The 43,148-nt window shown below is 46.0% G+C and carries 34 protein-coding genes, 1 other RNA gene and 1 pseudogene; 24 read left to right on the plus strand and 12 right to left on the minus strand.

Translation table 11 applies throughout. From position 1 onward, the window contains the following. The first annotated feature begins 253 nt into the window (after positions 1-253). From hpsL to hpsP, 5 genes are all read left to right on the plus strand, one after another. Complete coding sequence (gene hpsL / locus IQ257_RS13225) at positions 254-1,942, plus strand: hormogonium polysaccharide biosynthesis protein HpsL (protein WP_193878649.1); 1,689 nt, start codon at positions 254-256, stop codon at positions 1,940-1,942. A 78-nt stretch (positions 1,943-2,020) separates the two neighbouring features. Next, positions 2,021-3,139, plus strand: coding sequence for an acyltransferase family protein (locus IQ257_RS13230; RefSeq protein ID WP_193878627.1), 1,119 nt, complete (start codon positions 2,021-2,023; stop codon positions 3,137-3,139). 44 nt (positions 3,140-3,183) lie between these two features. Next, entirely contained in the window at positions 3,184-4,215 is a 1,032-nt protein-coding gene (gene hpsN / locus IQ257_RS13235; protein WP_193878629.1) for a hormogonium polysaccharide biosynthesis glycosyltransferase HpsN, read from the plus strand. A gap of 29 nt (positions 4,216-4,244) precedes the next feature. Further along, entirely contained in the window at positions 4,245-5,417 is a 1,173-nt protein-coding gene (gene hpsO, locus IQ257_RS13240; RefSeq protein ID WP_193878651.1) for a hormogonium polysaccharide biosynthesis glycosyltransferase HpsO, read from the plus strand. Then, positions 5,417-6,601 (plus strand): hormogonium polysaccharide biosynthesis glycosyltransferase HpsP, encoded by a 1,185-nt coding sequence (gene hpsP, locus IQ257_RS13245; RefSeq protein ID WP_193878631.1) that lies wholly within the window; start codon positions 5,417-5,419, stop codon positions 6,599-6,601. The genes hpsO and hpsP overlap by 1 nt, the downstream gene beginning before the upstream one ends. Here the strand turns inward: hpsP and IQ257_RS13250 are convergent. From IQ257_RS13250 to ssrA, 3 genes are all read right to left on the minus strand, one after another. Further along, positions 6,577-8,202: an adenylate/guanylate cyclase domain-containing protein gene (locus tag IQ257_RS13250; protein WP_193878633.1), complete on the minus strand. Its 1,626-nt coding sequence runs from the start codon at positions 8,200-8,202 to the stop codon at positions 6,577-6,579. The two genes, hpsP and IQ257_RS13250, sit on opposite strands and share 25 nt — an antisense overlap. A 569-nt stretch (positions 8,203-8,771) precedes the next feature. Then, positions 8,772-9,887 (minus strand): helix-turn-helix domain-containing protein, encoded by a 1,116-nt coding sequence (locus IQ257_RS13255; protein WP_322744313.1) that lies wholly within the window; start codon positions 9,885-9,887, stop codon positions 8,772-8,774. A gap of 191 nt (positions 9,888-10,078) precedes the next feature. Continuing rightward, positions 10,079-10,469, minus strand: a transfer-messenger RNA (tmRNA) gene (ssrA, locus tag IQ257_RS13260). 31 nt (positions 10,470-10,500) lie between these two features. Here ssrA and IQ257_RS13265 point away from each other — a divergent pair. Both IQ257_RS13265 and IQ257_RS13270 read left to right on the plus strand, forming a co-directional pair. Beyond that, the gene (locus IQ257_RS13265; protein ID WP_193878635.1) at positions 10,501-10,737 is read left to right on the plus strand and encodes a hypothetical protein; all 237 of its coding nucleotides are present in this window, start codon (positions 10,501-10,503) and stop codon (positions 10,735-10,737) included. Positions 10,738-10,772: 35 nt separating this feature from the next. Then, the gene (locus tag IQ257_RS13270) at positions 10,773-11,111 is read left to right on the plus strand and encodes a P-II family nitrogen regulator (RefSeq protein ID WP_193878637.1); all 339 of its coding nucleotides are present in this window, start codon (positions 10,773-10,775) and stop codon (positions 11,109-11,111) included. Between the two features lie 62 nt (positions 11,112-11,173). On the opposite strand, the gene rdgB is transcribed toward IQ257_RS13270, so the two are convergent. The 3 genes from rdgB to IQ257_RS13285 form a co-directional block, all read right to left on the minus strand. Further along, positions 11,174-11,746, minus strand: coding sequence for an RdgB/HAM1 family non-canonical purine NTP pyrophosphatase (rdgB, locus tag IQ257_RS13275; RefSeq protein WP_193878639.1), 573 nt, complete (start codon positions 11,744-11,746; stop codon positions 11,174-11,176). Between the two features lie 40 nt (positions 11,747-11,786). Further along, complete coding sequence (locus tag IQ257_RS13280; RefSeq protein WP_193878641.1) at positions 11,787-13,220, minus strand: phosphoglucomutase/phosphomannomutase family protein; 1,434 nt, start codon at positions 13,218-13,220, stop codon at positions 11,787-11,789. A 129-nt stretch (positions 13,221-13,349) separates the two neighbouring features. Beyond that, the gene (locus IQ257_RS13285) at positions 13,350-13,682 is read right to left on the minus strand and encodes a hypothetical protein (RefSeq protein WP_193878643.1); all 333 of its coding nucleotides are present in this window, start codon (positions 13,680-13,682) and stop codon (positions 13,350-13,352) included. A 408-nt stretch (positions 13,683-14,090) separates the two neighbouring features. On the opposite strand from IQ257_RS13285, the gene IQ257_RS13290 reads away from it, so the two are divergent. From IQ257_RS13290 to IQ257_RS13330, 9 genes are all read left to right on the plus strand, one after another. Continuing rightward, on the plus strand, positions 14,091-14,927 hold the full coding sequence (locus tag IQ257_RS13290; protein WP_193878645.1) for a photosystem II manganese-stabilizing polypeptide: 837 nt from the start codon (positions 14,091-14,093) through the stop codon (positions 14,925-14,927). Positions 14,928-15,302: 375 nt separating this feature from the next. After that, positions 15,303-15,731 (plus strand): hypothetical protein, encoded by a 429-nt coding sequence (locus tag IQ257_RS13295; protein WP_193878647.1) that lies wholly within the window; start codon positions 15,303-15,305, stop codon positions 15,729-15,731. A 188-nt stretch (positions 15,732-15,919) separates the two neighbouring features. Continuing rightward, on the plus strand, positions 15,920-18,934 hold the full coding sequence (locus IQ257_RS13300; protein ID WP_193933060.1) for an FG-GAP-like repeat-containing protein: 3,015 nt from the start codon (positions 15,920-15,922) through the stop codon (positions 18,932-18,934). 257 nt (positions 18,935-19,191) lie between these two features. Beyond that, positions 19,192-21,531 carry a hypothetical protein gene (locus tag IQ257_RS13305; protein WP_193876513.1) on the plus strand — a complete coding sequence of 780 codons (2,340 nt, stop codon included), beginning with the start codon at positions 19,192-19,194 and terminating at the stop codon, positions 21,529-21,531. Positions 21,532-21,812: 281 nt separating this feature from the next. Next, positions 21,813-22,889 carry a magnesium-protoporphyrin IX monomethyl ester (oxidative) cyclase gene (acsF, locus tag IQ257_RS13310; protein ID WP_193876515.1) on the plus strand — a complete coding sequence of 359 codons (1,077 nt, stop codon included), beginning with the start codon at positions 21,813-21,815 and terminating at the stop codon, positions 22,887-22,889. 183 nt (positions 22,890-23,072) lie between these two features. Further along, the gene (locus IQ257_RS13315) at positions 23,073-23,789 is read left to right on the plus strand and encodes a hypothetical protein (RefSeq protein WP_193876517.1); all 717 of its coding nucleotides are present in this window, start codon (positions 23,073-23,075) and stop codon (positions 23,787-23,789) included. A gap of 177 nt (positions 23,790-23,966) precedes the next feature. Further along, positions 23,967-25,280, plus strand: coding sequence for a hypothetical protein (locus IQ257_RS13320; protein ID WP_193876519.1), 1,314 nt, complete (start codon positions 23,967-23,969; stop codon positions 25,278-25,280). Positions 25,281-25,301: 21 nt separating this feature from the next. Further along, entirely contained in the window at positions 25,302-25,721 is a 420-nt protein-coding gene (locus IQ257_RS13325) for a hypothetical protein (protein WP_193876521.1), read from the plus strand. Positions 25,722-25,771: 50 nt separating this feature from the next. Continuing rightward, the gene (locus IQ257_RS13330) at positions 25,772-26,437 is read left to right on the plus strand and encodes a hypothetical protein (protein ID WP_228060682.1); all 666 of its coding nucleotides are present in this window, start codon (positions 25,772-25,774) and stop codon (positions 26,435-26,437) included. 77 nt (positions 26,438-26,514) lie between these two features. On the opposite strand, the gene IQ257_RS13335 is transcribed toward IQ257_RS13330, so the two are convergent. Then, complete coding sequence (locus tag IQ257_RS13335) at positions 26,515-27,339, minus strand: metallophosphoesterase (protein WP_193876523.1); 825 nt, start codon at positions 27,337-27,339, stop codon at positions 26,515-26,517. Positions 27,340-27,534: 195 nt separating this feature from the next. Between IQ257_RS13335 and IQ257_RS13340 the strand changes: the two genes are divergently transcribed. The 6 genes from IQ257_RS13340 to IQ257_RS13365 all read left to right on the plus strand — a co-directional run bounded on the left by IQ257_RS13340 (position 27,535) and on the right by IQ257_RS13365 (position 33,811). Continuing rightward, positions 27,535-28,446 (plus strand): glycine betaine ABC transporter substrate-binding protein, encoded by a 912-nt coding sequence (locus IQ257_RS13340; RefSeq protein ID WP_193876525.1) that lies wholly within the window; start codon positions 27,535-27,537, stop codon positions 28,444-28,446. A gap of 164 nt (positions 28,447-28,610) precedes the next feature. After that, positions 28,611-29,498: a cyanoexosortase A gene (gene crtA, locus IQ257_RS13345; protein WP_193876527.1), complete on the plus strand. Its 888-nt coding sequence runs from the start codon at positions 28,611-28,613 to the stop codon at positions 29,496-29,498. A 171-nt stretch (positions 29,499-29,669) separates the two neighbouring features. After that, positions 29,670-30,416, plus strand: coding sequence for an HpsJ family protein (locus IQ257_RS13350; RefSeq protein WP_193876529.1), 747 nt, complete (start codon positions 29,670-29,672; stop codon positions 30,414-30,416). A 78-nt stretch (positions 30,417-30,494) separates the two neighbouring features. After that, on the plus strand, positions 30,495-31,457 hold the full coding sequence (locus IQ257_RS13355) for an ABC transporter ATP-binding protein (protein WP_193876531.1): 963 nt from the start codon (positions 30,495-30,497) through the stop codon (positions 31,455-31,457). A gap of 73 nt (positions 31,458-31,530) precedes the next feature. After that, positions 31,531-33,390, plus strand: a complete 1,860-nt coding sequence (locus tag IQ257_RS13360) for a serine/threonine-protein kinase (RefSeq protein ID WP_193876548.1) — start codon at positions 31,531-31,533, stop codon at positions 33,388-33,390. A gap of 91 nt (positions 33,391-33,481) precedes the next feature. Then, the gene (locus IQ257_RS13365; protein WP_193876533.1) at positions 33,482-33,811 is read left to right on the plus strand and encodes a hypothetical protein; all 330 of its coding nucleotides are present in this window, start codon (positions 33,482-33,484) and stop codon (positions 33,809-33,811) included. A 177-nt stretch (positions 33,812-33,988) separates the two neighbouring features. On the opposite strand, the gene IQ257_RS13370 is transcribed toward IQ257_RS13365, so the two are convergent. Further along, positions 33,989-34,900, minus strand: coding sequence for a TetR family transcriptional regulator (locus IQ257_RS13370; protein ID WP_193876535.1), 912 nt, complete (start codon positions 34,898-34,900; stop codon positions 33,989-33,991). 235 nt (positions 34,901-35,135) lie between these two features. Here IQ257_RS13370 and IQ257_RS13375 point away from each other — a divergent pair. Further along, positions 35,136-35,321: pseudogene (locus IQ257_RS13375) on the plus strand (Rieske 2Fe-2S domain-containing protein); the annotation flags it as partial. Positions 35,322-35,479: 158 nt separating this feature from the next. Here the strand turns inward: IQ257_RS13375 and IQ257_RS13380 are convergent. The 3 genes from IQ257_RS13380 to IQ257_RS13390 are packed head-to-tail and all read right to left on the minus strand — an operon-like array spanning position 35,480 to position 38,498. Continuing rightward, positions 35,480-36,289: a DNA adenine methylase gene (locus IQ257_RS13380; RefSeq protein WP_193876550.1), complete on the minus strand. Its 810-nt coding sequence runs from the start codon at positions 36,287-36,289 to the stop codon at positions 35,480-35,482. 12 nt (positions 36,290-36,301) lie between these two features. Next, positions 36,302-36,769, minus strand: coding sequence for a hypothetical protein (locus IQ257_RS13385; RefSeq protein ID WP_193876538.1), 468 nt, complete (start codon positions 36,767-36,769; stop codon positions 36,302-36,304). Between the two features lie 19 nt (positions 36,770-36,788). Then, positions 36,789-38,498: a helicase HerA domain-containing protein gene (locus tag IQ257_RS13390; RefSeq protein ID WP_193876540.1), complete on the minus strand. Its 1,710-nt coding sequence runs from the start codon at positions 38,496-38,498 to the stop codon at positions 36,789-36,791. 283 nt (positions 38,499-38,781) lie between these two features. Here IQ257_RS13390 and sbcC point away from each other — a divergent pair, with 283 nt between their 5' ends. Further along, on the plus strand, positions 38,782-41,802 hold the full coding sequence (gene sbcC / locus IQ257_RS13395; protein ID WP_193876542.1) for an exonuclease subunit SbcC: 3,021 nt from the start codon (positions 38,782-38,784) through the stop codon (positions 41,800-41,802). A 123-nt stretch (positions 41,803-41,925) separates the two neighbouring features. Here sbcC and IQ257_RS13400 read toward each other — a convergent pair whose 3' ends face one another. Next, positions 41,926-43,137: a M20 metallopeptidase family protein gene (locus tag IQ257_RS13400; protein WP_193876544.1), complete on the minus strand. Its 1,212-nt coding sequence runs from the start codon at positions 43,135-43,137 to the stop codon at positions 41,926-41,928. Positions 43,138-43,148 lie beyond the last annotated feature (11 nt).

Here is a 43,148-nt window from a genome sequence, read left to right on the forward strand (position 1 = left end):
GTGTATAAGGGACAGTTTCAGGGTCGGGGTGGACTTGCCATGGGGGTTGGGGCTGGAATACGCGGCTACACATCTAGTTTTCCGGTTCAGGTGGCAGGGGGAACTCAGCTTATTGCTTGGCTATTGGTCTTTTGACGATTTTATCGAGGGGATGGGACAATTACCCACATTGAATCAAAAGTCCTCTTTTCTCCCTTGTCACTTTTTGAGATATGCCAAAATCGAGAGGTACGGGCAGCGCGGCGGCTTTGCCATGGTTAAATTGAAATCTCAATCAAAAAAATCAAAGAAACGCAAACAGCAGTCAAAGGAGTCTGATGCTCCTATTCTCAGTCGCAAGGAGCAGTTAGCTCAAAAGCGTAAGGCACGGCAGCAACTTCAAGCTGCCATCACTTTCATAACCCTAACGGTATTGGCGTCAGCTTTCATCGGTGTGATTCTTTCCTTCGCGACTGAACCCAAGCTGGGTATATTAGCCGGAGCTGCGATCGCTTGTCTAGTTATTTGCTACAAATATCCTCGCAAAGCACTTTGGGCATTTCTTATCTATCTGCCCTTTTCTGGCACCGTTATTTATACCATTGGTGGTGCTAATGCCAGTCCGGTACTCCAGTTAGCCAAAGATGCTTTCTACATTCCCGCACTGATTGCCCTCCTTCTGGAATGTCAGCGAAAAAATCTACCCATCATGATTTCCAACGGGCTGAAGCCCAGCGTAGTCATTTTATTTCTTCTCTGTTTAATCACTCTGCTGTTTGTTAACGGTTCTCAGCAGCTAGAGACTGGTGATGTAGAAAAACCCTTGGCAATGGGAATTTTAGGGTTCAAAGTGTTTGTCGGATATATACCCTTAATTTTTTGTGCCTACTACCTAATCCGTACTAAGAAGGAGTTGCTCTTTACCGCACGCCTCCATTTAGTTCTCGTCCTCATCTGCTGCGCCCTTGGCTTTGTTCAATATATGTTTCTCAAAACAGGTCGATGTCAGGGCACCGACCATCTCTCAGGAGACCAATTGTTTAAAGCCACTCTAGATGCTAAGTGCTTAGTCGGAGGAGCATTGCTATACAGTCCCTCTCAAGGGGTAATTCGCTTACCAGGAACCTTTGTTGCCCCTTGGCAGTGGTCTTGGTTTCTAATTGGCAACGCTTTTTTAACCTTTGCCACTGCCTTTAGCGATCCCTCTCCCGTCTGGCGAATTGGCGGCATGGTTGGTATGGCAGCAGTCTTTGTCAACGCCGTTATCTGTGGTCAGCGCATCGCTCTAGCACTGGTGCCAGCGGTAATTGCTATCCTTTTGCTTCTGACCGGTCAAGTCACAAACCTCAAACGATTTATCCCGATTGGGGTGGGACTAGGTTTAGTGTTGACTATTGCTGCCGCCCAGAATCCCCAAGTGGTTCAGGAACGAATAGATAGCTTCATTGGTCGCTGGAATGCTTCACCTCCATATGCCTTTATTCAAGAGCAATTTGATTGGGCGATCGGCAATGAGCCAGGACTTCTCGGAAAAGGCTTGGGACGTGCCACCAATTCTGCCCGTAGCTTCGGTAAAATCCAGCTTGTTGAAACCTACTATCCCAAGGTGCTGTATGAAGTGGGTTATTTGGGTACGATTGCCTTCCTCGCTGTTGTCACCAGTCTTACCGTGATTACCTTCAAGAGTTACCGCTCGATCCGGGAGCCAAACCTGCGCAGCTTCGGGGCAAGTTTTTGGGTTTTTATTTTGATTATTAGTTACAACACCTATTACTACCCTCTTGATGTTGATCCAGTGGCTGTCTATTACTGGTTCTTTGCTGGGGTTGCTTTAAAATTGCCAGAACTAGATAAGCAGGAACAAGAAAAACTAAAACTAGCTCAGTTCGAGAACTTTAAACCTAAAAAGCAACGAAAGCTCAAGGGGAGTAAAACCAAAGCCGTTGCTATCACCTCTCATTAGGAGGGGATTAAGTGGAGCTGTTTATAGATACCTCTAACTCTAGTCATGTCAGTTGATGCAATCATCTATCTTAGCTAAATGTCTAGCAAAAAAACCACTTCCAAAAAACACCTGCCTTGGATTGACCAGCTCAAAGGGTTGGCAATTTTAGGGATTATTTCATTTCATTTTTTTCAAAATTACCCCGATCGAATTGAACTCGTTCAAAATTTATATAGAAATGGTGCCCGTTGGGGATATGCTGCCGTAGATATCTTTTTGGTTATCGCTGGGTTCAACACCAGCTATTCTTTGGCATCTCGGATGCAATCGCGTCAACTCAGTCCCCTGGTGCAAGTCGATTGGAAGTCATGGCTACTCAAACGATTAAGTCGGCTGTATCCAACCTACTGGTTGGCTATAGGTGTTACCTTGCTACTGTATTACCTATTTCGAGAGATAGAAATTAAATCTTTTCAAGATTTTATAGGGATTGTGATAGGCTTGCCAAGCTACGAGCGATTTAAAACGATTAATCCCGGCTTTTGGTTTTTTTCAGTCATTCTACAGGCTTATTTAGTTATCCCTCTTATCTTTTCTTTTTGCCAAAGTAAACCCCAGCTCATACTAATCTTGGGGATTTTGGGAGGCTTGATAACAAAAATTGCTTGTTTGCTGTTCTACAGGGATTTCGATGTTTTTTGGTTCCTGTTGCAAAATAATTTTTTAGGGAGCTACTTTTTTCAATTAGGTCTTGGATTATATTGGGGATTTATTTATTTTGAACAACAAAAATTTAGAAAAATTGACCTAGCTATATCAAGCTTGAGTTTTATCTTGGGGGCTTTCCTTTATTTTTATTTAATTGTCAAAGATATTGATTTTGCCTACAAAATTGGCTTTGATATGGCATTTACACCCCTATTTTTTATCGGCATACACTGGCTATTTAAACGAATAAATCTAGAAAAAATTAGCCCTAGAGATATTTTTTCACGGATGGGATTTTATTCCTATCAAATTTATCTCATTCACCAGCCCTTACTTTTTCTAATACTGCCTTACCTAGGGCGAGAAATGAGTTTAGCTCCTTATCCTAGGCTTTTAGTCTCGATTCTTGCTACAACAGTACTGTTAACACTCTACGTGCTAGCTTTCATTCAACTCGAAATTTTGGTAAAGAAACTCACCCAAAAAATTCCGAAACATTCCGTTTAGTGCCAATGTCACTTGGCAAATTTCACCCAACTTAATCACCTACTATGACGTTGCCCTCACTTTCCGTAATTATTCCCACCTATAGTCGCGAAGAACCCTTGCGAGATACCCTTGACGACGTACTTAAACAGGAGTATCCGTGTTTTGAAGTGCTAGTAGTGGATCAAACTCCCACCCACAAGCCGGAAATCCAAGCTTATTTGGAACAGTTAGCGAATGATCGAAAAATTACCTGGTTTCGTGTCGATTGGGCTAGCTTACCTGGAGCGCGTAATTATGGAGTGCGGCGGGCATCTGGGGAAATTATGGTGTTTATAGATGATGACATCAAAATGCCAGCCGGATATCTACAGGCGCACGCTCGAAACTACCAGCGACATGAGGTTGGGGCAGTTGCTGGGCGAGTGTTCGATAGGATGAAACTGGCAGATTCCCAATGGGCAAACAAAGGGGATTCTCCCTATACGATTGAGGATTTACCCCCCCAAGCAATGGACCCCGGAATAGCATGGTACTACATTGACTTGGTTCATACCGTTAAGCCCCAGCGAGTCATCTCGGCAAGGGGCTGCAATATGTCTTACCGTCGCGAAATCTTTACCCAGTATGGGATATGGTTTGACGAGCGATTTCGGGGGAGTGCCGTGCGGGAGGAGTCAGATTTTTGTCTGCGATCGCGTAAAACAGGCTACCACATTTGGTATGATCCCGATGCTTATTTGGTGCATTTAGGGGAGGAGACAGGGGGATGTCACGACATCAGCACGCGATCGCTTAAATATCAGATGACTTTTTATCACAATCATTTCCTGATGGCAATGAAAAACCTCACCCTCACCCAGCAGTTGCACTTATTTGCCAAACTGTTTGATTGCCATGTTCTTGGAAATCCCCCCTGTAACAAGAGTGGTTCTCCGATTAAAATAATCAGTCGTGCTGGTTTCTACAGCTTGGGCTTTCTTGATGCCCTTAGTACATTAGTAAAGTCGAGTTGGGATAAGGGGCAAATTTACACCCAACTAGATAAAGAAGCACCAACACCGCCGATAGCTAGTACGGCACCAGTCAGTCAGTAAGCCATTCACTATTCAAAATGGCAAAACCCATGAAAATTTTAGTTGTCAGCCACACCTATATCGTTGACCTCAACCGTGAAAAGCTTCGAGAATTGGCTCGTTTGGAACCCAATATTGAAGTGACTGTAGTGGTGCCACGCCGTTGGCGTCCGGGTGGTGTTCAGAACAAGATTATTGAAACCCAACCGCTTCAGGAAGGGTCGTTTCGGGTAGTGCCTGTTTCTAACTTTAGTGAAAATAACCAGGGGTTACTCACCTTTGGGGCGGATATCATTCCTTTATTGCGGCAGTTTCGCCCCCAGATTATTCAGGTAGAACAAGGTGCTAAGGCATTAGGTTATGCTCAGTTAATTGCCTTGAACCAACTATTGGGACTGAAAGCAAAAACTATATTTTTTACCTGGTGGAATCTGCCCTACGAGGTAAAATTTCCCCTATCGGTGCTACACACGTATAACCTGCACAATACCCACGGACTGGTTGCTGGAAATCAGGATGCTGCGGAGGTACTTAAGCTGCATGGCTATAACGGTGAATTTATCGTGATGCCCCAGTTGGGTGTAGATGAGAGTCGGTTCCGTCCACAACCGCAGCCGGAATTGAAACAACAATTGGGAATTCAGCCAGATGAATTTGTAGTGGGGTTTGTGGGGCGATTTGTTGAAGAAAAAGGATTGCTGACGCTGGGTAAAGCTCTTGCTGGGATAAAAGAACATCCTTGGAAATGGTTGTTGCTAGGGCGCGGTTCCTTACAGTCCGTGTTGATGGAAAAAGCAACGGAGTGGGGTATCAAAGACCAGATAATTTGGGTTGAAAGTGTTCCCCATGATCAAGTGCCTCGCTACATCAACCTGATGAATGCCTTAGTCCTGCCTTCGGAAACAACCTATAAATTTAAAACCTTAACGGCTGCGGGCTGGAAGGAACAGTTTGGTCATGTTTTAATTGAGGCAATGGCGTCGAAGGTGCCGGTGATTGGGTCTGATTCTGGGGAAATCCCAAATGTGATTGGTGATGCGGGTTTGGTGTTTCCAGAAGGGAATGTAGAGGGGTTACGGAATGCCTTGGTATCGCTGATGGCACAACCGGAGTTAACTCAGAAGCTAGCAGAATTGGGTTATGAACGGGCGATGAACCAGTATACGAATAAGGCGTTAGCAAGACGGCTATTAGATTTTTATAAAGCAGTCATTCATCATTAATGCGCATCCTACAAATTGTCCCTTCCATTTCCCTCGTCTATGGCGGTCCCAGTCAGATGGTTCTGGGACTTTCCAAAGCACTAGCGTCTCAAGGTGTTGAGGTCACTGTCTTAACAACAGACTCGAATGGGGATATCGGTCAACCTCCCTTAGATGTTCCCCTAGATAAGCCCGTTCAGCAAGATGGCTATCAGGTGCGGTACTTCCACTGTTCTCCCTTCCAGCGCTATAAATTTTCCCTTGATTTATTGCGTTGGTTGTGGATTCACAGTAGAGAGTTTCACCTCGCCCATATCCACGCCCTCTTTTCCCCAGTCAGTACGGCGGCGGCAACCATTGCCAGACAGCGGCAGTTGCCTTACCTGTTGCGTCCTTTGGGTACACTTGACCCAGCGGATTTGCAGAAGAAATGGGCATTGAAACAACTTTATGGGTTTCTGCTGGAACGTCCTAATTTAGCTGGGGCAGCAGGAATTCACTTTACGAGTCAGCAAGAGGCAAAAATTTCGGAACGTTTCGGCACATTAACCAAAGATATTGTCATTCCACTGGGAGTAACGCCGCCAAAAGAGTTGCCGATGGGGGAGGCACGGGCAAAATGGAAAATTCCTGCTCAACGACCTTTGCTGCTGTTTATGTCTCGTATCGACCCCAAAAAGGGGCTAAATCTGCTCATTCCAGCACTGGAAAGGCTGTTATGTGAGGGAGTTGATTTTCACTTCGTTCTTGCTGGTGCTAATCCTCAAGACCCCGCCTATGAAAACTTGATTCGGGAACAGATCAAGAATTCACCTCTTTCATCTAATACCGCGATCGCTGGTTTTGTGGATGGAAACTTGAAACAGACTTTACTACAAGAGGCTGATTTGTTTGTTTTGCCATCTTACTACGAAAACTTTGGCATTGCCGTAGCAGAAGCAATGGTTGCCGCAACACCTGTCCTGATTTCTGACCAAGTTCATATCTGGGAAAATGTCAGTGATGCTGATGCTGGGTGGGTTTGTGCTTGTGAGGTGGATGCCTTAACGCAGTGTTTGCAGGAGGCGCTTGCTGATAATGGGGAACAGAAGCGACGGGGAAGCAATGCGAGGGACTATGCATTGAGGAATTATAGCTGGAATGCGATCGCACAGCGAATGATTGAAGCTTATCAGGACGTTCAAGCAGAAGTTGCTACTAATTGAAATTGCTCCCAGAGAACGCGGTAGAGTTGTAAGGGCTTACTCTTTCCTTTAACCCTCACCGGCGATAGCTTTTCTATCGGTAGGTTTCGATTGCCAAGCTTATCAAAGGTGCTTTTGGCAATTAATATCTCCCCTGCATTCGCAACGCTACAAATTCGGCTACTCACATTCGTAGTATCCCCAATCGTGGCATACTGAATCAGTCTAGCAGAGCCAATATTCCCCGCTGCTACTTTTCCGGTACTGAGTCCGATGTGGATTTTAATCGGTTGCTGCTTGCGCTTAACCCACTCCTGATTCAAGCGGCGAACTGCCCACTGCATCTCAATGGCTGCATGAACTGCCCGATCTACATCATTGTCTTTCTGATAAGGGGCACCCCAAACCGCTAGCAATGCATCGCCAATATATTTTTCTAAGGTTCCTTCGTAGGGAAATACAATCTCTTCTACCATAACTTGAAAGTATTCGTTGAGCATCTCAACCACCTGGCGTGGTTCCATGATAGAGGACATTTGGGTGAAGCTACTAATATCAGCAAAAAGAGCTGTGACTTCAGTATCGACAGTCTCTAAATAGCCCTCTTCTCGGAGTTTTCTACTCACGGCTTCGGGAAAGAAACGCTCCAGTTTATCCCGCATCACGGCTTCGGCTTGCATCTTTTTGTAGAGACGGGCATTCTCAATAGCGATCGCCGCTTGGTTGGCTAAACAGGTGAGAAATTCTAAATCTTCATCGGAGTAAACATCTGCCATCGACAAATTATCAACATACAAGATTCCAATTACATCCTGCCCAGGCTTCAAGGGAACGCACATCGCTGCATGAATCCCTTGTTTAAGAATAGAAACTGAATCTTCAAATAGCTTGTCTAGACAGGCATCATCTGTTAAGATGGCATTGCCATGATAACGTACAAAATTAACAATTCTTTTACTGTAAAAACGAGCTTCAGCCTGAATTCCTGTCCGCCACTTGACTGCTTTTTGTTCGAGTTTTCTGGTGCGCTGATTGACCATAAGAATTGCCGCTCGATCGATATGGGTAATCTCTAGCAGCAAGTCGAGGAGTTTCTGTAGGATTCGATCGGGGTCTTCAGGAGAAGACAACTGTTTGCTAACTTCTAGGAGAATTTGTAACTTATCGATTCGCCGCTGATGAGCATCCTGCTGCCGGAGTTTCAAGACCGAGCGTTCAGTCATCTCTGGATGCAGCAAATCTTGTATTTCAATGCGGGTTTGTTCGGGTGAGACTTGCTTGATAATTGATAGCTGCGTCGTTTCATCATTTAGGGATTCTTGCTGGGGAGGTTGAAGAGTTTCGATAAAGTCAAAAACTACATTACCAAACCGAATCAAGTCCCCGTCTTGAAGTTCGCAGTGGTCTACTTTTAACTCATTTACAAAGGTTCCGTTGAGGCTATTTAAGTCAGTGAGGATGACACGATCGGGAGTAATAACAATTTTAGAATGGTAACGGGAAAGATACCCGTGGCTGACAACAATGCTGTTGTTTTCTTCGCGTCCAATGGTGTTAATACCAAGGCTCAATTCGTAGCTAATTTCATCCGGTGTATTGGACTGGCAAATTAAATATGGCACGTCTGTCACCCATTAAGAGATTAATAGATTTGTTAAGAATAAATTGGCAACGTCTAAAGAAGCGATTGCCTTTTCACGAGAGCTTCATCATGAACCCTATGGAAAAGGCACCTTTATCACCTGAAGTTTTGCAACAAAGGAGTGCAAAAAAACAGAAAGTTAAAAACTTAGGTCTTTTTAAATTTAGTCTTAATCATCCTATATTCATTATTCCCATAATACGGATAGTCTCAGCTCACTATTTATTAGGACTTGGTGAGGTTTTCGCTAAGACTCTGTGAAGTTATATTCTTTTTCGGGATTAAAGTGTTAAATAGGTATTAGAAGGAAAGGCAGAAGGTAGTATAAAAAATACTGGTCATCGGGTTAAAATACCCTGGGTTGACTGACAAAATTTTAGCGCCCTCACCCCCAACCCCTCTCCTAAAGGGCGTACCTTGCTTCTCCGAAGGAGTGGAGAGCTGATCGATCCTCTTCCTCTCCCCAAGGGAGAGGGCTAAGGTGAGGACTTTCTGAGCCTCTGCTTACAAGTTTTGTCAGTCAACCAACCCTTATCCTGTGGTTTCTTCCTAAAATAGCAGTGCTTCCGGAGGAGCAATATCGGCTCCAGCTTTTACACCACCTTGACTGGATTTGATCCCAGGTTTACTAGTTGGTTTTGTACTTTCATCCTTTGGCGAAACGGATGTATTGGAAGGGGTAGTTGGTTCGGGCAGGGCGGTTTCTTGTGTTGATTGGTGCGACATCCAGTTGAGTCCTCCTACAGCTCCGGCAATCAAAGCGGCATAGCCCAAATACAGGTGCATGGAATTAAACTGAAATCCCACATCTGACGGATCATGATACCAGGAGGGAATCACAGACCTGACCGGATCGGGTGTCGGTACAGAAGCCGCCATCGCTGAACCATTCAATCCTAATGCTTCGCTGAGGCGACGGATGAAACCACGAACGTAAACATCTTCTGGCAAATGGTCGATGCGACCGGCTTCTAAAGACTCAATCTGATGAATTGGCACTAAGGTTTGACGATGCAGTTGTTCTACACTTAAAGCCCGATCCTGACGCGCTCGTCGCAGTTCTTGACCCACTTGCAGCAGCAATTCTTCTCTCTCTTGAGCTAACTTTTGCGCTGCCAACTCTGCCTTAGTGGGTTTTTTGCGCGGTTTAGTTTCGCCAATGGCTCTGTTGAACAAACCCGATGGTTGGGTTGCTGCAACTGCATCAGTAAGGGTTTCGGTGAGATTGACTTGTACCTCTACCTCCTCTAAAGGATTGTCTGTTTTTTCAGACAAGTCTAATTCCTCCTCTTGGGCTTGATTGACATCTTCGGCAGTCACAGGAACGATTTTGTATTGTTTGGCAAACTGCTGAAACGTTAACCGGACGGCTTCTCGCCCCACTGCCTTAACCAAAATTTGGGCGGTGTTGGATGCTTCTCCTAACATGGTTTGCAACCCAGCCATTGTACGGCGGTAAACTTCACTCTCAAGTAGTTCAGTTTCAATCTGATTGAGGATAGACCGCAATCCTTCCTGAGACATTTCAATGGCTGGGTTGTCACCGAAACCATGACCATATATAGGTTGCATTACCATAACTTGCTCGTGTTTTCGTGCTTCTTTTACAACTGCATTGTATTGATTCAGCCACCAACAACTGTTGTGAGAGTTCGCTCCTGACACTCACAACAGTTGTTGGTGAATTTACAGAGGCTTTAATGACCTTGATTACCCTTTTCTAAAACTTAAGCATTCATCCGGATAGTTGGGTGTCGGGAAAATTATTCCTGACTACACCCCAGACCCCATGCCCCACACCCATTTGAACTAAAAAACCACCTCATTGATTTAAGAATGAGGTGGTTTTAACCAAACTATGGAGCCTACGGGAATTGAACCCGTGTCCGCACTGGGTATTGACCTTCCGCTCGTTCACAGGTTTAGCCCTTCTAACCCTCGGGGCGGGAACCATCCATTATCCCGGATGACAGGATGCTTTGGTGAGGTCTTAATTAGTAAGCCGACCAAAGGCAACTTACTAACGCATCCGTTGGGGTTTTGTCCATAGCCCTTAACGGAGTCAGACTACAGACGCTCGAACCTGATTAGAGGTTATTAAGCAGCAACAGGTGCTGCCTTACGAGCAAAAGAAACGATGTTATTCGCAGTTACTTTTGTTTGAGCCTTTGATTTACGAGAGGAGACTCACTCTCGACCTGAATCACAGGTTGGCTTTCACCAACACGTCGAAACCATTAAGGCCCCTTATGATATATTTCCTATTATAATAAACGATTTGGTAATTAACTACCTATCATCAGGAGTAGATTTAGATCTGAAGGTGAGACAATTTGACACCGAAGACAGAGGAGACACGGGGGAGAGAGGCAGATTTTCTGAGGGAATGGTAAGCTACGCCCTAGCAACCAATAGAGACACGACTATCCCTGAAGCGATCGCCATAGCAAACGGTATTGGTATTTACAAAAATTTCGCGTTTGAGGGTGTAGAAAGTGTCATGCTGGTCTGGTAAATAAAGAATAGAAAAACAAGTGAGGAGCAAGGATCTTGAAAAAGGTAGAAGCAATTATCCGACCTTTTAAGTTGGATGAAGTTAAAATCGCCCTAGTCAACGCTGGCATCGTCGGGATGACGGTTTCTGAAGTTCGGGGATTTGGTCGCCAAAAAGGTCAGACTGAACGCTATCGTGGTTCTGAGTACACCGTCGAGTTCTTGCAAAAACTTAAGGTGGAAATTGTTGTCGAAGACGCCCAGGTAGATATGGTAGTAGACAAAATCATCGCCGCCGCTCGCACGGGTGAAATTGGCGACGGGAAAATCTTCATCAGCCCCGTCGAGCAAGTCGTCCGCATCCGAACTGGAGAAAAGAATCTGGAAGCGGTTTAAAAAATTAGGATTTTAGGAATTATGAAGGTTATATAATTTTTCATTCTTCATAATTCCTAATCCTAGAGTTGCTGGCTTAACTGGGGGATGAGTACTTCAAAGGCTTTGCCACGATGACTGCAGCGTTGTTTGATTTCTGGCTCCATCTCAGCAAACGTTAAGCCTTGCTCTGGGAGATAAAAAATCGGATCGTAGCCGAAGCCACCTATACCGCGAGGGGTTCGCAAAATTTCGCCTCGGCAGATGCCTTCTACGACTAGAGCGCTCGCCCCATCAGGACGAGCGATCGCTACAGCACAAACAAACTGCGCCCCCCGATTCGGTTTATCTCCCAGTTCTGCCAGCAACCGTTCGATCCGTTCTGCATCAGTTTTACCATAGCGTGCCGAATAAATACCCGGAGCCCCCTGTAAGGCATCGACTTGCAAACCCGAATCATCGGCGATCGCCCATTCCCCAGTTACCCTTGCTACCTCTGATGCCTTCAAACGAGCATTCTCAACAAACGTATCGCCAGTTTCCTCAATATCAAGTTCAGGTGGTTTGAGCTGCAATTCCCACCCCAAATCTGTCAAGTACGCCTGCATCTCCCGCAGTTTACCGGGATTTCCTGTAGCTACAACTAGTTTGGTCATTAGTTTTTCAGATCACAAAGGACGAATGACAAATAACCACCTAAGAAATAGAATTTGCCCAATCTTTTGCCCAATTGAGGGTTTGACGTACCTGTTCAGGGGTAGCGGCTTCGCAGTAGAGTCGTAAGACGGGTTCGGTGCCGCTAAAGCGAATCAGTAGCCAGCTATTGTCGGCTAACCGAAATTTGTAGCCGTCGATGGTTAGACAATTGATGACGGCTTGAGAGTTAATTTCAGTTAAAGGTTGAGTTTGTAATTCGTTTAGCAAGCGCGATCGCACATCCATATTTGCCAAATGTAAGTCAATGCGATCATAGGCAGAGGTATAGTCTGTACGTTCTTGTAGGCGTCGGTAGAGTGCGCTCACATCCATACCCGATTGAGCGATCGCTTCCAGGAGATACAGCGCTGAAAGCAAGGCGTCTCGTTCAGGAATGTGGGTGCCGTAGCCGATTCCTCCCGATTCTTCGCCACCTAGCAAAACTTGAGCCGATAGCATTCGGTCGGCAATATACTTATAGCCGATAGGAGTTTCATGGATGGGTAACTGATACAGTTGGGCAATGCGGGGAATTAAGTCAGAGCCACTGATCGTTTTGACTATTTCTCCCTGGAACTGACGTCGCTCTGCCAAATGCTCGATCAAAACGGGAATGAGAATTTGGGAACTTAGGAAGTTTCCCTCACCATCGACGGCAGCAATGCGATCGCTATCTCCATCAAACACCAACCCGACAATTAAAGCGTCCCCTGCTTGTTGTCGATGAGTTCGGATCGTGCGGAATAGCTCAGAAAGGTAACGAGGCAGGGGTTCTGGGGCACCACCTCCAAATAAGGGATCTCGTGAGCTGTTGATTTCCTGAATCGGTACACCCAGAATTTTGTTTAAGCCGCCGGCTGCGGCTCCGTGCATCACATCGGCATATACCGTCAGTTTCCCTTGGTTTATCAACTCCTGAATCTGAGTAATCTCAACTTTAGTCCGCAGTGCATCGCAGTAGCTCTGCCAAGGCTCAAACATCTGTAAACTGCCGGGGGTTTGGGCAGCAGTTGGGGGATCGGCTAGTTGGGCTTCTATCTTTTGAGTGATTTCTGGAGGAACCGAGCCGCCAAAGGCTCCTTTAACTTTCAATCCCAAGTAAGTCGCAGGGTTGTGACTAGCAGTTAAGACTAAGGCTCCTAAGGCATTTTGCTGTTTCGCTGCCCAACTAAAGGCGGGGGTTGGGGCGTAACTTTCTGATAGCAGCACGTCAAATCCAGCAGCTTGAACGGTTTCAGCCACCGTTTTGGCAAAGTCTTCTGCCATGAAGCGCCGATCATAACCCACGATAATTTTACGGCTATTGGTGGTTTCGCCATAGGTATCTGCCAGAACTTTTGCTGCCACCCCAGCAACTAATGCTACGCGCTCGAAGGTGAAATCGGCGGCAATGATACCTCGCCAGCCATCTGTCCCGAACTTAATTGAATTCATGACAACCCTTATAACAAATTTGGTAAAGTCTCAAGACTGACGGCAGGATTGTAACATTTGTAATGCTGCGTGTCTTGATTGGTTACAGAATCTACGGAGGAGGGGGAACATCCTTATTGTCTGTTTCCCTCAGTCTAAGTAGCGATCGCTTTCAGGTTCTCCGTTAGAGGCTTCGGGCTTGGAAAAGCTTTCTAGGATGGTTCGCAGCTTCATCCGCTCAATATAGGGCCAGCCGCCCGATTCTTCAATATCTTTGAGCAGCGCATAGAACACTCGTCGATTTCTCGGCAACGAGCCTTGGAACAAGTTTTCTCGAATATCGCGGTGGGATTGCTCTAAAGTACGCAGTAGGGCTAACAAAGCTAGACTGTCTTCTTCATAGCTCTTGGCTAATGCCCCAATATCTGCCTTGAGGGTTTGCAGCTTGACTAGTAAATCCCCCGACTCCTCTTCAAGGTTCATAATCTTCAATGTAAACGACCACGGTTGAATCAAAGATTACAATAACCGCTTCCATCAGGTTGGGGAATGGCACACCAGAATATTGACTTACCAGGTGACGCTTGTCAAAGCTCGATCTTGCGAGTAAATGTGACACTTCCCGTGTACAATGCTCTAAAGAAAACCATTAGTTCATGCATTCGGTGTCGTACTAGAAACATTGCTGCCCTAGGAGCAGTGCCACAGGATTAGCGATCGCCGAGGGTGGGTAGGTGTCCCACTATATCCCCTGGTGTGGAGTGAAAAGGGGGTAAAAGTTTTTGATGTCTTGAAAACGGTTGCTATTTCACTCCAATTCACCAAAAACCCAATTCACGAATCACCCTAACAAAAATTTTCAGATCTAGAGATTGACAATTGAGGTTGACCATGAGGTATCGCGCTTTTATTGTTACCTTCCTGGCTTTGTGTCTGGGGGTGCTAACAGCTTGTAGTGAAGGGCCTGCAACGGCTACCAGTACTAATCAGCTAACGTATGAACAAATCAGAAATACGGGGTTGGCAAATCTTTGTCCACAGTTATCGGAAACGACTCGCGGTTCCATTGACATCGAGTCTGATAAATCCTATAAACTCGTAGATCTGTGTTTGCAGCCAACAAGCTTCTTTGTAAAGGAAGAACCGACTAATAAGCGGCAAGAGGCAGAATATATTCCAGCTAAGATCTTGACAAGATCGACTTCCAGTCTCGACCAAGTTCGAGGAGCGTTAAAGTCTGGAGCAGATGGCAGCCTTATCTTTGCCGAAGAAGAGGGAATTGACTTCCAAGCCATTACCGTTCAGTTACCTGGAGGTGAGCAAGTCCCATTCTTGTTTACCATTAAGAGTTTAGAGGCGAAGTCTCAACCGAACATGACTAGCGTCAACGCATCCACAGACTTTGAGGGTGAGTTTAGGGTTCCTTCCTACCGAGGTTCTGTTTTCCTCGATCCGAAGGGTCGCGGTGTTGCTAGCGGCTATGATAACGCGATCGCTCTGCCAGCTCAAGCAGATTCGTCAGAACTTGCTCGTTCTAATGTTAAACGCTTTGAGGTTCGCAACGGGAAGATGTCTCTTCAAGTTGCTAAGGTTGATAGCTATACCGGAGAAATTGCTGGTACATTTGAGAGCGAACAGCCTTCAGATACTGATTTAGGTGCTGACGATCCTGAAGAGGTATTGATTCGGGGTATCTTTTACGGACGAGTTGAACCTGAAGATGCATAGGCTGTAAAGGTTTTCTCGCAACGGTAGGGGTACGGCAATGCCGTACCCTTATTCATAGTTTTACTATTTTGTCAACTCCAATTCCCTGAACCGACTCTAGGCAATTTTTGAAATAATTTAATTTTGAGAACGTTCCTATTTTTTTGGGAGTTGGGTAATCATAGTGGGCTAGCAGAGGCGGGAGTCTGAATTGAAAAGTATGAATTTCTAGAAGCGATCGCCGTTGTAGGGCGTTTAAATTTTACTTAAAATCCTTTACTTTGGAATTAAGGGTCAATTCGAGAGACGCAAGCGCTTACAGAACTAAGGTTTGCACCTTCTGAAAATAAACCCAAACTAGTTAATTCCACCCTATTTTTTGAGAAAAAATATCCCATGAACTCCCAAGCCATTAAAGTTTCCGTTGCTCTTGCTGCTACTTTTGCTAGTCTTGTTGGTTTCACTTCTGTTGCTCGTGCGGGTGAAGGTGGTGTCGCCGGTGCCGCAGCTTTCACTGTGACTGGCGAGGGTGCAGTTAGTGGCGTAGCTGTTTCTGCTGCCGTTGGTAAAGAAAATGCTGCTGCTGCTGCGTTTAACTACGATGGCACTAATGACAATGGTTTACAAAACTCGGCTTTTGCTATTGGTACTGCGGGCGTAATTAGTCTGACTGGTCTTGGTGATCCGGCTGGCTTTACCCTTGATGCAGTAGAAGATAACGAGCGCGCTCAAGAGCAAGCTAATACTTTCTCCGCAGGTTACAGCATCCAAATTGGTACTGTTTCTGAAGACACTTTAGTTACTTCTCCCGCTCCCGCTCCATAGAACTGCTGCAAGTTATTAGCGAGTCTGCTTACCTGACAAGTTAATCAATTTTATCCCCTCTCATAAATTACTTGAGGAATTACTTGAGGCTCTCATCGACTCTCCCCCTGGGGAGTAAAGCAGAGAGCCTCAGGAAGGGGATTTTTTATTCACACTCCTCATTATTAGTCAAGCAGACAATCTTGAAGATGAACCAAACCATACATTCCACCCCCAAAGTCCTCAATCACTCCACTACAGTTGTTTTTATTGATGCTGGCGTTGATAATTACCAGCAATTAGTGAATGGAGTTATTCCCACAGCCGAAGTATTTGTCTTAGATGCGGCTGCGAATGGAATTGAGCAAATTAGCCAAGTTTTACAACAGCGTCAGGATGTTAGCACTGTACATATTGTTTCCCACGGTGCGCCTGGTTGTTTGTATTTGGGAAATACGCAACTGAGTTTAGATACTTTCAACCGCTACGTGAGCCAACTGCAACAGTGGGATGTAGCTAATCTCCTACTTTATGGTTGTAACGTCGCGGCTGGGGATGCGGGAGCGGAATTTATCGCACGACTAGAACAACTCACTACTGCCAACATCGCCGCCTCAACTCAACGAGTGGGTAATGCTGGCAAAGGAGGCAGTTGGCAGCTTCAACAAGGCACTGTTGAGATTGCCGCAATCGCCTTTGTACCGGAAGTAGTACAGACTTATACTGGCGTTTTCGCCGACGTTACCTTTGACAGTGCTAACAACTTCGACGTGGGGCCGGATGGCTTAGTCCAGGGTCCCTCTTCCGTAGCGGTAGGGGACTTCAACGGCGATGGCAAGATGGACTTGGCCGCGGCGATCTCTGGCAACAGCAGCGTGAGTGTGCTGTTGAATAATGGCACGGGGGGCTTTAATCCTGCCTTCGCCTTCAGAGTGGGGCTGGGTGACTTTGCCCAGGGTCCCTCTTCCGTAGCGGTAGGGGACTTCAACGGCGATGGCAAGATGGACTTAGCTACGGCGAACTATCTCGGCAACAACGTGAGTGTGCTGTTGAATAATGGCACGGAGGGCTTTAATCTTGTCTTCACCTTTGGCGTGTCGCGTCCCCGTTTCGTAGCGGTAGGGGACTTCAACGGCGATGGCAAGATAGACTTAGCCACGGCGAACTTTCTCAGCAACAACGTGAGTGTGCTGTTGAATAATGGCACGGGGGGCTTTAATCCTGCCTCCACCTTCGGCGTGGGGTCGCGTCCTCATTCCGTAGCGGTAGGGGACTTCAACGGCGATGGCAAGATGGACTTGGCTACGGCGAACCGTGACGACAACAGCGTAAGTGTGCTGTTGAATAATGGCACGGGCGGCTTTAGTCCTGCCTCCACCTTCGGCGTGGAAGGTGAACCCTATTCCGTAGCGGTAGGGGACTTCAACGGCGATGGCAAGATGGACTTAGCTACGGCGAGCTTTTTCAGCAACAACGTGAGTGTGCTGTTGAATAATGGCACGGGCGGCTTTAATCCTGCATCCACCTTCGAGGTGGGTGAGTCTCCCTATTCCGTAGCGGTAGGGGACTTCAACGGCGATGGCAAGATGGACTTAGCTACGGCGAACTTGAACAGCAAAAACGTGAGTGTGCTGTTGAACACCACTGGTCTAAATACTCCCCCCACCGCCATTAACGACAGTGCCACCACCACTGAAGATGCCGCAGTTACCGTTAACGTCCTCGCCAACGATTCTGACCCCAACAGTGACCCCTTAACTATCACTGGCATCAACACCACAGGCACAATTGGAACCGTCACCCAAAACGGCAACGACCTCACCTACAATCCCGGTAACGCCTTCCAATCCCTTGCTGCTGGTCAGACTGCTACCACCAACTTTAGCTACAGCATTAGCGATGATAAAGGCGGTAACAACAGCGCCAATGTTGCTGTTACGATTACAGGCGTCAACGATGCCCCAACTGTTGCGTCGGCGATCGCCAACCAAGTTGCCACCGAAGATACTCCCCTTAGCTTTACCATTCCTGCCGATACCTTCAACGACGTAGATGCAGGAGACACCCTCAGTTATACAGCCACCCTGGAAAATGGCGACCCACTGCCCACTTGGTTGAGCTTCAACGCTGCTACTGGCACCTTCATTGGCACTCCCGCTAAAGAGAATGTGGGTAACCTCAGTGTTAAGGTGACTGCCACAGACAAATCTGGTGCTAGTGTCAGCGATAGTTTTGATTTAGCGATCGCCAACACCAACGACGCACCAACTGCTCTGAATCTCAGCAACAACAGCATCAATGAAAACATCACTGCGGGTAGTCCTGTCGGTACTTTCAGCAGCACTGATCCTGACACAGGTGATACCACCTTTACTTACACTTTAGTTTCCGGGACGGGAGATACCAATAACAGCGCCTTTAGCATTGACGGTGACCAACTGCAAATCAATGCTTCCCCTGACTTTGAAACCAAAGATAGCTACAGCGTCCGTGTCCAAACTGATGATGGCAATGGCGGTACTTTCGAGGAAGTCTTTACCATTGGTGTCAATGACATCGACGAAACTATCTACCTTACACCGAACAACGATATTTTCCGCGCAACTGCCAGTGCAGACCAATTTGATGGTTTAGAAGGCAGCGATCGCCTTTACGGTTATGCCGGAAACGATACCATACAAGGTGGTGACGGTAACGATATCGTCTACGGTGGCGATGATAACGATTATCTCCTAGGTGGTAATGGCAGCGATCGCCTCTACGGTGATGATGGTAACGATACCATCTACGGCGATGCTGGTAACGACATTCTTTATGGCGGAGAAGGTATTGACACCCTTTATGGCGGAGAAGGGAGCGATCGCCTCTACGGTGACAATGGTAATGATATCCTTCTCGGCGATATGGGTAACGACATCCTCTACGGTGGTGCAGGCGACGACCTAATCAATGGCGGAGAAGGGAGCGATCGCCTCTATGGTAACGCCGGAATCGATACCTTTGTTCTAGCATCAGGAATGGGTACAGATACCATCTACGACTTTGAAGATGGCATAGACTTACTCCAATTAGACGGTGGTCTCAGTTTCGGACAGCTAGAGATTAACCAAAGTGGCAGTTCTACTAAGATTAGCATCGCTGGAGAAACCTTAGCCACTTTGTTGAGAACTGATGCGACGCTAATTACCGAAGCTGATTTTACCAGCTCATTCAGTCTTGCATAGGATAGCGTATCACTTCCTACTCTAGTTTCAGACTTTCTCAATTCCTAACTTTAAAGGTGCGTTAATTTTGGTTAACGCACCCTTTCCTCTCCTTTTATTCTAATTCTCAACTCCAAATTTCACCCATTAAATACACCTCGCTCTTGAAACCATCTACCCAAACTTTCAGCGAGGAGTGCTTTGCTACCAAGAAGTATAACGCCAGGGTTTTTCCACCATAACGACTCATTTATTCCACCCTCATTTTCCTGCTTTAAATGACGGTCTTTCACTACCCAAACACTTCCTTTTTTCTGAGTCTGAAAACAGTACTCAATCGCACTCTTGTAGTCGGTTTAGCTGTCTCTGCCATGGCTTATCCAACTCCAGCCCTAGCGCAAACTAGCTCTCATACCCTTCCCGATCCTAGTAACCAGACTCCCTCCCCCCCTAACAGTTCCATTACTCCTGAAGAATCAAGCTTACCAGAAAAACTCAACTGGTCTACCAATGCTGCCGATCTTGAATTAACTTCGCCTAATTTAGCATCCGAATCTGCTCCTACCAATCCATCTTTAGAGGAAGATACAAATAGCTTACCCGCACCCTCTACTCAATCTCAGGAAGAAGAAACCGCCCCCACAACTGACCCCAACTACAGTATTCCACCTCGAGTTGCTCCGAACGAACGAATCAATCCTTCAACAACAACTCTCCCCCTCAATGACACCCCAATTACTCACCTCACCGAATGGGAATTTACAGGCGGGAAGACATTTACTGACACCACCGAAAGCGATCTTACTTTTAATGGCATTCTCAAACTAGACAGTCAAGTTGTCGAAAGCTTAACCCGAAACAATATTTATACCGTAGACCAAAAGGGCAGTTATGTTCAACTGCGTACTGTTCCCCGCCAAAGAACTGTTACCACCCGGACTACCGAACCCCAAACGATGACGGGGTTAGAATTGCAAATGAGTTTAACTGGGGCTTGTATTTTACCCAATTCTTCGGGTGGTGAACAATGTACCTATACTCCCGGTTTAGTAATCGATCGAGATAGTATTGACCCCCAATTCTTCGTTCCCACTCGCGTCTTTCAAACCTCTCAAGTTGGCGATGTTGTCACGCCCGAATCCTTAGCCGTTATACAACTTCCAGGATTTCAACGGGGAGCGAATGGTCAAGAAATTGGCTTAGACTTATATTTCCCTAATCTCGGTACGTTTCCAAGAGATAGCGACGTTGAAAAAAAGGAAATTGACCGAGACAAAGAAATTGATTACACAATCACCGGAACATTTTCGCAAGTCAGACAAGTTGTTAAAGCTAACGACACAGAAGCCGTTTTAGGGCGTACTATACGTGGTATCACTATCTTCGCAGACGACGAAAACCGCCTGAGCAATACAGCGTTACAACTCGGCGCTCAACTTTTACCCGATGTCATTCCCAACTTAGAAGGCAGTACAAATCCAGCTAACACTAATATTAATCGTAACTTATTTCTGGCTGCTAATAATACTCGCTTACCTGCAAGTAGTTTTACCATCTATTCAGCCGGGATTGGACGCGCAGACAGTTTAACTCCTGATATGACTGATTTAAGCCAAATTTCGACCGCTAATTATAATAGTCTTTGGCTCGGTCTTTCTCCAGTCATCGAGCGTAGTTTTGAAGCGGGTCAACTATTTTATGAAGCAAGGAGTACACCGAGAGTTATCGCCAATGCTGGTGCAGAAGGAGGTGCAGACACCGATATCGAATTATTTTCTGCGGTCAATAATGACCTATTTTCTACAGCTAATTTACAAGATTTTTATGCACAAATATATTTAGATTTTTTTGCCCAAGACGTTAACTACGTCAGCGAGAATATTTATCGTGAAGAAACTCGTTATTATCCTCACCTCAGCTTCACAGGGAATTTTACCAGCAGTCAGGATGTCATTCGCTACTATGCAGGCGTAATTGCTTCTGAAGAAGTTAAAGCCTATCTCGGTGCGGATTACACCAGAAACACCAGTAACGGCTGGAATTTTCGGGCAGGTGGCGTTGGTTATCTTAACCCAGATAGAGACTATTATAGTCAATTATGGGGCAGTGTTTCTAAAAGAATTTCTTTAGGTCAAGATGCGAATTTAATTTTGGCGACTGGTTTTAATTATGCCCTAGATCGGGAAACTAAAATTGGCGATATTGTCAGTATTTCACCTGCAAGCCAGCTAACAGCAAGCGCTCGTTTAAACTGGGGAATCGTTTCTTTAGGGTTAACCAACTACTTTGGCGATATCTTACCCAATTCCTATGAAAACCAACTGCTAGCCGATTTAACGATTCGCCCTAGCGATAATCTACGCTTATCTGCTTATTTCGCGCCGCTCGATGAAAACTCTAGTCGCTCTCGCTATGGCGCAAGTTTGCTGTGGAAACTAAGGGATGGTTACAATAGTCCAACCCTTTCGCTGAATTGGCAAAATCAGGACTATGACTATGGGACTGACGCATTTGGGAATAATTTGCTAGTGAATGATAATAGTTTCACCGTGCTATTTCGGGTTGGAGCTCCGGCTAATCCTTTTGCTCCTCCATCTGCTGATGCCAGCTCCCGTTAAAGGCTATCTTCGGTGCTACGGCTGATTAGAGCGTATTAACGTAACATAGAGACGTTGCCTGCCACGTCTAGGATGCCCTAGTAGCCGAATAAACGTAACGAAATATTAAGCAACTTTGCAACTCTTAACTTGAATAGCATTTTGCACTCACCAAGACCTTGGTAGACTCAATGATGCAGACTAGGATGAATGTGGGTGAAGTCAATCAGTACAGTTACCCGCTTTCTGCCGCACCAGCCAAGCCAGAATCGTAAGCAAAAGATTAAAGAACAACGTTTGACATGGTAGATACCCTTAAAAAACCTGTCTTTGAAGAGATGCGACCGGGAGTGAAAGTCCCATCGCAGGACACTATCCTGACGCCTCGCTTCTACACCACTGACTTCGATGAAATGGCGACGATGGATATCTCGCCAAACGAGGATGAGTTGCTGGCGATCCTAGAAGAGTTTCGTACTGACTACAATCGCCACCACTTCGTCCGGGATGCGGAGTTCGAGCAATCCTGGAATCACATTGACGGTGAAACCCGCCGCTTGTTTGTAGAATTCCTAGAGCGTTCCTGTACGGCAGAATTCTCCGGGTTCTTGCTCTATAAAGAATTAGGACGCCGCCTCAAAAACAAAAACCCCTTGCTGTCAGAGTGTTTCCTCTTGATGTCTCGGGATGAGGCGCGGCACGCGGGATTCCTGAATAAGGCGATGTCAGACTTCAATCTGGCGCTGGATTTGGGATTCCTCACCAAGAATAAGAAATACACCTTTTTCAAACCGAAGTTCATCTTCTACGCCACCTACCTGTCCGAGAAGATTGGCTATTGGCGGTATATCACCATTTACCGTCACCTAGAAGCCCATCCTGAAGACCGAATCTATCCGATCTTCCGCTTCTTTGAAAACTGGTGTCAGGATGAGAATCGGCATGGAGACTTCTTCGATGCCATCATGAAAGCCCAGCCCCATATTCTAAATGATTGGAAGGCGAAGCTGTGGAGCCGGTTCTTCTTGTTGTCGGTGTTTGCGACAATGTATCTGAATGACATCCAGCGGTCTGGTTTCTATAGGACGATTGGTTTGGATGCCCGTGAGTATGATAAGCATGTTATCCTGAAAACCAACGAAACAGCCGGACGGGTTTTTCCAGTGATGTTGGATGTGGAACATCCAGAGTTCTACGAGCGTCTGGAACTTTGTGTCAGGAATAATGAGAAGTTAAGTGCGATCGCATCGTCCAAAACTCCCAAATTCCTACAATTTTTCCAAAAGCTGCCTTTCTATATCTCCACTGGCTGGCAGTTGCTGAAACTGTACCTGATGAAGCCAATTGAAGTAGCTTCCCAACAGGCAGTCGTTCGTTAACGTAGTCTTATAAAGTTGGTCTCCGCTAAATTTAGATCTAGTCTCCGCTAAGGTTTAGATCTTCAAAGAAGGGCGGTTCTGCATCTGGCGGAACCCCCTTTTTTTGTGGCAACGGATTATGTAATGGATGAGTGTGAGTGAACGTCAGAACAAAAAATCCAAGTGATACAAAGGATTAAGAGAATGAGGCGGCAATGGCATAGGTTGCAGCTAGGAATTACCTTACTGTTGATAGCTGCACCTGCCTGGGGTGACGTTACTGAAACTCAACCCGAAATGACACCTAACCCAGCAGCAGAAGAGTTAGAGCTGGAATTAAGTCCGGAAATTATTGAAGATAGTCCAGTTTTACAGCGTTGGTTGCAAGAGGTGCCGAATGTCCTAGAAGATATTCGTCACGATCCTAGTTTTCGTACACGGTTGCGGCTAGGTTACTCCCAGTTTCCTTCTACTGATCAAGCGGGAGGATTTATTGTGGGAGTAGAGGATATATTTATTGGTCGCACCGGTTTAACGGTGAGTGGAGATTATCAAGCCTCATTTAATGAAGAACGGGAAACGGTTGGGGCAGACTTGCGTTATTACCTGCGTCCTTTAGGGAGTTATTTTAATGTTGCCCCTGTAGTGGGCTATCGGTATCTGGAAACGGAAGGTTACTCAACGGATGGCGTAAATGTTGGAGTGAGATTGCTGTTAGTTTTGTCTCGCACAGGTGCAGCAGATGTTTCGCTAACACAGAGTTTTGTATCTCCGGGTAGTAATGATGAAGTGGGGATTACAACCCTTTCCTTCGGCTATGCTGTTACCCAGAATTTGCGCTTGTCTACGGATATTCAGAAACAGAATTCTAGGGAAGAAAAGGATAGTCGCGTGGGAGTTGTTTTGGAATGGATGCCTTGACTGACTGAAGAATCGGGAGTCGGGAGTACGGTTAATCAACAGTAATCAGTACCTCAGCTACCCATCCGGATAGACTCGCACAACTCTGTATCAGTGACTAGAACACAAACAATATCTCTATCCCAGAAGCATCCTTCTGGATAGAGAAGTGTGGTGTGAGTTGTGTGAGGCTATTACATGCGTTTCCCTAGCGTTGCTGTTTTTACTGTAACTGCTTTAGTGGCTGGAGGGTTGACAGCCCAAGCAACTGAAAATCCGAGTTCTGAACATACCGTTTTATTCAACCCGACCTATAACAGTCGTGTTATAGCCCCTAATACTACTGCAAATGGACTAGAATCGCTCGCCATACTGGAAAAATCACCAGAACAGCCGTGGCTACAGTCATCGACAGTAGAGTTTCCTTCAACCTCTACAGAACCGACTTCATCCTCTCAAGAAGCTGTAGCACAAGTTGAGGCGTTAGAAGGTGCTATTCTCGCGGAAGTATCAAACCCTGATATCAATCCGCCTACCCTGCCAGCTTCAAATACTCCAGAAAGCGGGGAAAACGTATATTCCCAGCAAATGGAGGAGATTGCAGGGGTATCCCAAGCAGATGCCCTTCGCTCCGAGGAGTCCATTTCTGAATCAGCGTCCGACACCCATCAACTCGTTGCAGAGGTAGAACCTCAAACCAATGCAACCTGTTCTAGGTCAGGAGCTATAAACCCAGACTCCGTAGGCGATTCAGCTATCTATCAACTTGCTCAAGCAGGTAGCAGAACCCGAACTTGTCCGCGTCCTCAACCGATTGTACCCATTGCTATCCCCGAACCCTTTGAAGAGTCTGGTGCTTCACCAGCCTTGAGCATTTATATCCCAGTCGGGTATGGTGCAGACCAAAATACGGTCTTTCTCAACGGCAATTATCAAGCCAGCGTGCGAGAAGATGATGGTTCCGTCGGTGCAGGCGGTATTGGGATTGGTGTGGGTAATGCGGATAAAGCGGCTGGCTTGGAGTTATCCTATGCGTTGGAAACCACCGATGATGAATTCGGTGAAGGTGGCTTTAATGCGAAGCTGCATCGCCGATTTGGGCAAGATTTATCGGCTGCTATTGGTTGGAATGGCTTCTTAAATATTGGTCGCAACGACTTTGAACAGTCTAAATACGGCGTAATTACCAAAATTTTCCGCACTCAAGACTCTCTCAACGACTTTTTTAGTCGCGTGGCGGTGACAGTCGGAGTGGGTGACGGACAGTTCCGTTCTAACGGTGCGGTTGATGATGGGGTCAATAATGTTAATGTTTTCGGTAATGTTGCCATCCGAGTGGCTCGACCTGTCAGTTTTATTGCCGAGTGGACGGGACAAGATTTAGGATTGGGGCTTTCTATTGCTCCGTTCAAGAACATTCCCTTCGTCATTACCCCAGCCGTGCGCGACATAGCAGGGGCTGGCGATGATCCGCGATTTGTGATCGGTGCGGGTACAGCACTTCGGTTCTAAGTAGGAGGAGAAGCAAACCAAATGAATAGAATTAAATCTCTCAGTTGGGTGGTAGGTCTGTCAATGGTTGCCGGAATTCTCACCGCAGTTCCAGCTAGGGCTGACCGCAGTTACTCAGATATTACGGGAACTAATATCTGGAACAATACCGCACCAATCTTTGAAACTGATGGCACTTTAGACTCAGCCTTAATTGAGCGGGTGCAACAGCTTAACCAAGAGTCAGAACGAGTGTACCAAGCCTGTAATACTGCGATCGCTCAACTTGAACAAAATTCCCCAACTATTCGTCGATATTCCCGACAGCCAGGAAATGAAACCGCCGCCGTTCCTGTCGCCTGTCGGCAGTTGGAAGAGTTGAGGGCAGAAGCCCAAACATTGAAACTTACCTTAGACGAAGCTGTACGTTCCCGGTCAAATCCTGCTTTTCTTCCTTGGTAATTGCTAGTATTCCCAACCCATTCCCCAATCAAAGGAGATGCTATTGACAAATGAGACATTTTAACAGTAAGACCCTAGCTAGTATATCCTGGTTAATGGGAGCGATAGCGAAGCGCTGCTGCGAAGCGCAGATCGCAGCCGCATTGGTTAGTTCTTTGGCAGCACCCGTGCAAGCGCAGGATATGTTTGAAAATCGGGCAATTCAGTTTTCAGAGGATACCATCGTCGAATTTGAATTCCTGCAATCCCACGGTTCCTACCTAGCCACCTTAGGCGTTCGTAATGAAACGACAGGGGAAGAAACTGTTCTTTTTAGAGAAATCAAAGCCTACGATGCCTTTGGTACAGGACAGGTTCAGGGTTCCTCTCGCGGTCAAAATGATCTGGGTTCCCAATCCGATTTTGTCGGCACCGTCAATGGCGGAACTGTAGCCAGCCGCTTCAGTGAGTTCACCTTCAAAGCGAACAACCGCTATGTTTTCTTCCTAGAATCTGTTAGCCCCACCGGTCAAACGAGACGCAACATCCTCTCCACCCAAAACTTTACTCGCTTTATGGGTAGCTTGGATGGCGGTAGCACCGGCAACATCACCGGCACCCGCCTTTCCTGGGAAGATGGCGGACAGGTGGAAGTAGGTAGCGATGATGACTTTGATGACTTCGTGATTGAAGCGGGCGGTTATCTAGTTGATTTCAATTGTCCGCCTATTCTTTAATATCGGGAGTTGAGGAGTTAGGAGTTCAGCATAGTCTGGGATTCTCGAAATTGTGCAATCTCCTACTCCCTACTCCCCTAAACCAGAGTAATTACAGTAACCTCCGGAGGACAAAACAGCCGTCCAGGTGCATAGGTTCCCAAACCGCGATTGACATACAGCCGATTTGCACCCACCTGATGCATCCCCTGTGTCCATTCCCAATGCTTGACGACTGTAGAACATTCTCTTAAAAAAGGGACGTAGCGGTGCAGGCATCTGGGGAGATTTCGCCTAAGTATGGGCAGCAATAGAGCGGCAGGTCCAAATCCTGGAATCACCACCTGCCCTCCGTGTGTATGACCCGATAGTTGCAAATCGACCCGCCATTGCTGTAAGAATTCGGCAGTATCAGGGTTATGAGATAATACGATACGGGGTAGTTTGGGGTCAAGTTGGTTCATGACAGGGGCGGGATTGAACTCTCGCGACCAAAAATCAGCAAGTCCCACGAAGGGCAATCCTGCTCCGAGGGGATAGGCAATTTGATTCCATAAAACCTGAATACCAATGCTAGTTAGGGCTTGTGTAACGATGGATTGGGCGTGACGTACTAAAAAGTCGTGGTTTCCTAGTACGGCGTAAACTCCCGCACGGCTTTCTAGATTCTTTAAGCGCAGCACGAGTTGGTGAATGGGTTCTGGATTGTCGGTGATGTAGTCGCCTGTCAGCAGGACTAAATCCGGTTCAGCCTGATTGCTAACTTCAATTGCCTCTATCAGCATCTTGTCCGATAGCCGGAAACCATCGTAATGCAAATCTGAAAGTTGTACGAGTTTTGTGCCTCGCAGGGATGGTGGTAAATTAGCGATCGCTATCGTTATTTTGTCAACACTTAATGATCCCGAAAATACCCATTGCATATGGCTGATAGTTAGTTATCTCACACGAGCCATTCAAGCATAGCTCAGAGAGAGAGTTTTCTTTTGAGTCTAAGCTATGGGCATTTTTATTGAATTTGAGCCTAAAATCCGGAAGACTAGCTGGGAAATAGCAGGAACAGTAAAATCCTGCTGGAAGTTGGTAAACTGTAGCCAAACCTAGGATTTTTCAGGTTTATGCTCCGAATACACCGATTCGTGACTTTGAGCTTGCTGGCTGTTTGCGTCATGCTAATAGCGATCGCTTGCAATACTAGCAGCAATGGTGGAGCGATTAAAGTCGGCTCGAAAGATTTTACCGAGCAGTTTATTTTAGGAGAAATGTATGCTCTGGTACTAGAAGATCAGGGCTTTGAAGTCGAACGCAAGCTTAACCTCGGTGGCACACCCGTAGCACAGGCGGGTTTAGAAAGCGGTCAAATCGATTTATATCCCGAATATACAGGAACGGGTTTATTAACAGTGTTAAAGCAATCGGCAAAGAGTGATCCGCAGCAAGTGTATCAAACTGTTGCTGATGCCTACAAAGAGAAATTTAATCTCGTTTGGCTGGAACCCGCACCGATGAACAATGCTCAAGCACTGGTAATGACTCAAGACGGTGCCGAACAATACGCTATTAAGACAATTTCCGATATGGCAAATAAAGCCAGTCAGTTAACCCTGATTGGACCTCCAGAATTTGAGGCGCGTGAGGATGGGTTGCCCGGTTTGAAAAAAGCCTATGGTGACTTTCAGCTCAAAAATTTCATTCCTGCCGATCCAGGTTTGCGATATCAGGCATTGAATGAAGATCAAGCTGATGTAGCAGTTGCCTTTGGTACAGATGGCGAGATTAGCGCGTTTAATTTAGTTGTACTTGAAGATAATAAAAATATCTTTCCTCCCTATCAAGTTGCTCCAGTCGTGCGTGCAGAGGTATTGGAAAATAATCCAGGTATTCGGGAGGCACTAAATTCACTAGCTCCCAAATTGACGACTGAAACAATGCAACGGCTGAATTACGAGGTGAGTGGCAACAAACGCGAACCGGCGGAAGTGGCGAAAGAATTTCTCACGCAAGAGGGATTATTGAAAAAGCCTTTCTGACTCAAGACTTGATTGGCAAGCTGTTTGGTGACCGAGGCTAAATCTCTCAAGGGCTGGACAGAACAGCTCTATCAGCAGGGTCTACAACTGATTACCAAGTCCAATCTAGCCACACTAGAGGGGGTTGAGTTAAAAATAGGTTAGGTTTCTACCCCTGCATCAACATGAAAGCAACCCACCTTACCGCAGTCACGCCCCTAAAAAACTCCCAATACTGGCTACTCGCCATCGCCGCAGGCTTAGTTGCCATCTACATGACTCTCACCTGGAAAGCCGGAGATACCGCCCAGCTAGGCATGAGTGTCCTATTTTGGCTAGCCGTAGCCTCCTCACTCTGGGGAAAACGCCACAGCTTAAAGTTAGAAAGTGGAGTTCTCCCTAGCTTTTTAGGGGCATTGCTGATAGCTTTGATACTTTGGCAAGGTGCTACCATCAGTGGTTTAGCGCTTACCAATGAAACGGTTCAAGCTAAAGCTCCCTTCCTGCGGTTTATTCCTTTTTTTTCCGCCCTCGGTGTCGGTTTGCTGGCTTCAGGTTTTAAAGGATTAAAGCAATACTGGCAAGAAATAACCATCCTCTTTTTTCTGGGCATACCGAGTGTCGTGCTATCATCCCTGACGGATATATCGCCAGTCACCGCCAAATTTTCTGCCTTTCTCCTGTGGTATTCTGGCTTTCAAGTATCGCTTCAGGATGTCTACATCAATCTGCCAACCGGAAGTGTAAAAGTATACGGGGGCTGTTCTGGTGTGGAAGCCATGACTTATCTACTGGGACTTGCTGTGATTTGTCTGGTGATGTTCCCAATACAGGGGCGCAAGCAAATCTTCGTGCCAATTGTCGCCCTAATCATAGGGTTCATCGTCAATGCCATGCGGGTTTCCCTAATGGCGGTGCTCATCGCCTTCTCCAACAAGGAAGCCTTTGACTACTGGCATGAGGGAGAGGGTTCCCTGATCTTTGGTATGATTTCTGTGTTCATTTTCGGACTATTCTACCTTTTCCTACTGCGACAAGAGGAGCCTGAAGATCACGATACTAGGGAGTTTTGAAGGCAATAATGCTCTGGAAACAACTGCGAATTCCTTTCCTAGCAATTATTTTGAGTACTGTTTTCTTAGTTTTGCTCAAGGTAATTCTGGCAACAACGACAAACAAACCGATAGAAAAGAATTCTTCTTCATTCCCCACTCTTTATGTATTAATAAAATATTGTCAAAATTATGCCTGAATTAGATAACGACAAACAAACAGAAACAGTACAAGAGCTAAAAAAAGTTAGCATCAGTCTGTTACGGTCGATTGGTATCTTTCACTGGCTAGGCTACGGTCTGTTAGTCTTAGCATTATTTGACGTGATTGAGATACTTGTGCCGCCGCAATTTATGAATCCTGTCTGGGAATTTCAAACACTGGGAGCATTAGTTGAACGAGTACCTGTCCCCTTAATCGGGCTAGCATTGGTGTTCTATGGAGAGCGAAATTACCGTGCAAACTGGGAAATTCCCCTCTTGAAGGTTCTGTCTTGGTTATCGTTATTAGTGGGAATTCTATTTCTATTGCTAGTTCCTTTAGGAATCATTGATACCTTGCGAATCAACCAACAGAATAGCCAACGAATTACTAGCCAAATTGAGCAACAGATAGCTCAAATTCAACAGGTGAAAGGTGCATTGGAACAAGCGCAGACTAAAGAAGAAATGGAGCAGATTTTGAGCAGTATCGACAGCCAAGGTCGTACTCCAACGATTAGAGACTCGGCGCAGTTGACAGAAGTAAAACAGCAGATTTCTTCATTCATTACCCAAGGTGAGGCTGGGATGAAGGCTCAAGCTCAAGCCACTCGAACACAGCAACGCTTAAGTCTTCTGGAAAGTTCTGTAAAATGGAACCTGGGAGCCTTAGTTTCAGGAGCTTTGTATATTGGGATTTGGCGATCTACTAGCTGGCTGCGCTCTCGGAAGGGGTAACATTATTGAAAATCCTAGAAACCTTTTTAGCTGTCTGGTAGTCCCTAGCTGCTATTTTTAAACAAGACCCCATGTCCCATGAGTGCCATCTGCTTTGAACAAGTCAGCCTAAAATTTCGGGGTGCATCCTATCCGGCTGTAAATGGCGTAAGTTGTGAAATTGAAGCCGGTCAATTGGTGGTGATTTTGGGACTGTCCGGTTGCGGTAAAACCACGCTGCTGAAAATGGTCAATCGGTTGTACGAACCGACTTCTGGCACAATTTATCTGGACGGTAAGGATATTCGGGACATCAAAGTGACGAAGCTGCGCCAGCAAATTGGCTATGTTATTCAGCAGTCTGGCTTATTTCCCCACATGAGTGTTGCTCAGAATATTGCCGTGGTGCCGAAGCTATTGGGGTGGACACGCACAGAATACCAGGCTCGTGTTGATGAGTTACTAACGCTGGTGGAATTGCCTCCTGAACTCTATCGCAATCGTTATCCGGCACAGCTATCGGGAGGACAGCAGCAACGGGTTGGCGTGGCGCGTGCGTTGGCGGGAGATCCCAAGGTTATGTTAATGGATGAGCCGTTTGGTGCCATTGACGCGATTACTCGCCAGACGCTACAGGATGAAATTTTACGTCTCCAACGCCAACTCAAGAAAACGATTTTGTTTGTGTCTCACGATGTTGAGGAAGCGCTGCGTTTGGCGGATAAAATTATGATTCTGCAAAAGGGTCAGATTGTGCAGTTCGATACGCCTTTTAATATTCTGACGCAACCTGCTAATGCGTTTGTGCATGAGTTGATGGGTGGGGATGATATGCTGCGTCAGTTGAGTTTGCTGCGGGTTGAGACGGCAATGAGTAGGGTGTCTCAAGATAACCAGCTTACCCGTGAATGTGCGATCGCTCCCCAGGATAATCTACGTCAAGCACTATCGCTGCTACTGGGTACGAGTGCTGAGAGGTTGATAGTGGTTGATGATGGGACGGTTGTGGGTGTAATTACCCTGGAGGATATTCGGGATTCAGCGAGGATGGGGGAAAGGTAGGTTTTATTTTTCCTGACTTGCCCTCCTGTTGGAGAAGGCAAAATAGATACAGAGTCCCTGCATGTCTCCCTTCATGAGTTATTGCCTCAATCCCAACTGCCTAAGTCCTCAAAATCCAGATGATGCAGAAGATTGCCAACGGTGCCAGTCTCGACTACTGCTCAATAATCGCTACCGTCCCTTAGATCCAATTGGTCGAGGCGGCTTTGGCAGAACCTTCAAGGCGAGAGATGAATACAAGCCATCAAAACCATACTGCGTGATTAAACAATTTCACGGTAAAGGATTTGATGATGCGGCGAAAGCCAAAGAGTTATTTCATCGAGAAGCAGAGTTACAGGAGAAATTAGGTAAGCATCCCCAGATTCCCGAATTACTGGCGCTTTGTCCGCAGGATAACTACCTGTATTTGGTACAGGAGTTTATTGATGGATTTAGTCTGAATCAGGAACTCAAAGAGGAAGGCACTTTCAGTGAAGACAAGATTTGGCAATTACTTAAGGATTTGCTGCCTGTATTGCAGTTTGTCCATGACAATCAGGTGATTCACCGAGACATTAAGCCTGAAAATATCATTCGCAACAGTACTGATGAAAGATTATTCTTGGTAGATTTTGGCATTGCTAAACTTGCCACTGAAGCTATCTTAGCCAAAACTGGGACAGTAATCGGTAGTGAGGGATATACTGCTCCAGAGCAACACGAAGGTAAACCCCACTTTGCCAGCGATTTATACGGTTTGGGTGCAACCTGCTATCATTTGTTAACTTATGCCGATCCGTCTAGGCTATTGTATAGTTGGGTCGATTGGCAGAAGGAACTCAGGGAAAAGCTAGAGAACAGAGATATCAGTGATGAACTGATTGATGTACTAAACAAACTATTGCAACCAGATATCAGTCAGCGCTACCAATCAGCAGAGAAAGTTATTCAAGAGTTGAACCTTAAGCAAACTCAGATAAGCGCTGAATCACTCCCAGTTTTTCCTACGTCTGAAGTCAAGCTTCCCTCTCAGACTTGGAGATGTATACATACTCTCACTGGACATAAATGGGACATTTGTACTGTTGCTATTAGCCCTGATAGTCAGACACTTGCCAGTGGCGCTACTGACCATGACATCAATATTTGGAATCTAAATACAGGAGGGTTGATCCATACCCTTGCTCAACACTCAGGCGATGTGTACTCCATTGCTTTTAGTCCCAATGGAAAAACAATTGTCAGTGCTGGCTGGGCTAGTAGTTGGCGTCAAACGAGGGAAACCCCTCAGAAGACGGTTCTACTGTGGCATCTAAGCAAGATGGAAATGCTTTATGCTTTCTTAGGACATTTCGGCTCGGTTTGTTCAGTTGCTATCAGTCCAGATGGGCAAACATTAGTTAGTGGAGGTGAGGACAAAACAATCAAATTGTGGAATCTATCCACGGGAAAACTACTTAACACCTTTTTTGGGCATTCAAGTTCAGTTCTATCAATTGCTATTAGTCCAGATGGACAGATACTGGCTAGTGGAAGTGGGGACAAAACAATCAAATTGTGGAATCTATCCACAGGAGAACTGCTCAACACTCTCTGTGATCATTCAGATTCAGTATTCTCCGTTACGATCGATCTTGATTCTCAGATGCTTGCCAGTGGTAGTAAAGACACAACAATCAAACTGTGGAACCTATCTACAGGAAAATTACTTACTACTTTCACTGAACATTCAGAAGGTGTTAACTCGGTTACTTTCAGTCCTGATGGTCAGATGCTTGCCAGTGGTAGTAAAGACACAACAATCAAACTGTGGAATTTATCTACAGGAAAATTACTTACTACTCTTACTGAACATTCAGAAGATGTTAACTCGGTTACTTTCAGTCCTGATGGTCAGACACTTGCCAGTGGCAGTAATGATGAAACTATTAAGATTTGGCGGTGTGATTGACTGACTCGAAGACTAATCTCAAGGAGTACCTTATGAAATGGCAAGACGTTTGCGAAAATAAATACTTAGTGAAGAGGTTAGGGAAGAGACTATGGGAAGTAAATCTAAAGAAACAAAGGCAAAAATTGCTACTACTGCGATTATTTGGGGCTTCGGCACGGGAATGCTAGCGATTTGCATTCCGTTGGTAGCCATAACGAAAAGTGGTGTAATTTTGCCATTAGCAGTGATTTTAGGAGCCAGTGGGGGTACGGCTGTTGTTTGGCGTTCTGCGAGTCAGCAGTCTAGAGATGCTTTGGAGTTGACGAGTAACGTTAAGCAGTTAAATGAACGGGTGGGGACGTTAGAAACTATTTGTAGTAGTGATGAGTTGGATATTCAGAAGCGGCTGAAGCAACTGGAATCGAGAGATAAGATTTAGAGAGCAATTACTCTAAAAATGACAATGAACTAACCCCATTCTATTCAGATACCCTAAGTAGTCTAATCAGTTAGATAGAGTCTGATGTTTCAACTATCATGGGACGGAAAATTGGAGCAGTATGCAACAACTCCCTAAAATTTGGCACTCCTGTATCTGTCGCTAGTTGTCGCAAGTTTACCGAAGTTCGCTCCACAGTGGGTTGAGGCGGTAGTAAAGTCGATTTGTCTTTCCTTCAGGTAGCAACAAACCCTTCTGCACAAGCGATCGCAGTTCACGCTGTAGCGTCCGCCGCGAAAGGTCTGGGCAACTCTTCTCAAAGTCCTGAATGGTCAACCCTCCCTGCTTGATCGCAAAGGTGAGGGCAAGGCGTTGGCGCTCTGAAAGTTGGTGCTTTTGGCTAAGGGAATCGCTCTTAATGCACGACTCAGTGGAATCTTGCGCCTTATCGTGCAGTAATTCGTCCCCTACATAAGGTTGCAGGTAGGCTACCAACAAATTTTGAATCTCTTGATAAAGTAACGTTCGATGTGTGCGATCGCTGCGTAATGCCGCTAGGAGTAAGCTGTTGTAGCACTGATTGAATACCTCGGCAAGCAGTTCACTCTTGGACACACTCAAGGCAGGGTTACGCAACCGCAACACGTTGGCTAATTTTTGGTTGAGTCCTTGGGTAAAACTCTCACCAAAGTAGACAAACATTTCCGGCGCAACGAAGTACTGGATATAGACAACTCGTGGTCCCGGCTGCTCAAAATAGACAGCAAACGTCTCCACAACCTGCTGAATCATTCCCTTGAGTGGCTGTTGGAGTATTTGGGGAAGTAACTTGGCGTGAATAGCATTCACCTGCTGCATATGGCGTTCTTCCAGGGCATGGAAAATCGCTAGCTTATCTGGGAAGAACTGATAGAGTGAGCCAATTGCCGTTTCCGCACGGGTAGCGATCGCGTTGATGGTTGCCGCTTCGTAACCCACTTCGTCAAACACCTCCGCCGCCGCCGCCAAAATTCGCTCAACCCGCTCTCGGCTGCGCTGCTGCTGAGGATTTCGGCGCATTGATGTCATTTTTGCTGCTTTTGCGTTCATAGAGAAAGCCCAACTCGTCTGTGTCTTGACAAACACGAACGATTCGTCATATTTTTTGAAATAAAGACGAACAATTTTTCACATCTAATTCATTTTACGAAAAGCATTCGAGCCGACCGAGTTGCTGTAGGAGGGGCTGCTCATGCTGATTCAGGATGGGCAACGACGCTTAGTGAGAAAACTTGCGTCACATCTGGTGACATAAAAAACACAATTAATCAGGAGTCAAACACCGATGTCTATGCTAGCTGGTGCGCCTTGGCTATTGGCACACAAATCCATGTTAGAAATTAACAAGCCATTGAAAGTATCCCTTTATGGTACAGATTACGTGCTGTGGCAAGACCGAACGGGTAAAGTGAATGGCTTACCCAATGCCTGTCCCCACATGGGAGCGATGTTATCGTTTGGATGGTGTCAACGGAACCGAATTTTTCTAAATGAAGTAATTAGAGCAAAAATTATCCGTACTCCTAGCCTGGAATATCAATTCAAACGGGTTCAATCTGTGTGATAACTCCCAAATCAAAAGTGTGATCGCATTTTTTACCATCTTTGACATGAATTCAGTAAGATTGCCTAGTAATTTTTTATAAAAAGCTCCTTACCTTTAGCTGCATACTTCTTTTTATAATTATTCATACCATACTGTAACTCCCATTCCACTATTTTAGCAAAGCTAAATAGTTGCCTGATTTCAGGTGAATCATCATAGGTTATTAACCATTTATGATTGCATTTTCGCATAGTACTAGCAAATCTCTCATGATCAAATGAAGTGTGCAAAGCACCTCTAACACCATACAGTTTTGATTTTGTGGCTTGATAATACGGTGGGTCTAGGAATATAAAAACATCCTTTCCTTCTTTAATAATTAATTCTTCATAATCTCCATGGGTAATCTTAACTAACGATAAACATGGAGCTATATTGCTTAATCGTTCTAAGGAAGATTCCGTAAATCTTTCTTCAAAAGCTTTCTGTGAATATCCCCCTGAATCTACTGTTCCTGAAAAAGTAATTCGATTCAGAATGAAGAATCGAATAGCCAATTCAAAGTCTGAACAAGCATTAGTTTTATTTGTAAGTACTTTATATAAGTCTCTCCCCTCTGAATAAGTGTCACGAAATTTTTTTATTTCTTGTACCAGTTCTTGATTTCTTTCTTTTGCTGCCTTCCAGAAGCAGTATAAATCATAGTTTAAATCATTTATCCAGTAGGTTGTTGGAAATAAAATTCTGCTATATTGAAATCCTAAAAATACTGAGCCACCTCCGACAAAAGGTTCTCTAAACTCTTGAATATCAAAGGGAATCTGAGGCAGAATCTGAGTCAGTGCCTTTGATTTGCCTCCAGGATATCTGAGGGGACTTTTGTTCATGTTAATTTGTACCAGTTATCAATTTAGTTGATAGCTAGCTATTTCTTTAATTTTTTCTTTTACATAATCAGCATTAAATTTTTGTTTAGTGAGTTTAGGCGCATCTCCTTTCGCTTTTTCGGCTTCTTCATACCAAGCTAAAATAATATAGACATTAAGTAAACTCATCCAAGAAAAGGTTATAAAATTTATTCGATCATTGTCGCCAGCCAAACCCTCATCTTTAATAACCGGAATCACGGCAACTTTCTTAGTATTAAGATAATAGGTATTGTAGATTCTGGCAAAAGGATAAGAGCGGGTTCTTTTAGGAGAAACCCATTTTGAGAATGCTAAGGTATTCTCTGGGCTGTCTAACTCGACAATTCCACAGGTGCTTGCGGTATTAATATCAAATGAATTGAGACTATAAATTTTCAATTTAGAACGTAAAAGGGGACTGTAGCGGATATCTCTGATAAATCCTTGAAACAAGAACGATGTCATTATTGAACCCAACTAACTCTCAAAACCCCAAATCTGCCTTCGCCGCCTCAGCAGCAGCAAACACCTCATCATCCGACACCTCATCCCAAGCCGTATCCCCAATCTCCTCATAAAATTGCTGATCATAAGGACGAGTCCGTACCACCACCGGCATCGGTACAGCGTGCCCTAAAATCAACGCTTGCTGCTTAGAATCCAACTTCGCCAAAACCGATCGCAAACTTTGCCCCCCAGATACCCCGGTAAAAATGGCATCAATATCCTTATCATCATTCAGCAAGCAGGTAATCCGCGTACCAACTTGGGACATCACCTCGTTATCAATCCCCGAAGGACGCTGATCCACAATCAGCAACGTGACAAAATACTTCCGCATCTCGCGGGCGATAATCCCGAAGATAGTCTGGCGTACTGTAGCCGGATCAAGAAAGCGATGCGCTTCTTCAATCGTAATCACCAATGGGTGGGGGCGATCGCTCGGATTTTTACTCTGCAAAAACTTCTCTGCCTTATGTACATAGCTGCCGTGTATGCGGCGAGTCATCACATTCGTTGCCAGCATATAAGACAGCATATTAGATTGCGAACCAAATTCCACCACGACATGCTTACCCGCATCCAAAGATTGCAAGATTTGGTCGATATAATTGTGAGGGCAAGCACTCCGCATATACTTCAAATCATCCAGACGCAGCAGTTTCCGTTGCAATGCCATAATCGAAGACTTATTTCCCCGCTTCTCATCGCAAAACATCTGGATTTCTTCATTCGTCATGTTCAGCAGTTGCGTAATCCAGGATTTGCCGAACTCGTTGCGGAGAATAATCGCATTCTCCAGACTCGCCTCAGAAAGATTTAACTCCCCCCGCACTAGCATGATATCTTCAACTTCAATCTGGTCATAACTCAGATAAAGTTCCTGGGCGTCTCTAATTCCTCGGCGTCGAGTGGATTCAGGGTCAAGGGTGTATACTTGCACCTGGCTAGGAAATAACTGCCGCAACCCTTTTACCGTGCTGAATTGCTTACCCTCCGATACCGCTTCCCACCCGTATTCCGAGTGCATATCGAAAATGAGATTAACCGCCGCTTGCTTACGGATAATCCCCGATAGCAGCAACCGCGTGAGAAACGATTTACCCGTACCCGACTTACCAAACACGCCGTTACTGCGTTCCACAAACCGATCCAGGTCTAAGCATATCGGCACATCCATGTCAAGGGGTTGACCGACAGCAAAATTACGGCGCAGGGGATCATCTTCCCAACCAAAGACTGCCCGAAAATCCCGTTGGCTGGCATCGTAAACTTGGGAGAAATGGCTAGGGATAGTCTTGACGGGGAGTAACTCCATTTCTTCGCTACTTTGGGGTTGGAAGGATGCTAACCCGTTGTTTCCGTTGGAGTTATCTCCCGTTTCCCGTTTCCCTTCGGTTGGCGTAAACATCAGCATTGGGGTGAGATTCACTGTCCCGAAGGTGCCACTTCCCGCCAGAACGTCTCGCAAAAAGTCATCGTTAGGATGGGGAGGATTGGCGAGAATCCGTTGACTGGAGGTTCCCAGCGAGACATCGGTAAGCATACAGAAAAAACGCGATCGCATTCCCTGCACCACCAAAAACTTGCCCACCCGCATATCTTCTACTGAGACATCAGGATGCAATCGCACTTCCAATCCACAGGAGAGGGAACCTTGAATGACTGAACCTAAGGGCTTATCCAAATCCATGACCATAAATGGTTAACTCCGCCAAGCCTATCTTATACAGAGTTGCATTCAGACAGGCAAAGTTCTCTGCCCCTCTTCCCTGCTCCCCACAGGAGTTAATCATCAAGAAGTTCCGAAAACGAACCCAACAAATCTCTTATTACCCTTCTTTTTTCCTAATTTTATTAAAAATTGTAAACTCAAAGGATGGAGTTCTGGAATCCTCATGCTTACAGGGATAAACTATGCAACAGTGCAGATGTACTGAATTAATCTTTGTAAAAGATAGGGCATTTTAGCCTGCATGATTCCACTGAAACTAACCCTTAAAAACTTTCTCAGTTACCGTGAAGCCACCCTCGACTTTCGCGGGTTGCACACGGCTTGTATTTGCGGACCGAATGGTGCAGGGAAATCTTCTCTCCTCGAAGCCATCACCTGGGTAATTTGGGGGCAGAGCCGCGCCGCCTCCGAAGAAGATGCCATCCATGCAGGTGCAAAAGATGTCCGGGTAGATTTCATCTTTAAAAACAACCAGCAAACCTATCGACTGATTCGGACTCGTCAGCGGGGACAAAGTAGCTCCCTAGAATTTCAAATTGAAACCCCAGAAGGATTTCGCTCCTTAACAGAGAAAGGGGTACGGGCGACGCAGCAGCTAATTTTGCATCATTTAAAGCTGGATTATGATACCTTTATTAACTCCGCTTACTTGCGTCAAGGTCGAGCCGATGAGTTTATGCTCAAGCGCCCCTCTGAGCGTAAACAAATTCTGGCAGATTTACTGAAACTGAGTCAATATGAAGAGTTAGCAGAACAGGCAAAGGATTTATCCCGGCAGTTTAAAGGTCAAGCCGAACAGCTCAATCACGACTTGCAGGCAACTAAAGGGCAGCTAGAGCAACGAGATGCGATCGCTCAACAACAAGCCACCCTAGAAACCACATTACAACACCTGCAACAAACCCAAGATAGCGATCGCCAACAACTCCAACACCTGCAAACCCTTCAGCACCAGCGCCATACCTGGGAACAACAGCTTACCTTTGTTCGGCAACAATATCAAAATCTCGGCAACGATTGCGATCGCCTTCAACAAGATATCATCGCCACCGAAGCCCAACAGCAACAATTAGCCACTTTAATCAATCAAGACGAACAAATCGCGGCTGGCTATTCCCAATACCTGCACCTGCAACAGCAAGACGAACTCTTCACCGCCAAATTCCAAGCCTATCAGGAAGCCCAACAGCAAAAACAGCACCTGCAACAGCAACTCAGCCAACAAATCAACGAACTGAACCTACAAATCCGTCAAACCCAGGCACAACTAGACGCCCTATTCCCCCAAGAGCAAGAGATTCAGGAGATGCTATCCCGTTCTGGGGAAATTGCCGCTGCCCTTGAACAACTCAACCGTGCTCGCGGACGCCTCAGCCAATTGGATAGCCTACAACTGGAAGTTTCTCCCCTGCTGCAACGCCGCACCTCCCTGCAAACCCAACTCGATCGCGCCCAAGCCAGACTCACGGCTCGCTTAGACGAACTCCGCTCCTCTGAAAGTCAGCTCAATACTCAGATATCAACAACCCCTCAACTGCGACAGACGGTATTGCAAGTCGGTACAGAAATTAGCCAGCTCGAAAAGAAGCGAGTTTACCAGCAGCGCGTCCAAGAAAAAGGACTCGAACGCCGCAGCTTTCAGGAACGCTTGCAAGAAAACCAGCGCCGCTATGAAAAGCAGTTGGCAGAACTGACGCAAAAAATCCAAATGCTGCAAGCCCAGGATGCCATATGTCCTCTGTGCGATCGCCCTCTAGATGAAGCCCATGGGCAGCACGTTATCCAGAAAACGACGACCGAACAACAGGAAATCCAAGAACAATTCTGGGTGGTGCGAGAGCAGCTAGCCGTTTGCGAGCGAGAACTTCAGGTTCTCAGACAGGAATATTCCCAACTTGCTCAGGAATTGGCTCCCTATGAAACGTTACTAGAACAACGGGGACAACTGGAAGCTCGACTAGAAGCTACCGACGAAGTTTACGATCGCCTCTACGATATCTCCGAGGAAAAGAAACACCTAGAGCGATCGCTCAGTGACGGTGCCTATGCCCTAGAGTTACAAGCAGAACTGCGGCAAATTGATTCCCAACTGCAACAGCTCAACTACAACGAACAAACCCACGCCCTAGCCCGGAATGAGGTAGATCGTTGGCGTTGGGCAGAAATTAAGAGTGCAAAACTAGAAGAAGCCCAGCGGCGTCAAGGAAAAATTGATGCTCAAAAACCACAACTTCAAGCACAGATTGATAGTCTGCACCAATCGCTGCACGAGTTGCAAACTACATCCCCCCTAAAGCAGAAGCTAGACGCCCTCGATCAACAGATGGCTCAAATCGGGTATAACTTGGAGTCTCACAACAATCTGCGGGCATCCCTGCGTCAAGCGCAATCCTGGCAGTTGCGCTATCAGGAGTTAACCTCTGCCCAGCAGCAGTATCCCCAAGTTTGCCAGCGCGTGGCGACTCTCACTCAAACCCTGCAAGGGCGACGAGCTGACTTGGATGCATTGAATACACAAGTTGATACTATTGTCAAGCAATTGGAAAATTATCCAGATGCGACCCGCAACATGCAAATGTTAGAGCAGCAGATGCAGGAGCGGCGCAGGCAACTCGACGAACAACTCTCGAACCAGGGACGCTTGCAACAGCGCCTGACTCAACTGGAATCCTTGCAACGACAGTACGAGGAACAGCAGCAGCAGTTGCAAAACATCCAACGGCAGTATCGGGTTCACCAGGAATTAGCCCAGGCGTTTGGAAAAAATGGCATTCAGGCATTGATGATTGAGAATATCTTACCGCAGTTAGAAGCAGAAACCAATCAAATTTTGTCCCGACTGACAGGAAATCAGTTGCACGTCCAAATTGTGACGCAAAAGGCGGGGCGGCGGGCATCGAAGAAAAAAACTAAACTAATAGATACCCTGGATATTTTAATTGCAGATGCTAGCGGCACTCGCTCCTATGAAACCTATTCTGGTGGCGAGGCGTTTCGGATAAATTTTTCGATTCGTCTGGCATTAGCGCGACTGTTGGCTCAACGGGCGGGGACTTCGTTGCAAATGCTAATTGTAGATGAGGGGTTTGGGACGCAGGATTCGGAAGGATGCGAGCGCTTGATTGCGGCGATTAATGCGATCGCATCAGATTTTTCCTGTATCCTGACAGTGACGCATATGCCCCAGTTTAAGGAAGCGTTTCAGACGCGGATTGAGGTGCGTAAAACTGAGCGGGGTTCGCAGTTGAGTTTAGGGATGTGAGGCTTCTCTAGTTTGCCGGATATCCCATTGGATTGCATCAACAAAATTGATGATTCAACTTTAGTAAAAAAGAGGTGTGACGAAGGAGAAGCGGAACGATGCCTAACTTCTCCCAATTTACAATTAACTACAAAACTTTTCTACACACCGCACAAAAATTTCTACACCCATTCCTAAAGCTGTCTCATCAAAATTAAATCGGGGATGGTGATGGGGATACGCTAAGTCTTTAGCGGGGTTAGCCGATCCTAAAAAGAAATAGCAACCCGGTACAGCATTCAGGAAAAATGACATATCTTCACCGCCCATCGTCTGGCATTCTGGCACAATTCCGGCTGCTGTTTCTACCCCATCAGTTGCCACCGATCGCACTAATTCTGCCATAGACACATCATTAATGACGGCTGGGTAAAGCTGCCAGTAATCGAGTTTGTAATTAGCTCCCTGACTTTCACAAATCCCCGCGATCGCTTGCTCAATCCGTTTGCCAAAATAACCATCAAAGGTTGGGTTAAAATAGCGTACAGTACCACTCATTTGAGCAGTATCGGCAATGATATTTAACGCTGTTCCTGCATGAAGCGTTCCTACCGTCACGACGGCTGACTCAATCGGATCAACATTGCGAGCCACAATTGTTTGCAAAGCGTTAACCACTTGGGCGCTAACAACCACAGCATCAACCGTTTGGTGTGGCATTGCCCCATGTCCGCCTTTCCCTAAAATCGTGCAACGGAAGCATTCCACCGCTGCCATTAACGCCCCACTCCGAACACCAACAGTACCCAAAGGCAGATTGTTCCACAAATGCAACCCAATAATCCCATCTACATCGGGATTATTCAAAACCCCTGCTTCAATCATCGGCTTGGCACCCCCCGGACCTTCCTCTGCCGGTTGGAAGATAATTTTTACCGTACCCGCGAAGTTATGACGGTGTTGAGATAGATAGTAGGCTGTTCCTAATGCGATCGCTGTATGTCCGTCATGACCACAAGCGTGCATAATACCATCATGCTCTGATCGGTATGACACCTCATTTTCTTCTTGAATAGGTAGGGCATCCATATCAGCCCGAATTGCCAACACAGCTCCAGGGCGATCGCTAGAAATTGTAGCAACAATTCCCGTTTTAGCAATACCCGTTTGGTGTTCAATACCCCATTCTTGCAACTTTTGTGAAATAAACTCAGCCGTAAGTTGCTCTTGAAAGCCCAACTCCGGGCGCTCGTGGAGACGCCTGCGCCACTCGACTAACTGAGGCTGCAACGCCTGAATATCGAGTCGGAGTTCTTCAAGGGCAACTGAATTGGGAGTGGGAAAGGTAGAAACCATAGGGAATGGGG

It is taken from the genome of Coleofasciculus sp. LEGE 07092 (genome assembly GCF_015207375.1).
Classification (GTDB): domain Bacteria; phylum Cyanobacteriota; class Cyanobacteriia; order Cyanobacteriales; family Coleofasciculaceae; genus LEGE-07092.

Coding starts and splice junctions, on each gene's coding strand:
- IQ257_RS13385 (WP_193876538.1), bottom strand. CDS start 36,769: ATGACATCGTTCTTGTTTCAAGGATTTATCAGAGATATCCGCTACAGT.
- IQ257_RS13355 (WP_193876531.1), top strand. CDS start 30,495: ATGAGTGCCATCTGCTTTGAACAAGTCAGCCTAAAATTTCGGGGTGCA.
- IQ257_RS13400 (WP_193876544.1), bottom strand. CDS start 43,137: ATGGTTTCTACCTTTCCCACTCCCAATTCAGTTGCCCTTGAAGAACTC.
- hpsP (WP_193878631.1), top strand. CDS start 5,417: ATGCGCATCCTACAAATTGTCCCTTCCATTTCCCTCGTCTATGGCGGT.
- hpsL (WP_193878649.1), top strand. CDS start 254: ATGGTTAAATTGAAATCTCAATCAAAAAAATCAAAGAAACGCAAACAG.
- IQ257_RS13295 (WP_193878647.1), top strand. CDS start 15,303: ATGAACTCCCAAGCCATTAAAGTTTCCGTTGCTCTTGCTGCTACTTTT.
- IQ257_RS13365 (WP_193876533.1), top strand. CDS start 33,482: ATGGGAAGTAAATCTAAAGAAACAAAGGCAAAAATTGCTACTACTGCG.
- IQ257_RS13280 (WP_193878641.1), bottom strand. CDS start 13,220: ATGAATTCAATTAAGTTCGGGACAGATGGCTGGCGAGGTATCATTGCC.
- IQ257_RS13370 (WP_193876535.1), bottom strand. CDS start 34,900: ATGAACGCAAAAGCAGCAAAAATGACATCAATGCGCCGAAATCCTCAG.
- IQ257_RS13340 (WP_193876525.1), top strand. CDS start 27,535: ATGCTCCGAATACACCGATTCGTGACTTTGAGCTTGCTGGCTGTTTGC.
- IQ257_RS13230 (WP_193878627.1), top strand. CDS start 2,021: ATGTCTAGCAAAAAAACCACTTCCAAAAAACACCTGCCTTGGATTGAC.
- crtA (WP_193876527.1), top strand. CDS start 28,611: ATGAAAGCAACCCACCTTACCGCAGTCACGCCCCTAAAAAACTCCCAA.
- IQ257_RS13315 (WP_193876517.1), top strand. CDS start 23,073: ATGAGGCGGCAATGGCATAGGTTGCAGCTAGGAATTACCTTACTGTTG.
- IQ257_RS13290 (WP_193878645.1), top strand. CDS start 14,091: ATGAGGTATCGCGCTTTTATTGTTACCTTCCTGGCTTTGTGTCTGGGG.
- IQ257_RS13335 (WP_193876523.1), bottom strand. CDS start 27,339: ATGCAATGGGTATTTTCGGGATCATTAAGTGTTGACAAAATAACGATA.
- hpsN (WP_193878629.1), top strand. CDS start 3,184: ATGACGTTGCCCTCACTTTCCGTAATTATTCCCACCTATAGTCGCGAA.
- IQ257_RS13350 (WP_193876529.1), top strand. CDS start 29,670: ATGCCTGAATTAGATAACGACAAACAAACAGAAACAGTACAAGAGCTA.
- IQ257_RS13325 (WP_193876521.1), top strand. CDS start 25,302: ATGAATAGAATTAAATCTCTCAGTTGGGTGGTAGGTCTGTCAATGGTT.
- IQ257_RS13300 (WP_193933060.1), top strand. CDS start 15,920: ATGAACCAAACCATACATTCCACCCCCAAAGTCCTCAATCACTCCACT.
- sbcC (WP_193876542.1), top strand. CDS start 38,782: ATGATTCCACTGAAACTAACCCTTAAAAACTTTCTCAGTTACCGTGAA.
- IQ257_RS13360 (WP_193876548.1), top strand. CDS start 31,531: ATGAGTTATTGCCTCAATCCCAACTGCCTAAGTCCTCAAAATCCAGAT.
- hpsO (WP_193878651.1), top strand. CDS start 4,245: ATGAAAATTTTAGTTGTCAGCCACACCTATATCGTTGACCTCAACCGT.
- IQ257_RS13285 (WP_193878643.1), bottom strand. CDS start 13,682: ATGAACCTTGAAGAGGAGTCGGGGGATTTACTAGTCAAGCTGCAAACC.
- IQ257_RS13320 (WP_193876519.1), top strand. CDS start 23,967: ATGCGTTTCCCTAGCGTTGCTGTTTTTACTGTAACTGCTTTAGTGGCT.
- rdgB (WP_193878639.1), bottom strand. CDS start 11,746: ATGACCAAACTAGTTGTAGCTACAGGAAATCCCGGTAAACTGCGGGAG.
- IQ257_RS13330 (WP_228060682.1), top strand. CDS start 25,772: ATGAGACATTTTAACAGTAAGACCCTAGCTAGTATATCCTGGTTAATG.
- acsF (WP_193876515.1), top strand. CDS start 21,813: ATGGTAGATACCCTTAAAAAACCTGTCTTTGAAGAGATGCGACCGGGA.
- IQ257_RS13390 (WP_193876540.1), bottom strand. CDS start 38,498: ATGGATTTGGATAAGCCCTTAGGTTCAGTCATTCAAGGTTCCCTCTCC.
- IQ257_RS13305 (WP_193876513.1), top strand. CDS start 19,192: ATGACGGTCTTTCACTACCCAAACACTTCCTTTTTTCTGAGTCTGAAA.